60 protein-coding genes (1 of these 60 cut by a window edge) are annotated in these 57671 nt (G+C 35.7%); 38 read left to right on the top strand and 22 right to left on the bottom strand.

The window, feature by feature from the left end; all coding sequences use genetic code 11:
- Positions 1–75: 75 nt before the first annotated feature.
- From L0B53_RS15910 to xylB, 5 genes are read left to right on the top strand one after another with little or no spacing between them, the layout of a single operon-like run.
- The gene (locus tag L0B53_RS15910; RefSeq protein ID WP_260115559.1) at positions 76–405 is read left to right on the top strand and encodes an ATP-binding cassette domain-containing protein; all 330 of its coding nucleotides are present in this window, start codon (positions 76–78) and stop codon (positions 403–405) included.
- Between the two features lie 14 nt (positions 406–419).
- The gene (locus tag L0B53_RS19440; RefSeq protein ID WP_260115557.1) at positions 420–1565 is read left to right on the top strand and encodes a sugar ABC transporter ATP-binding protein; all 1146 of its coding nucleotides are present in this window, start codon (positions 420–422) and stop codon (positions 1563–1565) included.
- A complete protein-coding gene (locus tag L0B53_RS15900; RefSeq protein WP_235060585.1) occupies positions 1558–2505 on the top strand; it encodes an ABC transporter permease in 948 nt (315 codons plus the stop codon). The genes L0B53_RS19440 and L0B53_RS15900 overlap by 8 nt, the downstream gene beginning before the upstream one ends.
- A 12-nt stretch (positions 2506–2517) precedes the next feature.
- A complete protein-coding gene (locus L0B53_RS15895) occupies positions 2518–3480 on the top strand; it encodes a sugar ABC transporter substrate-binding protein (protein WP_235060584.1) in 963 nt (320 codons plus the stop codon).
- Positions 3481–3523: 43 nt separating this feature from the next.
- Entirely contained in the window at positions 3524–4999 is a 1476-nt protein-coding gene (xylB, locus tag L0B53_RS15890; RefSeq protein ID WP_235060583.1) for a xylulokinase, read from the top strand.
- A gap of 222 nt (positions 5000–5221) precedes the next feature.
- Here the strand turns inward: xylB and ribB are convergent, their stop codons facing one another.
- The 5 genes from ribB to L0B53_RS15865 all read right to left on the bottom strand — a co-directional run bounded on the left by ribB (position 5222) and on the right by L0B53_RS15865 (position 9727).
- The gene (ribB, locus tag L0B53_RS15885) at positions 5222–6322 is read right to left on the bottom strand and encodes a 3,4-dihydroxy-2-butanone-4-phosphate synthase (RefSeq protein ID WP_235060582.1); all 1101 of its coding nucleotides are present in this window, start codon (positions 6320–6322) and stop codon (positions 5222–5224) included.
- A 61-nt stretch (positions 6323–6383) separates the two neighbouring features.
- Positions 6384–7142, bottom strand: a complete 759-nt coding sequence (locus L0B53_RS15880) for a triose-phosphate isomerase (protein WP_260115555.1) — start codon at positions 7140–7142, stop codon at positions 6384–6386.
- Complete coding sequence (gene dhaL / locus L0B53_RS15875; RefSeq protein WP_235060580.1) at positions 7139–7771, bottom strand: dihydroxyacetone kinase subunit DhaL; 633 nt, start codon at positions 7769–7771, stop codon at positions 7139–7141. Before dhaL ends, L0B53_RS15880 begins: the two co-directional genes overlap by 4 nt.
- Before the next feature lie 177 nt (positions 7772–7948).
- Positions 7949–8929, bottom strand: a complete 981-nt coding sequence (locus tag L0B53_RS15870; RefSeq protein WP_235060579.1) for a sugar-binding transcriptional regulator — start codon at positions 8927–8929, stop codon at positions 7949–7951.
- 21 nt (positions 8930–8950) lie between these two features.
- Positions 8951–9727: an HAD hydrolase family protein gene (locus L0B53_RS15865; RefSeq protein WP_235060578.1), complete on the bottom strand. Its 777-nt coding sequence runs from the start codon at positions 9725–9727 to the stop codon at positions 8951–8953.
- A gap of 419 nt (positions 9728–10146) precedes the next feature.
- On the opposite strand from L0B53_RS15865, the gene L0B53_RS15860 reads away from it, so the two are divergent.
- The 9 genes from L0B53_RS15860 to L0B53_RS15825 all read left to right on the top strand — a co-directional run bounded on the left by L0B53_RS15860 (position 10147) and on the right by L0B53_RS15825 (position 18491).
- Positions 10147–10602: an RpiB/LacA/LacB family sugar-phosphate isomerase gene (locus L0B53_RS15860; protein WP_235060577.1), complete on the top strand. Its 456-nt coding sequence runs from the start codon at positions 10147–10149 to the stop codon at positions 10600–10602.
- Positions 10603–10619: 17 nt separating this feature from the next.
- On the top strand, positions 10620–11621 hold the full coding sequence (locus tag L0B53_RS15855; RefSeq protein ID WP_235060576.1) for a dihydroxyacetone kinase subunit DhaK: 1002 nt from the start codon (positions 10620–10622) through the stop codon (positions 11619–11621).
- Between the two features lie 28 nt (positions 11622–11649).
- Positions 11650–11970: a hypothetical protein gene (locus tag L0B53_RS15850; protein WP_235060575.1), complete on the top strand. Its 321-nt coding sequence runs from the start codon at positions 11650–11652 to the stop codon at positions 11968–11970.
- Positions 11889–12089 (top strand): hypothetical protein, encoded by a 201-nt coding sequence (locus L0B53_RS19615; RefSeq protein ID WP_409202842.1) that lies wholly within the window; start codon positions 11889–11891, stop codon positions 12087–12089. Before L0B53_RS15850 ends, L0B53_RS19615 begins: the two co-directional genes overlap by 82 nt.
- 12 nt (positions 12090–12101) lie before the next feature.
- Positions 12102–13610 carry a tripartite tricarboxylate transporter permease gene (locus tag L0B53_RS15845; protein ID WP_235060574.1) on the top strand — a complete coding sequence of 503 codons (1509 nt, stop codon included), beginning with the start codon at positions 12102–12104 and terminating at the stop codon, positions 13608–13610.
- A gap of 8 nt (positions 13611–13618) precedes the next feature.
- Complete coding sequence (locus tag L0B53_RS15840) at positions 13619–14539, top strand: tripartite tricarboxylate transporter substrate binding protein (RefSeq protein WP_235060573.1); 921 nt, start codon at positions 13619–13621, stop codon at positions 14537–14539.
- 68 nt (positions 14540–14607) lie between these two features.
- Positions 14608–15621, top strand: a complete 1014-nt coding sequence (locus L0B53_RS15835; RefSeq protein WP_235060572.1) for a 4-hydroxythreonine-4-phosphate dehydrogenase PdxA — start codon at positions 14608–14610, stop codon at positions 15619–15621.
- 51 nt (positions 15622–15672) lie between these two features.
- Positions 15673–16497, top strand: coding sequence for a sugar phosphate isomerase/epimerase (locus L0B53_RS15830; protein ID WP_235060571.1), 825 nt, complete (start codon positions 15673–15675; stop codon positions 16495–16497).
- Between the two features lie 1463 nt (positions 16498–17960).
- Complete coding sequence (locus L0B53_RS15825; RefSeq protein ID WP_235060570.1) at positions 17961–18491, top strand: chorismate mutase; 531 nt, start codon at positions 17961–17963, stop codon at positions 18489–18491.
- A gap of 204 nt (positions 18492–18695) precedes the next feature.
- Here the strand turns inward: L0B53_RS15825 and L0B53_RS15820 are convergent, their stop codons facing one another.
- The 5 genes from L0B53_RS15820 to L0B53_RS15800 form a co-directional block, all read right to left on the bottom strand.
- Complete coding sequence (locus L0B53_RS15820) at positions 18696–21113, bottom strand: hypothetical protein (RefSeq protein ID WP_235060569.1); 2418 nt, start codon at positions 21111–21113, stop codon at positions 18696–18698.
- A complete protein-coding gene (locus L0B53_RS15815) occupies positions 21110–22534 on the bottom strand; it encodes an IS4 family transposase (RefSeq protein WP_235059131.1) in 1425 nt (474 codons plus the stop codon). The genes L0B53_RS15820 and L0B53_RS15815 overlap by 4 nt, the downstream gene beginning before the upstream one ends.
- Positions 22535–22580: 46 nt before the next feature.
- On the bottom strand, positions 22581–23426 hold the full coding sequence (locus L0B53_RS15810) for a hypothetical protein (RefSeq protein ID WP_235060568.1): 846 nt from the start codon (positions 23424–23426) through the stop codon (positions 22581–22583).
- Between the two features lie 7 nt (positions 23427–23433).
- Complete coding sequence (locus L0B53_RS15805) at positions 23434–23976, bottom strand: hypothetical protein (RefSeq protein WP_235060567.1); 543 nt, start codon at positions 23974–23976, stop codon at positions 23434–23436.
- 120 nt (positions 23977–24096) lie between these two features.
- Positions 24097–24741, bottom strand: a complete 645-nt coding sequence (locus L0B53_RS15800) for an alpha/beta hydrolase (protein WP_235060566.1) — start codon at positions 24739–24741, stop codon at positions 24097–24099.
- A gap of 117 nt (positions 24742–24858) precedes the next feature.
- Between L0B53_RS15800 and L0B53_RS15795 the strand changes: the two genes are divergently transcribed.
- Positions 24859–25143: a UTRA domain-containing protein gene (locus L0B53_RS15795; protein ID WP_235060565.1), complete on the top strand. Its 285-nt coding sequence runs from the start codon at positions 24859–24861 to the stop codon at positions 25141–25143.
- A gap of 50 nt (positions 25144–25193) precedes the next feature.
- Here L0B53_RS15795 and L0B53_RS15790 read toward each other — a convergent pair whose 3' ends face one another.
- The 3 genes from L0B53_RS15790 to L0B53_RS15780 all read right to left on the bottom strand — a co-directional run bounded on the left by L0B53_RS15790 (position 25194) and on the right by L0B53_RS15780 (position 27846).
- On the bottom strand, positions 25194–25868 hold the full coding sequence (locus L0B53_RS15790; RefSeq protein WP_235060564.1) for an IS66 family transposase: 675 nt from the start codon (positions 25866–25868) through the stop codon (positions 25194–25196).
- A gap of 36 nt (positions 25869–25904) precedes the next feature.
- Positions 25905–26612 (bottom strand): hypothetical protein, encoded by a 708-nt coding sequence (locus L0B53_RS15785; RefSeq protein WP_235060563.1) that lies wholly within the window; start codon positions 26610–26612, stop codon positions 25905–25907.
- Positions 26613–26961: 349 nt separating this feature from the next.
- Positions 26962–27846 (bottom strand): LysR family transcriptional regulator, encoded by an 885-nt coding sequence (locus L0B53_RS15780; protein ID WP_235060562.1) that lies wholly within the window; start codon positions 27844–27846, stop codon positions 26962–26964.
- A 96-nt stretch (positions 27847–27942) separates the two neighbouring features.
- Between L0B53_RS15780 and L0B53_RS15775 the strand changes: the two genes are divergently transcribed.
- The 13 genes from L0B53_RS15775 (at position 27943) to iadA (ending at position 41419) form a co-directional block, all read left to right on the top strand.
- Positions 27943–29031 (top strand): FAD-binding oxidoreductase, encoded by a 1089-nt coding sequence (locus L0B53_RS15775; RefSeq protein WP_235060561.1) that lies wholly within the window; start codon positions 27943–27945, stop codon positions 29029–29031.
- Positions 29028–29318, top strand: a complete 291-nt coding sequence (locus L0B53_RS15770; RefSeq protein ID WP_235060560.1) for a (2Fe-2S)-binding protein — start codon at positions 29028–29030, stop codon at positions 29316–29318. The genes L0B53_RS15775 and L0B53_RS15770 overlap by 4 nt, the downstream gene beginning before the upstream one ends.
- Positions 29302–29442, top strand: coding sequence for an FAD-binding protein (locus tag L0B53_RS15765; protein WP_235060559.1), 141 nt, complete (start codon positions 29302–29304; stop codon positions 29440–29442). The genes L0B53_RS15770 and L0B53_RS15765 overlap by 17 nt, the downstream gene beginning before the upstream one ends.
- The gene (locus L0B53_RS15760; RefSeq protein ID WP_311197324.1) at positions 29397–30650 is read left to right on the top strand and encodes an FAD-dependent oxidoreductase; all 1254 of its coding nucleotides are present in this window, start codon (positions 29397–29399) and stop codon (positions 30648–30650) included. The genes L0B53_RS15765 and L0B53_RS15760 overlap by 46 nt, the downstream gene beginning before the upstream one ends.
- An 11-nt stretch (positions 30651–30661) precedes the next feature.
- The gene (locus L0B53_RS15755) at positions 30662–32071 is read left to right on the top strand and encodes a sodium:solute symporter (RefSeq protein WP_235060558.1); all 1410 of its coding nucleotides are present in this window, start codon (positions 30662–30664) and stop codon (positions 32069–32071) included.
- Between the two features lie 109 nt (positions 32072–32180).
- Positions 32181–32459, top strand: coding sequence for an MmgE/PrpD family protein (locus L0B53_RS15750; RefSeq protein ID WP_235060557.1), 279 nt, complete (start codon positions 32181–32183; stop codon positions 32457–32459).
- The gene (locus L0B53_RS15745) at positions 32456–33436 is read left to right on the top strand and encodes an MmgE/PrpD family protein (protein WP_235060556.1); all 981 of its coding nucleotides are present in this window, start codon (positions 32456–32458) and stop codon (positions 33434–33436) included. The genes L0B53_RS15750 and L0B53_RS15745 overlap by 4 nt, the downstream gene beginning before the upstream one ends.
- Positions 33437–34048: 612 nt before the next feature.
- Positions 34049–34969: an isoaspartyl peptidase/L-asparaginase family protein gene (locus tag L0B53_RS15740; protein WP_235060555.1), complete on the top strand. Its 921-nt coding sequence runs from the start codon at positions 34049–34051 to the stop codon at positions 34967–34969.
- A gap of 23 nt (positions 34970–34992) precedes the next feature.
- A complete protein-coding gene (locus L0B53_RS15735; protein ID WP_235060554.1) occupies positions 34993–36834 on the top strand; it encodes an ABC transporter ATP-binding protein in 1842 nt (613 codons plus the stop codon).
- A gap of 11 nt (positions 36835–36845) precedes the next feature.
- On the top strand, positions 36846–38345 hold the full coding sequence (locus L0B53_RS15730; RefSeq protein WP_235060553.1) for an ABC transporter substrate-binding protein: 1500 nt from the start codon (positions 36846–36848) through the stop codon (positions 38343–38345).
- A gap of 62 nt (positions 38346–38407) precedes the next feature.
- The gene (locus L0B53_RS15725) at positions 38408–39325 is read left to right on the top strand and encodes an ABC transporter permease (protein ID WP_235060552.1); all 918 of its coding nucleotides are present in this window, start codon (positions 38408–38410) and stop codon (positions 39323–39325) included.
- An 11-nt stretch (positions 39326–39336) separates the two neighbouring features.
- Positions 39337–40236 (top strand): ABC transporter permease, encoded by a 900-nt coding sequence (locus tag L0B53_RS15720; protein ID WP_235060551.1) that lies wholly within the window; start codon positions 39337–39339, stop codon positions 40234–40236.
- 10 nt (positions 40237–40246) lie between these two features.
- A complete protein-coding gene (gene iadA / locus L0B53_RS15715) occupies positions 40247–41419 on the top strand; it encodes a beta-aspartyl-peptidase (RefSeq protein WP_235060550.1) in 1173 nt (390 codons plus the stop codon).
- A 136-nt stretch (positions 41420–41555) separates the two neighbouring features.
- On the opposite strand, the gene L0B53_RS15710 is transcribed toward iadA, so the two are convergent.
- On the bottom strand, positions 41556–41912 hold the full coding sequence (locus L0B53_RS15710) for a hypothetical protein (RefSeq protein WP_235060549.1): 357 nt from the start codon (positions 41910–41912) through the stop codon (positions 41556–41558).
- A gap of 831 nt (positions 41913–42743) precedes the next feature.
- Between L0B53_RS15710 and L0B53_RS15705 the strand changes: the two genes are divergently transcribed.
- Together L0B53_RS15705 and L0B53_RS15700 are read left to right on the top strand one after the other, a co-directional pair.
- The gene (locus L0B53_RS15705; RefSeq protein WP_235060548.1) at positions 42744–43079 is read left to right on the top strand and encodes a hypothetical protein; all 336 of its coding nucleotides are present in this window, start codon (positions 42744–42746) and stop codon (positions 43077–43079) included.
- 570 nt (positions 43080–43649) lie between these two features.
- Complete coding sequence (locus L0B53_RS15700) at positions 43650–43832, top strand: hypothetical protein (RefSeq protein WP_235060547.1); 183 nt, start codon at positions 43650–43652, stop codon at positions 43830–43832.
- Positions 43833–44205: 373 nt separating this feature from the next.
- Here L0B53_RS15700 and L0B53_RS15695 read toward each other — a convergent pair whose 3' ends face one another.
- Positions 44206–45093, bottom strand: coding sequence for a haloalkane dehalogenase (locus L0B53_RS15695; protein ID WP_235060546.1), 888 nt, complete (start codon positions 45091–45093; stop codon positions 44206–44208).
- A 116-nt stretch (positions 45094–45209) separates the two neighbouring features.
- Between L0B53_RS15695 and L0B53_RS15690 the strand changes: the two genes are divergently transcribed.
- Positions 45210–45722, top strand: a complete 513-nt coding sequence (locus L0B53_RS15690) for a MarR family winged helix-turn-helix transcriptional regulator (RefSeq protein WP_235060545.1) — start codon at positions 45210–45212, stop codon at positions 45720–45722.
- A gap of 133 nt (positions 45723–45855) precedes the next feature.
- Here the strand turns inward: L0B53_RS15690 and L0B53_RS15685 are convergent, their stop codons facing one another.
- Complete coding sequence (locus tag L0B53_RS15685; protein WP_235060544.1) at positions 45856–46194, bottom strand: HopJ type III effector protein; 339 nt, start codon at positions 46192–46194, stop codon at positions 45856–45858.
- Positions 46195–46627: 433 nt separating this feature from the next.
- Here L0B53_RS15685 and L0B53_RS15680 point away from each other — a divergent pair, with 433 nt between their 5' ends.
- Positions 46628–47140, top strand: a complete 513-nt coding sequence (locus L0B53_RS15680) for a TlpA disulfide reductase family protein (RefSeq protein ID WP_235060543.1) — start codon at positions 46628–46630, stop codon at positions 47138–47140.
- Between the two features lie 200 nt (positions 47141–47340).
- Here the strand turns inward: L0B53_RS15680 and L0B53_RS15675 are convergent, their stop codons facing one another.
- Together L0B53_RS15675 and L0B53_RS15670 are read right to left on the bottom strand one after the other, a co-directional pair.
- The gene (locus L0B53_RS15675) at positions 47341–47589 is read right to left on the bottom strand and encodes a hypothetical protein (RefSeq protein ID WP_235060542.1); all 249 of its coding nucleotides are present in this window, start codon (positions 47587–47589) and stop codon (positions 47341–47343) included.
- 126 nt (positions 47590–47715) lie between these two features.
- The gene (locus L0B53_RS15670) at positions 47716–48108 is read right to left on the bottom strand and encodes a hypothetical protein (RefSeq protein ID WP_235060541.1); all 393 of its coding nucleotides are present in this window, start codon (positions 48106–48108) and stop codon (positions 47716–47718) included.
- A gap of 598 nt (positions 48109–48706) precedes the next feature.
- Here L0B53_RS15670 and L0B53_RS19435 point away from each other — a divergent pair.
- The 3 genes from L0B53_RS19435 (at position 48707) to L0B53_RS15660 (ending at position 50014) form a co-directional block, all read left to right on the top strand.
- Positions 48707–49228, top strand: coding sequence for an ion transporter (locus tag L0B53_RS19435; RefSeq protein WP_260115554.1), 522 nt, complete (start codon positions 48707–48709; stop codon positions 49226–49228).
- The gene (locus tag L0B53_RS19430) at positions 49222–49542 is read left to right on the top strand and encodes an ion transporter (protein ID WP_260115553.1); all 321 of its coding nucleotides are present in this window, start codon (positions 49222–49224) and stop codon (positions 49540–49542) included. Before L0B53_RS19435 ends, L0B53_RS19430 begins: the two co-directional genes overlap by 7 nt.
- Before the next feature lie 115 nt (positions 49543–49657).
- Complete coding sequence (locus L0B53_RS15660) at positions 49658–50014, top strand: hypothetical protein (protein WP_235060540.1); 357 nt, start codon at positions 49658–49660, stop codon at positions 50012–50014.
- Positions 50015–50148: 134 nt separating this feature from the next.
- Here L0B53_RS15660 and L0B53_RS15655 read toward each other — a convergent pair whose 3' ends face one another.
- Positions 50149–52527 carry an autotransporter outer membrane beta-barrel domain-containing protein gene (locus L0B53_RS15655; protein ID WP_235060539.1) on the bottom strand — a complete coding sequence of 793 codons (2379 nt, stop codon included), beginning with the start codon at positions 52525–52527 and terminating at the stop codon, positions 50149–50151.
- 286 nt (positions 52528–52813) lie between these two features.
- Positions 52814–53674 carry a sulfurtransferase gene (locus L0B53_RS15650; protein ID WP_235060538.1) on the bottom strand — a complete coding sequence of 287 codons (861 nt, stop codon included), beginning with the start codon at positions 53672–53674 and terminating at the stop codon, positions 52814–52816.
- A gap of 313 nt (positions 53675–53987) precedes the next feature.
- Between L0B53_RS15650 and L0B53_RS15645 the strand changes: the two genes are divergently transcribed.
- Complete coding sequence (locus tag L0B53_RS15645) at positions 53988–54209, top strand: hypothetical protein (RefSeq protein WP_235060537.1); 222 nt, start codon at positions 53988–53990, stop codon at positions 54207–54209.
- Positions 54210–54276: 67 nt separating this feature from the next.
- Here L0B53_RS15645 and L0B53_RS15640 read toward each other — a convergent pair whose 3' ends face one another.
- Both L0B53_RS15640 and yihU read right to left on the bottom strand, forming a co-directional pair.
- Positions 54277–54912, bottom strand: coding sequence for a Crp/Fnr family transcriptional regulator (locus L0B53_RS15640; protein ID WP_235060536.1), 636 nt, complete (start codon positions 54910–54912; stop codon positions 54277–54279).
- Between the two features lie 412 nt (positions 54913–55324).
- Positions 55325–56218, bottom strand: a complete 894-nt coding sequence (yihU, locus tag L0B53_RS15635; RefSeq protein ID WP_235060535.1) for a sulfolactaldehyde 3-reductase — start codon at positions 56216–56218, stop codon at positions 55325–55327.
- Between the two features lie 523 nt (positions 56219–56741).
- On the opposite strand from yihU, the gene L0B53_RS15630 reads away from it, so the two are divergent.
- Positions 56742–57278, top strand: coding sequence for a TRAP transporter small permease (locus L0B53_RS15630; protein WP_235060337.1), 537 nt, complete (start codon positions 56742–56744; stop codon positions 57276–57278).
- Between the two features lie 9 nt (positions 57279–57287).
- Positions 57288–57671, top strand: partial view of a TRAP transporter large permease gene (locus L0B53_RS15625; protein ID WP_235060336.1) — the 5' portion only. Its footprint extends 906 nt past the window's final position; only the first 384 of its 1290 coding nucleotides appear in the window; its start codon is at positions 57288–57290; the stop codon falls past the right edge of the window.

Raw genomic sequence — 57671 nt, 5'->3', positions numbered from 1 at the left:
TCTAATCTCATTATATTAGCCAGATTATGTATATATTTCATCAATAATATTAATGACTTACTTTTGGGTTTTATTGTGGATATCAGTATTAGTAACATCGTGAAATCATTTGGAAGTATACATGTTTTAAAGTCTGTATCCATGGATGTTAAGCAAGGTTCTGTTCATGCTTTAATGGGGGAGAATGGAGCTGGAAAATCGACATTAATTAAAGTTATCGGAGGGGTTCATCAAAAAGATTCCGGAAGTATTTATATTAATGGTCAAGAAGTTGAAATTGAAAATATATCTAAAAGCATCGATCTTGGGATTGCATATGTCCATCAAGAGCTAAATGTTGTTAATGAATTAACCATTTTAGATAATATCTTTTTGGGAAAAGAAAAAAAGGAAAGTTCGGTTTAGTTAATAAAACTGCAATGTTAAGTGAGTGTCAATCTGTATTTAAATTATTAAATATGGATAGTATTAATCCAAATGCCCTCATGTCTACTTTAAGTATTGGTCAACAACAAATGATTGAAATTGCAAAATCTTTAATGGTAAATGCAAAGTTAATTATTCTTGATGAGCCGACTGCTGCTTTATCTCAACGTGAAACTGAAAGTTTATTTGAGATTATCAGAAGCTTGAAAGATAAAGGTGTGTCATTTATATACGTATCACATCGTATGGAAGAGATCTTTGAAATTAGTAATGAAATAACGGTTATTCGAGATGGAAATTATATAGGAACCGTTGATACAGCATCAACGACTGAATCTGATCTAATAAAAATGATGATTGGTAGAACAGTTAATGATCTATATCCAGAAAAGGTTGATACAAAAAAATCTAAAGCATTATCAATTAATAATCTGTGTTCTTACGGTAAATTCTCAGGTGTGAGCTTTGATGCTTATTATGGAGAAGTCTTAGGGTTTGCTGGTTTAATGGGCGCTGGTCGCTCAGAAGTGATGCATGCTATTTTTGGCAGCTTAGTTGCAGACTCTGGAAGTATAAGTGTTGATGGTCAAAAAGTTTTAATATCATCACCTCAAGATGCCTTGAAGTATGGTATCGGTTTTGTCACTGAAGATAGGAAGAATGAAGGTTTATTCTTATCTGATGCTATAAGTAATAATATTGTTATCCCTTCATTAGATCAACATTTGAAATATAAATTGATTAATGAAAATAGTATTGATAAATCAGCTGAGCATGAAGTAAGAAAGTTAAATATAAAATGTGACAGTATTCATCAACCTGTTGGTAACTTAAGCGGTGGAAATCAACAAAAAGTTGTTTTAGCAAAATGGTTAGAAATACGGCCAAAAATCTTAATTTTAGATGAGCCTACACGTGGTGTTGATGTTGGAGCTAAAAGAGAAATTTATCATATTATAAAAGAGTTAAAAGAAAGTGGAACAGCTATTATCGTTGTTTCTAGTGAGTTATCAGAGGTTATAGGGGTCAGCGATCGAGTTGCTGTCATGAGAAATGGAACACTCGAGAAAATTTCATATAAAAATATAACTAAAGAATCAATATTGAAAATAGCGTTCACAGGTGCGGGAAATGAATAAAGAAAATATATATAAAATATATGATAAATATGGATTGTTTATTATATTGTTTTTTCTAATGGCTGTATTTACATCAATTAATCATAACTTTTTATCTTTATATAATATTCAAAATATCTTTAAACAGAGTAGTATTAATGGGTTGATTGCTTTTGGTATGACATTTGTTATTATCCTAGGTGCAATTGACTTATCTGTTGGCTCTATTTTACCTTTAGTTGGGTTTGTTGTTGGTACATTAATCGTAACGTTTGCAATACCTGTATATATCGCAATCCCGTTAGGACTTTTATTAGGTGTTTTCCTCGGTGTAATCAATGGCCTTTTAGTCTCAAAACAAAAGTTACAACCTTTTATTGCGACCTTAGTTACAATGGCTATATATAGGGGTATTGTATTAGTTTTGTCTGATGGGTTACCGATTCGTAATATATCTAAACATTCAGAATTTATGGCTTGGATTAATAAAGGAAGTATTGGGCCATTACCTATTTTTATGATTATTTTGGTGATAACGTTATTGATCTTAATGGTTGTATTACATAAAACAGTCTTTGGTAAACATGTCTATGCAACGGGTGGGAATGAAGAGGCAGCAAGACTATCCACAGTACCCATTGATAAAGTTAAAATTATTAGTTATGCACTTTGTGGTTTTTTAACCGCTTTAGCGGCAATCTTACATCTATCCAGATATAACTCAATGTACCCTGATGTCGGAATAGGTTCTGAATTAGATGCGATTGCTGCCGTAGTTATTGGGGGCACCAGTATGACTGGTGGTCGAGGGCGGATAATGGGAACTTTTATTGGTGTTCTTATTATTGGTGTCTTGAATAATGGACTTAATTTAATAGGTGTTTCATCGTTCTATCAAGAAATTGTAAAAGGTCTTGTCATTTTAGTGGCAGTGATAATTGATAAAAGTCGAAATAAATAAAGGAGCTATTTTATGAAACTAAGAACAAAAGTAATATCGTTAAGCCTACTTGCTATGGCGACCAGTTTTAATGCGTTTTCTCAAGAAACAATTAGCCTAATGATCAGTAACCGGTCAAATGAGTTCTTTGGTGTTTTAGAGCAAAGTGCAGTCGATAAAGCAGAGGAGTTGGGGTATGAAATTCGTGTTTATGACGCAGCAAATAATGCTTCTCGTCAACCAAATCAAGTTGAAGATGCAATTGCCAGTGGAACAGATGCAATCATTATTAACCCTTTAAATTTGGATGCTTCTACTTATGTTTTAAATGAAGCAATAAGCCGAAACATTCCTGTTATTACCGTTGATACAACGGTTGATGGTGTTGACTTATTAAATGAAATTGCCACCGATAATGAAGATGGCGGTAAATTTGCAGCTGAATGGTTAGTTAATAATTCTGAGCTAAACCCTTCAGAGCTTGGCGGTATTATACATATGAAAGGACTCGATGGTCATACCGCACATATCTCTAGGTATAAAGGATTTAATGATTACTTGAAATCTGAAAGTGTATCTAAAAACTGGAATCAATTAGCGAATAATTCAGATAAATATATTGAATTGACTGGTTCATTTTCTCAAGATGAGGCACAAACAGCTTTAGAAGCTAAGTTAAGTGCGTTAGACACAACTAAGAAATATGTTGTTTACAATGAGAATGATGTAATGGCAATTGGTAGTATTGCAGCTATCGAAAATGACACGCGTTTTGACCTTAAGAATTTTACCATTATCGGTTTTGATGGTTCAAGTGAAGGGAAAAGCCTAGTTGATGAAGGGAAAATGGCAGTTACTGTTGTTCAAGATTTCAATTTTATTGGCTCAGAATCTGTACGAGTTGTTGACTCTTTCTTGAAAACAGGTAAAAGCCCATCTGACACACTAACCGCTGTTGAAGTTAAAATGTACCCAGAAGACCAAAGCCCTAGATAATGATAAATAAAGGGCTCTAATGACTAGGGCCCTTGGAGATATTATGTATATTGGAATCGATTGTGGTACACAAGGTAGCAAAGTTGTTATTTGTGATTCAAAAACAAAAAAAATTATAGCTACAGGATATGAGACATATCCATTAAAACAATCAAGTACGGGGAAGAGAGAGCAGAACCCATCAGATTGGATTAATGGAATAAAAAAAGCATATTTCTCTGCATTAGAAACTAGTGGTATTGATCCGAAGGAAATTAAAGCGATAGGTGTTTCTGGTCAGCAACATGGTTTAGTACTTTTAAACAGTGATGATCAAGTGCTCTATCCTGCAAAACTTTGGTGCGATACTGAGACCCAAACTGAATGTGATGACATCATCCAAGCCATTGGTGGGGCGGATAAATATATTCAAGAGGTCGGGTTAGATTTGCAAGTTGGCTATACTGCCTCAAAGTTATTATGGATAAGAAAAAATAAGCCTGATGTTTATGCAAAAATTAATAAGATTATGCTACCTCATGATTATATTAATTATTGGCTAACTGGAATATTTTGTACTGAACCTGGGGATGCATCAGGTACTGGTTATTTCAATATACAAGAAAGAAATTATAGCCAACATATTATTAATATCATTGCACCTGAATTAGATATAGATACACATTTCCCTAAGATTATTTCATCTTTAGCTAGCTTAGGAAAGATTCGAAGTGAGTTAACCAAAGAGTTAGGGCTTAATACCAAAGTGATTGTTTCTGCCGGTGGTGGGGATAATATGATGGGAGCTATCGGAACTGGTAATATAACCGATGGCGTCAGCACTGTCAGTCTAGGCACATCAGGAACTATTTATTGTTTCAGTTCAAAACCGTTTAATGTTCAAGATGAATCTACAGGTATCGCTGCATTTTGTTCCTCTACGGATGGTTGGCTACCATTAATTTGCACTATGAATGCAACATCAGCGACAACGTTAATGCTGGATACTTTAAATGCGGATATAGAACAATTAACCGATGCTATTCAGAACTCACCTATTGGTGCAAATGGTTTGATGGTGATACCATTTTTCAATGGAGAACGTGTACCTAAATTACCTAATGCATCAGCTAGCATTCTTGGTTTAACATCAACAAACTTTACTCAACAAAACTTGTTAAAGGCAACCGTTGAAGGTGTTTCCATGACACTTCGTTACGGAATTGAATTATTGAAAAAGTCCGGTTTAGAATTAAACCAGATACGTTTAATTGGTGGTGGAGCTAAAAATCCTTTATGGAGACAGGTGATTGCTGATATTACAAATATAGAAGTAATTTGTCCTGTTGAGGAAGAGGCTGCGGCTTTAGGAGCCGCGATACAAGCTATGTATGCATATAATCCAGAGATAAACTTAGAAACACTTTGCGATGACTGGGTGACTCTTAATGAATCAACTAAGGTAAAGCCTATTCTTGAACATGTTGAAAAATATAGTATTGTTTATGAAAAATATCAGGAATGTTTTTTTAATGGATAACTATTTTGTAGTGATTACTTAGCTATAAGTGCTAAAAAAATCTTTTCTGTCAGAGATCAGTGTTTTTAATACTGATCTTTCCATTTATTAAGTATGCACCCTATGAACCTACTAGGCGATTTGTCAGTACTTGAAGTTCCAAGTAAGGAGTGCATAAATATCGAGCTTGCTGATAGTTGAATATAAATTATTTAAATTGTCCTTAGCTATTATGGATGTTAATTAGTTATATTCAATATAGTCATTCACTTCTAGTCCAAACCCTGAAAGTGAGTGGTATTTTTTATCTGCAGAAGAGAGTAAGTTCATTTTTGTGACTCCAAGATCAGATAATATTTGAGATCCAATTCCTATCATTCTTGAAGGTAAATGTGGCACATATTTACTATTGGCTTTTGATTCTAAATCTTTAACCTGTTTAATCAATGAGTCTGTTGTATCTATTGGATTAATTAATACGATGACACCATTGTTTTTTGAAATCCAATTAATTGCTTTCTGTAGCGGCCACGATTGAGAGTTATTTTGCTCTATATGCAAGAGATCATTTAATGTGTTTGAAACATGAACTCGAACATTAGTTGGCGATTCAATAACATCCCCTTTGATAAGAGCATGATGTATTTGGCTATCAATCGTATCTAGATAACTAATTAAGTTAAACTCACCAGAAGGGGTTGTGATTTTTGATTCAGAAATTTTCTTTATTGTTTTTTCGGTTTTATTTCTATATTCGATGAGATCTGCAATAGTACCTAGTTTTATACCATGCTTTGCGGCGAAGACTTCTAATTGAGGACGACGAGCCATTGTTCCATCTTCATTTAATATTTCAACAATAACTGAAGATGCTTGGCAATCAGCAATTCGCGCAAGATCACAGCCAGCTTCAGTGTGACCGGCTCGAACTAGTACGCCACCATCTTTTGCAACAAGAGGAAAAATATGGCCAGGCTGTACAATACTGAGTGGGGTCGCATCAACAGCCGTTGCTGCTTGGATAGTCTTAGAGCGGTCATCAGCAGATATTCCTGTTGTTACTCCTTCAGCGGCTTCTATTGATACGGTAAATGCAGTTGACCAAGGCTCTGTGGGATTTTTCACCATAGGACCAAGACCCAGATTTTGACATTTATCTTGGGTAATAGTCAGACAAATTAAACCACGCCCATGAGTCGCCATAAAGTTGACGTGTTCTGCCGAGATATATTCTGCAGCGATCATTATATCACCTTCATTTTCTCGATCTTCATCATCCATTAGGATGACCATTTTACCTTTTTTATAATCCTCAATGACTTCTTCTATGCTACTAATACTCACAATAATCCCTTGCTTTTATTAAAAATAAAGCTATCAATGGATATTGATAGCTTAGTTACTATTAAATTGTTTTTATTATTTCAACAAAGTCGTTGGCGCTCCAAGCGCTCCGGCCAATAAATAAGCCATCAATATTTTTTTGTTGAGTTAACTTTCTTGCATTTTGTAAATTGACACTTCCACCATAAAGAATTTTAATTTTCTCTGATATATTAGAACCAAATTTATTTCTTAATTTGCTCCGAATAGAATGATGAATAAACTCTGCTTCTTCTTCTGTGGCGGGTACACCCTTATCTCCAATGGCCCAAACAGGCTCATAAGCGAAAATAACCTTCGTAATATCTTGAGTTGGGACATCATAAAGAGCAATTATCACTTGTTTAATTACAGCTTCTTGGGATACTTGCCATTCTTTCTCTTGCAAGGTATCACCAACACACACAAGGGGAGTCAAGTTGTTTTTTAAAGCAGAAAGTACTTTTTTGTTAACTTTCTCATCTGTTTCATTGAAGAGGGCTCTGCGTTCTGAATGACCTATCTCTACAATCGATGCTCCACAATCTCGAAGCATTAATGGAGATACCTCACCTGTAAAAGCGCCACTTTCCTCCCAACACATATTTTGACCACCAACTTTAATGGAGTGAGGCACTAAAATATCAGAGACCTGCTTTATATATGGGAACGGTGGAATAACAAAAGGTTGAATTTTATTATCAATATCATTTAATGATTGAACAAGGTGCTCAGCCCAAATATCAGCAGTTTCACCAACTTTATTCATTTTCCAACTTGTGCCAATCCATATTTTGTTCATGCCGGGATACTCTCAGTAGCAAATTCGGCCATAAATTCAAGAATAAGTGCCATAGAAACCGCGCCTGGATCTGGGTGACCTAATGAGCGTTCACCTAATGTTTTTGCTTTCCCTGTTGTCGCAATCATCTGTTTGGTAGATTCTGCACCATTCATAGCTATAGTGGCTAACTCTTGGATGTTGTCTTCAAAATTTCCAGTTAATTGTTTTGATTTATTCATTGCAACAACCAGTGCATCAATCATTGTTTTATCGCCAGGTTTTGCACCACCACGTTGGTATATAGCTTCAAGACCTGCGTCTAAAAAAAGTGAAAATGTTGGAATATCTAATTCATTTTTTCCTTTAATTGCCTTACCTCCAGCACGAAATAAAGTACCAAAGATAGCGCCAGAAGCACCACCCATTGTTGCCATCATCGTCGAGCCGATTTTTATCATTAATTTGCTGACATTTTCTGGCTGATAATCACTAGAAAGTAATTCTGAAACAGCGGAGAAACCACGTTCCATTCCAATCCCATGATCGCCATCACCGATCGCTTGATCCAGTTTAGTCAGGTGAGGTTCACTACTAACCATTTTGTTGGCAACAAGTAACATCATTTTTTTCGTAGTAAGTGTATCCATCTCTTTATATCCTTTTTCAATTGACTCGAATGAAACGTGAAGAAATCGAACAAATGTTCTCTTGCTTTACATATGATAATGTCTATTTTTTCGCTATTTTAAAACTGATTATTTACAATGGTGAGACATTTGTCACATTAAAATTTAAGCTATTTATATCGCTTTATTAATTAATAATTAATAGGTTTTTTGTTTATCAATACTTAATATTGATAGTGCATTTGACATACTTGTTGCAAGCACATCAATAACCCCTGTTCTTAATGCTCCTAATAAAGCTAATGATTTATTATTTTCAGATGCAATAGCTATGACTTCTGGGATTTGGTGATAATCATCAATACTTAAACCAATAATTCGATCATTTATTGGTGTAATGACAGCATTTCCATTAATGTCAAAAAAATCATAACCAGCAATATCTCCAACTACGCCATGATTAATTCGAGCATTAACGACCTCTTGCTTTGAAAACCAACCTAGATCAACCATAAAGCTCTGTTCATCCATATTACCGACACCAATTAATGCAATGTCAGAAGCCCTAGCTCGACAAATAGTGGCATTAACGGTATCTATATCCATGATTTTATCTTTTAATTCTTTTGTTTTAACATAAGCAGGAGCATACATAGATTCACTTGTTCCACCATACTTTTTAGAAAGCTGTCGGCAGATATGATCTGAATTAGATTGCTCACCTTTTTCGTGTATACCTCCTATGCTACAGATAAAGTGACAATTTTTATCTGTGTTATAACCTACAGAGTTTGCTATTGCAGCTATATTTCGTCCTTGACCAACTGCAATCGTTAAGTCATCTTCGATTCGTTCACTTAGATAGCTTGCGATTAATGTCGCTACCTCATTTCTTTGCGTTACTTCATCTTGATGGTCAACTGATATTAAGGCTCGACTAATATTAAATCGTTCTTTTAAACGTTGTTCAATATCACCACTATAAACAGGATGGTGTTGAACAGTTATATTAACGATACCTATATCTCTTGCTTTTTTTAATAATCTACCGACTCGAATACGAGATATATTAAACTTTTTTGCAATTTCTTCTTGAGTTATTTTCTTATAATAATAGTCAATAGATAGCTCTGTTAGCATTTCTTGCTCATCGATTGAATTTGAATTTTTTTTGTTCATTTTGTTTTTAATAACCTGACTTTACTGAGTTAAGGTGGAGTCCTGCTCTTGTAAATATGAGCGTATGTATTGCGCAATACCATTTCTTGGGTGCGTTTTTATTATATGATTAGCTTGTTTTTTTATCTGGCTAGGGCTGTCAATAAAGGTAACTATATTATCTGCAAATTCTAATAAAACTTCATCTGACTGATCTGCAGCTAATACAGTGATTAAATGGTTGTTGGGATGTTGTAAGCATAAATTTTTTACAGACTCTAATTTATTTGTATATTTAGGCATTAACTCAACGGTATCACCTCTTTCAATAACTTCAAAGTAAGTCCTTAATTTCTTTGTTACTTCAGGATCTGGTTGAGGTAAGGAAACCTCAATTTTATAAATGTTATCTTTATTTATTTTATCTATATCTTTTAAGTTTTTATCAATAAAGCGGATTAATCGATTTTTAGTGTTTGGGGTGAAGGTGTAGTAACGTTCAAGAGTATATAATTTAATTGATGTGAAGTTAAATTGCTCTACGACTTGCTTTAATTCGTAGCTAGATAAGCTTTGACTGTTCTTTGTTTCACGAGTATTAAAGTCGTATTGATAAGCGCCATTTAAGCATATAACTGGTGCCGAAATGTTTAAATCGATAATATGTTGCTCAATTTGATAATGAGATCTACTTGTAGTTATAACTATTATATGCCCATCATCTTGAGCGAGTTGAATAGCTTCCATATTTATATTACTAATAACTTCATTTTCAAGTAATGAATATTCAAGGTTTAAGACTAATATAGATTTATTCATAATTCCCTCTCAAATAAATAATTTAAACTCAAATCTTCTTCTACTTCGTTAAGGTTATACCTTTTCGTTCTTTTGTTCAATGGGTGATCCTGTGTTCATCTGTGTATTTTTTTCCGATAGCATTGAGCCAATACCTTCATGTTGTTTTTCACTTGACTGATTTACCTTATAAATTAAGTAAGTGCCTTTTAATTGATTGTTTTTAATGTTTATTTTTATATTTACGGTGATTGCGTTACATTTTCTCAACGTTTTTGTGACTGGGTTGGCATATTGTTTCGTTAGTGTAAATAAAATGTGAGTAAGCTCTCAATTAAGAAATAGGTCTATTTTAATTCAAAATCAGAAGCTGCATTATCATTTGCATGGCAATTGTTCAAATGTTCACTATTTGTGTTAGGTATTATTAAGGAGATATTATGATTGCAATTGGATGTGATGATGCAGCAGTAGATTTAAAAGAGTGTTTAAAGAAACACTTAACTATGAAAGGTATCTCTTATATCGACTATAACGATGCAGGTATTCAAGATGAACTTTATCCTGATACGGCAAGAAGGGTTGCTGAATCAGTCAGTCAAGGAAAGCATAAAAGAGGAATAATTCTGTGCGGTACCGGGATTGGTGTCTCTATCGTTGCGAATAAGGTTCCAGGTATACGTGCTGCTTTATGCCATGACACATTTTCAGCAGAAAGAGCCAGAAAGAGTAATGATGCACAAATTATTACAATGGGTGCAAGAGTTATCGGGCAAGAGTTGGCTAAAACGATTCTGGATACTTGGCTAAATTCTAATTTTGTCGATGGCCCATCTACACCCAAAGTCAATCGTATAAAAGAAATAGAAAAAGAATACTTAACTGAAACATTATAGCGACAGGGATATATAAAATGAGAAAGCCAAAAAAACTAATTAATAATCCATTAAATGTTGCTAAAGAACAGTTCACCGGTCTATTAGCCGCAATGAATGGCAAACTTGAACAACTACCGAATATGACAGCAACAATGCGTACAGACTACCCAAAAGATAAAGTCGCTATTATTACAGGAGGTGGATCTGGTCATGAGCCTTTATTTGCTGGATATGTAGGACCAGGCCTTGCTGATGCAGCAGTACTCGGTGATATATTTGCAGCACCGCCACCGAATACGATTTTAGATACAACTATGGCTGTGGATAATGGTAAAGGTATTATCTATATTTACGGTAATTATGCTGGTGACAATATGAATTTTGATATTGCTGCTGAACTTGCTGATGATGAAGATATTCAAACTCATACGGTTAGAGTTTGGGATGATATTGCCTCTGCACCACTAGAAAAAATAGAGGAGCGTCGAGGTACTGCTGGTGACTTGTATGTTTTAAAAATTGCAGGTGCTGCGTCTGATCACTATAGCGATTTCGATAAAATAGTTTCTGTAACGGAGAAGGCAAGGGATAATACGCGTTCCATTGGTGTTGCCTTATCGGCGGGGTCGGTTCCACAAACGAATACTTTTAACTTTGAGCTTCCTGATGATGAAATAGAAATTGGAATGGGGCTTCATGGTGAACCTGGTGTTTCTCGAGAGAAGATGTCAACTGCTGATGAGACTGTTGATATTCTAATTAACAACTTATGTGAAGATTTACCTTATCGTTCTGGAGATAAGGTTGCACTACTTATTAATAATTTAGGCTCATCAACTTATATGGAAATGTTTATTGCGAATAAACGAGTACATGAATTGTTAAATGAAAAAGGGATTGTAATTCATGACACATTAGTCGGCAGCTATTGTACATCACAAGAGATGTCAGGATATTCAATTACATTATTGAAATTGGATGAAGAATTGCAAGTTCTTTATGATCACCCTTGCTCTTCATTTGCATTAAATAAATAGAGCTGAATATTTAAATAAGAGGGACCTTATGAATTATATATTAAACACAAAAAAAACCATTCCAATCATCTTGATGCTTATTGGTAGCGTTTGGGCTTATTATGGGATTTTTGAGGTAACATTTTGGCGTGGAAATAGTCCTGGTAGTGGTTTCTTTCCCTCGATTATTGGCTTTTTACTCATTGGATTAAGTACTCTCTCGTTTAAAAATGATTTTAAAGTAAAAAATCCAGATTACAGTTTTGAAAGTTTTTATCCAATCATTGGATCTATATTTTCCTTATTGCTTTCTTTTTTTCTGGATTTTTTATTGCTTTATTTGTCTTTATTAGTGGTTGGTTTATTCTAATTGAGAAATTTAATGTTAAAAAAGCCACATTAATTTCAGCTATCACTGTTGTTATTTTATTTCTTATCTTTGAAATGTGGTTATCTGTTCCATTCCCACGCGGTATGTTTTTAGAGTAGGAGTTTGAATGTATGGATACTTTAAGTTTATTAATGAGTGGGATGCAAACAGCATTAACTTATCAAAATATTTTAGCTGCTATTGCCGGTGCATTTTTAGGATTAATGGTTGGTGCTATGCCAGGTATTGGTTCTTTGGCCGGTGTAGCTCTATTACTACCTATTACTTTTCAGTTTGAGCCTGTTACTGGAATTATTATGTTATCTGCGGTGTATTATTCAAATATGTATGGTGGATCTTATAGTGCTATTTTGTTGAATATTCCAGGCGATAGCCCAGCTGTAATGACAGCCCTTGATGGTAATAAAATGGCAAAAAATGGTAAAGCCGGCAAGGCTCTGTTTACAGCTAATATATCATCATTCATCGGCGGAACTGTTGGGATTATATTTTTAACCTTGCTTGGGCCAGCCATGGCTCGATTTGGTTTGAAATTTGGACCTGTAGAAATGGCGGCTTTGCTAATGGTGGCAATGACGTCATTAAGCTGGTTAATGGGAGACAGTCCAACTAAAGGTGTTATTACTACTTTATTAGGTATATTAATTGCGACAATTGGTTTTGATATTATTGTTGGTACACCAAGATATCACTTTGATTCTTTGTATTTATTAGGTGGGGTTCCATTTATACCGTTGGTTATTGGTATGTTCGGTTTTTCTCAGGTAATGGATATGATGGAGATAAGAAAGAATAAACATCACATTGAAACTAAGCTTTCTATTAAAGATAGTTTATTAACAATGAAAGAAATAAAACGTATTATTCCTGTAAGTATTCGTTCTAGTTTACTTGGAACATCTGTTGGTGTTCTACCAGGGGCTGGAGCGACAACAGGCTCATTTCTTGGCTATATGATAGAAAAGAAGGTGGGTAAAAATAGTGAACAAATGGGCGAAGGCGCTATGGAAGGTGTCTCTGCTGCAGAAGCTGCAAATAATTCTGCTGCTGCATCTGCGTTTGCACCATTACTTTCATTAGGTATTCCAGGCTCAGGTACAGGTGCTGTATTACTCGGTGGTTTATTAATGTATGGACTGAACCCGGGTCCATTGTTATTTACCAATGAGCCAGATTTCACTTGGGGAGTAATTGCTTCATTATATCTAGCAAATATCATTACGCTATTAGTTGCACTTTCAATTATTCCTTTTTTGGTGAAAATATTAAAAGTGCCAGTTGAAATAATGATTCCAATCATCACTGTTATTTGTATTGTTGGCGCATATTGCTCAAGTAATTCCTATTTTGGAATCATTGTAATGTTAGTTTCTGGTGTTATTGGGTTTTTCCTTAAAAAGAATGACTATCCTATTGCACCATTACTTCTTGCATTTGTATTAGCTCCAACGTTAGAAGTTAATATTCGTAGAGCGTTATTGATTTCAGAAGGTGATCCTTTAATATTTTTCCAAAAACCAATTTCATTAGTATTAATGACATTTTTATTCTTAATTATTTTATATCCAATTATCAAAAAATTATTTTTTAATAATCATCAAAAACAACAAGTCCTATAGAGGTTAAAATGAAAAAATTAAATAAATTGGCAATTTTACTTGTCGCATGTGCTTCTCCAGTATTTGCAAATGATTGGGAACCTTCAAAAAACATTGAATGGGTAAATACTTCAAGTGCGGGCGGCGGTACATCTATTTTCACTCAATCAGCTTTAGAAATTATCAAGAACAAAGGGTTGGTTGATGAAAATATCATCGTCAACTATAAAACTGACGGTGGAGGAGCGATTGGGCGCAGAGATGTCGCAATGAAGCGCAGTAAAGGTCATGTACTTTTAACATTTAATTATGGTGATTTGAAACCTTATATTGAAGTTGAAGGAGGGCAAATTGAGAACTTTACTCCTCTAGCCGTTTTAGCTTCTGATAGCCAAGTTATTTTAACGCGTTCAGATTCAGGTTATAAAAACATAGATCAACTGCTTTCGGCAATGAAAACTGATGAAAGAATCATGGTTGGTGGTTCTAAGTCTGATGATGAAGCGATTTATACAGATTTAAAAAATAAAGTTGGTGGTAACGTAGAGTATATTCGTTCGAATTCTACGGCAGAAGCACTGACGTTACTGCTTGGTGGCCATGTTGATATCGCAATTGCTAAACCTGCCGCATCTTTAGACTTGGTAACAAGTGGGGAGCTAGTACCTTTAGTTTCTACAGGTGAAGTGCGATTTACTGAACCATTTGATACCCCAACACTAAAAGAAAAAGGATATGATATTTCTTATAATATTTGGCGTGGTGTAGTAGGTCCAAAGAATATGCCAAAAGAAGCTGCTGAATATTGGTCTGAAGTTTTAGTTCAAGTGGCAAATAGTCCTGAATGGAAAGAAAATTATATCAGTAAATTCATGTTACAGCCTGTAAATATGGATATGCAACAAGCTTATACTTTCATGTATGAGCAAGCTGATGAGATGAAAAAGTAATTTTATATCGTCCAAGGGAGCTAACTAAGTACTCCCTTTTTCAAAATGAAAGGGTATAAGAAGGGATTATGATAAAACCAACTATTGCATTTATTCTAGGTGATCCATCTGGAATTGGGCCTGAAGTTTCAGCCAAAATTTTAAGTAAACCGGAAGTAAGAAAAAAAGCAAATATTCTCATTATTGCTGATGAAAATGAATTAAGAAGAGGGATGGATATTGCTTCTTCAAGTTTTGAGTATAACGTTATTACTGATCAAAATGAGATTGATGGGTTAAGTTTTGTTGATAATAAACCGGTATTACTTAAGTTTAAGTCATCAAATTTAACACCGATTGAATATGCTGCTGTAACTGAACAAGGTGGCGCATACGCATTAGAAACCTTGCGAATTGCAGTTGACCTAACCCTTGCTAAGAAAACTCATGGAATTTGTTTTGCACCACTAAATAAGCAAGCGATGCACCTTGCCGGACTTCAGCATAGAGATGAGCTTTCTTGGTTTTCTGAATTGACAGATTTTAATGGTTTTGGCTGTGAAATTAATGTAGTGGATGATATTTGGGCTGGACGTGTCACATCCCATATCCCGTTTAAGAATATCATTGAAAATTTAACTATTGATTCAGTTTTTGAGACGATTGAATTGATGCATAAGACATTACGATCAGCAGGTAAAGAAACACCAAAAATTGCAGTTCAAGCGTTGAATCCTCATGGTGGTGAAAATGGATTGTTTGGTGATGAAGAGCAAGTCATCATTGCTCCTGCGATTGAAAAAGCAAAAGCGGCAGGAATTGCAGCTTATGGACCATTTCCTGCTGATACAACAATGTGGGCTGTACAGAAGCAAAAACTAGATTCGGTTGTTTCCATGTACCATGATCAAGGTGCGACTGCATTAAAAATGATGGGGTTTGATCGAGGTGTTACTGTTCAAGGTGGAATTCCAATCCCAATTGCTACTGCTAATCATGGTTCTGCATTTGACATTTATGGTCAAAATATAGCTTCAGATTTGGCTTTAGAGAATGCATTTAATTTGACAGTAAATATGGCTAAATCTTATATGATTAAATAATGAATGAACAGCATTGATTAATCAATGCTGTTTTATCCTCTGGAGAAAGTCATGGAAAAGCTAGCAATAAATACAGCCATTTTTGATGGGTACCCAATGGAAGTAGGGTTGTCTATTATAGCAGAGCTAGGTGTTAAGAATGTTGAGTTTGCATTTAACCAAGGTTACGTTTCAAACAGGCTAAATAGTTATTTCACACAACAAAATGCAGATAAATTACGTAAAATGGCATCAGAATTCGATTTAAATATCAGTGCATTGGGCTGTACGATGAATTTAGGCAGTGATGATGCCATTGAACAATTTAAACGACGTATTGATTTTGCTGCTTATTTGAATATCCCCTACTTAAATACATGCACTGGACGTTTAACTGATAAAGTACGTATTATTGATAACCTTAAAATATTAGGTGCTTATGCTAAAAGTCAGGGACGTCTTATCTGTTTAGAAAATGGTGGTGATGAAAATTATAATTTATTTACAACACTCGATGATGGATTAGAATTGTTGGCATTAATTAATAATTCTGCAGTTGCACTTAACTTTGATCCTGGTAACGTTGTGTCAATGTCAACAGAGCTTGATCCAACAAGTTTAGGTATTGAGAGTTTACCTTATTGTCGCCATTTTCATATCAAAGATACGCTTTTTAGAGATCAAGAAGTTTATTTTGTATCTGTAGGTAATGGAGAAATTACCTATAGAGATCTAATACGCAAAATTAAAGAGAAAAATTTGCCATATAGTTTAGAAATACCTTTAAGAATGCATAGAGGTACAGATGCTCTGCCTATTATAGAAAAAAAACCAATTAATATTGATGTGATTAAATCTACTTTGAAAAAGAGTGTGGAGTATATTAATACTATTTAATAGAAAAGACTGACGAGTGTAGTTACTTTGTAGTGGTAAGTTAATTTAGTCAATGAGTTTGAGGTGTTATAATTGTCTCAAACTCATTGACTATGGTGACTAAAATGACAAATAAAAACACCCTTGAATTTAAACTTTAGAGTGCCAAATTAGTTGTTGAGCAAAGGGGGGAGAGTGTAGCTGAAGAAGCCCAAATTATGAGGGTAAGCAATTCTGCATTTGATAAATTGGTTCGACAGTTTCAACGTGAACGTAAAGGAGTCAGGCTTAAATCTCAATCTTCAATGCCTAAATAAGTAAAAATTAAAGAGCTTGAAAAGCGATTGGAGTTAGAGATAAAATCAAGCGATCTGCTTCAGACAAACTTTCTAGACGATTAAAGTCAATTCTCTGTCTTGTTCAGAGCTATTTCATCACACTATTATATGAAGTACTTTCTGTAAACAGAAGCCTTTATCATTATTAGAAAAAAAGATAAAAAGTTAAACATTGAGTAAATTACACGTCTTGATAATGTTCGTGAAATATATAACTAAGCAAAGAGCCTGATGGTGCTTGAGCGGTTTCAACGATATTGTTAAATAGAATCGTTGGACAGAGTCGTTACAACGTCAGTAAGATCATGAATAAATTAAACTGAATAAGTTGCCACCGATCAAAATATAAGTACGCTCGAAACAATCGAGAACATATTTCAATCCAATATTTACTTGATAGATAGTTTAACGTCGTTAGACCAAACAACATTTGGTATGGTGATATAACGTCTGTCTGGACGGGTGAACACTGAGTTTGTTTTTCGGTAATTATCGTTTTTTTGAAAGAAAACCTATTGGTTGAGCATTGAGCTACTTTTCTGGTAGGAACTTAGTTTATAGGCATTAAATATGGCTTATCAAAGCCGAGGTGAGTCTAGAGGTGTTCTTTTTCATTTGGATCAAGGTCGTCAATATACTAGCAATTATGCTGGAGATTTAAAATGAAACAAAGTTTATTGAGGAAAGAAAACTCTTAGTATAATAATCCAATGTCGAGGTTTTTTCGACGTTATAAAAGTGAATGGATGCCTGAACTTGGTTATGCATCATTTTTTAAAGCAAAAGTGGATATCGATGAACAGATTATTAGATATTACCGCAACGTTAGACCAGATCGATAGAATGACGATTTAATACCCAATGAATCAGAACGTAACTGCTAATTTTAACATATAAATCAATATATTAACCTGACCATGCTATCGCCTGCTAATCTCAATAATATAGTACATTAATATTTGTTGGGCACTATTTATCGATTAGTCGCCCATACTATTCCAGTTGCACATTTAATATTCTCCAATCTTATTGGTGTAAATATAATGTGCCAATTGTTAGGGTTATGCTGCGCAAGTTGTTTACATTGGTTTGAATATCATTATTCTATTGATTCTATTTTTTTATTCATGGAGTGAGTACAATATTATGAGAAAACTAGTATTACTATTAATAACGTTAGTTTCTTTTTCATCAATGGCACAAGATGCTGAACCTTTGGATTTATTTAAAACTATTAACGAACGATTAAGTTATATGGAAGATGTCGGGGCTTATAAAACCCAACATAATATTGCGATAGAGGATCGTGCGCGAGAAAGTGTTGTTATAGAGAAGGCCAGTGAGTCTGCACAACATAGCGGCTTAAATAAGGATAGTGTAAAAGACTTTTTTGCCGCACAGATTTCAGCAGCGAAAGCGATTCAATATCGTTATAGAGCCGATTTACTGAGCCAACCATTAAAGCACACACCAAGAGACTTAAAAACAGAAGTACGTCCAGCACTATTAATGTTAGGAAATAAGATTAATCAAGAAACAGCCGGCTATCTTCAATCTGGGCATAAAATTGATGAGCAAGATTGGACTCAATTTGAAGAGACGATTAACGTAAAGTATTTAAAAGAATCGGATAAATTAGCATTATTTAATGCATTAAAGAATATTACATTGAAATAATGACAACGATAACTTAGCAAATATTAACTTTAGTTGCCCTTACTAAGTAATTAAAATTAACTAAAAACCGCTATAGAGATACAGAGCCGAACATCACTACGGTGTAAGTTAGTGTGTTCGGCTTGTTTAAGTACGCATGCTGATATTACAATTTAGTCCTATAGTTCCAGATGAACAGGACTAATTATTTATTGGCTATTCTATTCAAACGCAAGAACGCTTACTATATTTAGTTCTAACTCTGAATAGTACATGGCTAAATAATAAAACTAAGAATAGTATGTTCACACTACCACCAGATTTATTACTATTGTCTGAGTTAGATGTGATTTCGTAATTGGCAGCAATCTCAGATTCAACAAAGGTAGTACCATCATACTCAAGAACGAGTGTTCTTAAATCTGTTGTTCCAGAGTAGTTATCAACAGCATTAACCAGTAAATCAACATTATCACTCAAGGTTTCGCAGTGATTCTGACTGAGTTCTTCCTCAAATAGAAATCGCAAGGATCGTCCAATCACAGCTGCTTTGAACTGATCACTAGTACTAATATCTGTATTAGCTTCAGAGACATAATCACCATTAATTGTTTCAATAGGTAAATCAAGTTGATCGGCGAGTTCTGAGAAGGTTAGATCACATAAATAAGCGAGTGTGGTAAAGGGTGTGACTTCAGATAAACCAGATTGCGCATAAAGCTCTAAGTTATAATCAATAACCGTGTCGGGATAGTCAGAATCAATTGTTTGACCATCTACAGTTTTAACCAGAACACCATATGCACTATCGTCAGATAACAGTTCAAAGCCGCCGTCTTCATTAGTTATAGTAAAATACTCATCTGAATCAGCTACCCCATCATTGTTTCTATCGACATACACAGCAGCATATTGCAGGTAGCCATCAATAGCTTGATAGCTAACGAGCTCAGCTTCATCTTGTTCTGAGTTTAATGAGGCTATTTGGTTTAATAACTCTGGAACAGTTAGTGAAGCACCTTCATTTGAAATGATTTCTTGGATTATGCCATTAACATTACTTTCATTAATATTATAAAATCCAAGAAGATGTAAGGATTCAATCAGCTCATTTGAGATATTTCCCGTAGAAATAGCATCATTAATATCTTTAAAACTATTTACTAATTGTTTGATCTGGTCTCTATTAATAAATTTGACATTAAAGGTATCCATAAATTGATTGGTATCTTCAATGTCTCCTTGTTCTAAATTATCGATGCCTAAATAACGATAATCATTGATTGTTGGAGTGGAGCCACTACCATCTCCAAAGTTTATTAATGAGTTTGTAACGCCAGTGATATCTGCATTAAAGTCTTGTAAAAATAGATTTAAGCTAATAAAACTGTCAATTGTTGAGTTAGATACTTCAAATTGGTCATAAAGATATTGAATATTTACGTCATTGATAAAATTAAAACCTAAACTATTCAGGTTATTTACTGTTGAACCGGAAATTATTAATTGGTTTAATTCATTTTTTACGGTGTTGAATATAAATATTTTATTTGTGAAATCAACGGGATCATCTGCAAGATTGACATTGAAAACATCAACCTGAGCTTGTGTTAGTTCACTATAACCTAAATATTGATAATCTGTTATTGTTGGTGCTATTTCACTGACATCATTGGCGTAGTCTTGGAATATTTGGGTCACTACCGATCTTTCAAAGGTTTTTATATCGTCAAAAAGCGTCTGAAAGTTCCCTCCTGATGCATCATTACTATAATCATTGGTATGCAATAAAGAAATTAGCTCAGTCACGTTATCATTATCTATATAAGTAAAGCCAAAAGAAGATATATCGTTTACTGATGTATTATTAACCGTGTTGGTATTAATGGCATTGATAAGTTGGTTATGAGCAGTGACGGTTGACTTTATTTGAGCAAATGTCGTTAGAGTTATTAAATTTGAAGTAAATAATGAGTTATTGAAATCAATGTCACCTTGTGACAGATCAGGAAACCCTAAGTAGGTATACTCTGCCGATGAAGGCGATGGTTGCGTATCATCAAGAGAATAGGCATTGATTTTAAGAGTAATTAAATTCTCTTCTTTGGCTATAATGGTTGTATATAATCCATCAATATTTTCTGGTGTGATATTATTGCTTAGGACATCAGCAAATATAGTTGCAATATTATCACTAGAAACGTAACTAAAGCCCATTAGGTTTAAGTGACTGACTAAATTACTACTTACTAAACCCGCATTTATATCAATAGCGACTTGATTATATGCATCAATAATAGATTTTAAATCTGAGATTGTTGACAGAGAGGTGCTGTAATTTGATAGTACTTGATTGTACATATTCGCTTCATCTTCAGTCAAAATAGTATAATTTAAGTATTGATAGTCATCATAGGTAGGTGCTGTTTCTTGTGCATTATTTGCGTAAGTTAAAATCCGCTCTTCACTTAAAGCGGTATTCACTTTATAACTTAATTGATATATTCCAGTCGATGAATTAAAACCTGCAGATCTAATTCGGTCATTAATTGTTGATAAATTCGTGCTAGTTACGCCGATTACACCAATATAGCCATAGTCAGAAACACTCGGTTCTGTAGCTGTCTCTTGATCAGATCTCATAGCGATCCTTCCGCTTCAAAGATCGCCTTGGCCACTCGGTAGCCTTGAACTTGCGATTGCAGCTTATCCCAACCCTCCCAAATCGTTGTCCAACTTGCCATTCCTGTCCTTTTAGTATCTGTGAAACCACCAAGTTTTGCTATGGATTGATACGCCCACTTCAAGCTCGGGGCATTTTTTCCTTTGTGTCCTCTGGGCTTGTAGTGTTGCATTAAAATGCGCCACTCATCTTTTTCTAATACATGGTGGCAACTCTGCTTCTCTAGTTCTTCAGCCTCTTCTCTCTTCCCTTTTTTTCGCAGGTACAAAGATAGAGTCATAATTTCTCGAAGTTGGAGCAACCGAATGCCCACAAACGCTAGGATTGAGGCTGCTCGCTCTAAATTATCGGGGGAGGTCATGCGTAATCTTTCTACACCAGCACCTGTTTTCCAGGCTTTATGAAAGTCCTCAATACGCCATCGAGTTGTATAAATATCAATAATATGGAGCTGTTGCTCTAGCGTATCTATCGGCTCACTCGTCAAAAGTAACCAAGAGAGCTTCTCGTTTTCTTGTGTCGTTCCTGACTCTTGTGCATATACCGCATTAAGAATGTGCTCTTGCCCATTAAACTTAACGGTGACAGAGCTAGCTTTTAGCGTTAAATTTGCTGTGCGAGATACTCTGTTTTTCGTCTTACCGCGAGCATCTTTCATCCCTTTTTGAGGTATAGCCACGGTATATCCGCCAGTCATTGGTTGACTGTCCATATGCGCAAATAGCTTGCTCTCATCAATGAGTTTTCTTGAGTGCTTAGCTCTAACCACAAAACGTTCGGCATGTGATTGTTTATCAGCGAGATAGCTCATTATGTCTGCTTCTCTGTCACAGACGGATATAACACGTGACATATGAGTTTTAAGCCTCTGCCGAGTAAAATGAGAAGCGTCTGCCCATTTACCACTTTCTTTTTCGTCAGCATCATTTGGGTCATTTGGTCGGCACCACCAGTCTTGATGTATTAACCCCAAGGTCTTTGAAGTCGAACTATCAAGCAACATCACAGAATGAACCCACCAACCACGAGAGGTATCTGTTTCCTTACCGAGCTTGCCCAATTGAGGAGCAACACTGTGTCGATAGCTTAATGATGTTGTGTCTTCTAGAGCCAGTATTTCTGGGACATCGGCGGCCAATTGAGCGGTACAATTAAACCCATTGGCTCTAATGACGGACGCGCTGACATTTTCATTCCGGATCAAGCGATAAGCTCCTTCTAATTTAGATTCATCTCCCTCGCACGTCCGTGCGAGAGACTTGCCAGCCGCAGACGCTAACTGAGAAGCGACTTGTTTAAGTCTATCAGTTCTGCGTTTATCACCTAGCTCTGTATTTGCAAAATGATTAGCCGCCCATTGTTCAGTGTTAAAAAGTGACATATTAAGACCATAAAAAAGTGAGTTCTAATGATCTGATCATAATTCCTTAATATCGTTCCCTTTTTACCGCAAATATTTGTGTAGAAGAGTCAGGTTCTGTAGAGCTTAGACTCAATGCATAATCTTTAATGACTTTGTAAGCATTAACCTTGTTACTAATGTCGTCAATTTGATTTTGAATAGTTAAAACTGCACTGTCCAAATCTGATTTGGTAACGACGTCTTGAAGGTTTATGGCGTTCGCAATGTTTTTAATTTGTTGTTTTAGGCTTGATGTACCAATGGTTAATACATTATCAGTGATAGACTCTTCATTTGAAAATGATATACCACCATTCGATGCGGTTGAGAGCTTCATTGAGTATTGGTAATTATATACATTTTCTGTTGTGATACCACTATCACAAGAGTAGGTAATCATTGTATCTCCTGCTGAATAAATAGGAGCAACACTATAATCGATAGATTGAATAGGCTCACCAGCTGGAATAAGAGTATCTGTATAATAATTTCCAGCATAATAATCAGCAATTGAGATAGGTATATCACAAATTATTTCTTTTGCAGTTCCATCACTTAATAACGGTGTATTTTTTATTTCTGAACGAGTGATAAACCGTAAATAATCATTACCACTATTAATTGAATCATTGACTTCTATGGACCATACTTTTCCAAGTTCTGTTGATACATCGGTATCAAAAAAAGTCAAACGGACATTATTTTCTGAGAGCATGAGTGCTGATTGATTGAAATCCATACCATTAGAACAATCATAGCCGACACAGAGTTCACCTTGAACAATAACAGTATCATCGAGAACAGTAGCCGTTGATAACGCATTTCCAGAAAAGAATATAAGCGGCAAGATATTATATATGTTTTTATTCATGCGACACCTATAACCCATCAACTTCAGTGATTAAAGTATTTAACTGTGAGGTTAAAGAACTTATAGCGGCATCTAATTGTGACTTTGTTACGGCATCACTATCAGCGGTTCCATCAGCAACATTGACGATTCGTCGTTCATCGCCGGTTGAGCCAATAGAGACTGCACCATCAACTAAGGTAGATCCTGAGCCTAAAGCAACCCCTCCTCCTGATGATGATGTTGATATTTGTAATACTTTCGATGAAGCACTGGCATCTTCAATGTAGAATACAGATGAACTTGATGCTGAATCATCAGATACTGCCCCGATAGCCCAATCATTTGAAGGAAAAGATGCAGAGGCAGACGTGTCATTTAAACGTAAAATGGGATCATCAGCTTTAATTCGTAAAGTATCATAATCAAAATTTTCATTACTACCACAACTATTAGAACCAGCACACAAAGACCCTTGAACTATCACGCTGTCAGTATATGTCGTTGTAACAGAATAACTGTTAGCTGATAATAATAGTAATAATATAGCTGAGTATTTAATTTTAAACATGACATTGATACCTTATGAAATTTAATCATCTTTCTTAAGGTTAAACGTAAAAAATCTAATATCTACTCTCACTAAATGATAAACTTATTATAAGTTAAGTATATTCTTCGAAAATAGTGTTTATTGATTGATTACATTAGCAATACCAAATTGTTCAATTTCTTCTGTTGTCATATAATAAATATCATCCGCCGGTGCTGAATCTAGAGTAAAGAAGTAAAACTCTTCGGGTTGGTCTAGGCCGATAAAAGCATAATAATTAATGTACATAAGGTGGTTGGCATCAAGAGGAGCTGATCGAGAAAGCTTACTCCCTCTTATATCATCATTGCTTGCCCATTCATGAATACCAATTAAAGCGCCTTGTTCAATTGTTCTTTGATTTCCTGCTAAGAAAAGATCTGTGCCTCCAGATGCAACCATTCCATTACTTTTCATCAGTGAATTGATACCTTGTTTTCTTATTTCTTTACTTAATGCTAGGTTCACTTCATCATCAATGGAGCCAGGGACATTGACAAAAATGAAACGATTTATATGAGGGTTAGCTTCGATTAAATCTTCATAAACGTCGAGAGAATCTGAACAAATTACACCAGAGATATAAGCATCATTGCCTTTAACTTGAAATGACAAACCAGTTTCATCCGGTGATAAATCGTCAAAAAAACAATTAGAGGTAAATGTGTTAGTCTGATGGTCATATGAATGAGAAGAACAAGCAGAGATTAATAAGATAAAAATAGCAAAAAGAAATTTATACATGGTTCCACCTAATATTCAATGTAGGATTACAATAATTACTGTGTCGTTTCATTAAAAGGTTAGGACCTATTCTTTGTACTATCAAATATTTTAAAATAAGTAGACATCTAAAAATTAATGGGAAGATTTTATTTCTTTTCTAACTTACAGTTTGATGACTTATTGAAATCAAAATATGCATTAATTGAAGCGTATACTGGTCTGCATATCGCCAGAAATCGAAAAGTCATGAGTGCTGTTCACCCAGTCGAGCATATAGCAAAAGAATTAAATATATCAAAAAAAACACCCATAATTAAGGAAGAGGTCATTGGTTATTTTGATAATGATGTCGCTTTTGAAGTTGGTATTAGTTTTTATCGCGGTAATAATTATGAGTTTAGTTTTGATGCATTGAGATAGTAAAAGTGCCAGCGTCATCTTTAATAGAATAGTTCAAAGAATAATCAGCATTACCTATTTTTAGGATCGACATTATCCTGTTTTGGCATAGCACCACGACCCACAGGGGGATCACAAGGGTGTCGTTTTGGCATTAAAACAGGAACTCGTAATTTGATCACTCGAGGCTCCGCTTTTTCTAAAATAACGGCATCAAATTGTAAATAACCCAATGGTTTTGTTTTCCAACTTTTAAATACTTGTTGATACCATGACGGATTAACCGACTCACTAATGGATAAAAATTCACGTTCACTTAAATTATCGTCAATCGGAACGTAAGCAAACATGCAATCACGATGATTTAATAAATAAGTTGTATAGCTCTTGCCTTTGATAACATGACCTTGAGAATCGATAGGCCTGAACTTTATCTCATAATCTCCTGTCGATGTATTACCGTGTGCATTATTGCCACTTTTTAAATGATTTGAAAAATGAAAGAGTGGATTAGTGATAACAACAGGAACATGCATTAAATTTCTTACTTCAAAATTTAACACATTTGGCCATAATGGATTAGATGCACCAATATAGTAAGTGATATGGACCGAGACATCTCGAAGCTTGGCTTTTCTAAATAAGTAATACCAACCGGCAAATAAGGCTAAGGCAATGGTAATAATATCCCAAAATCCCATACTATTTAGTAGTTGTAATAACTTAACTATGTCTGAATAATCCATTATTCTTTTTTACCTTATCAGAATATTACCTATAACTTAAAACCGTCGATTTAGTGCGAGAAAATAAGTTTGTCGTTGACCAAAACCCGCTTCCATTAAGATATTCCAATCGCGATTAAAGCTATATTGGAGACCTAAAATGGTATTCCATTCTTCATCACTACTCTGATCAACATCAAAGCTGGCATCGTCCCCAATGATACTCATTAACTCATCAGGGAGTCCTAGGCTTGCTATATCTCCTGTCAAACGTTGCTGAACATCTTGGTACATTGCTCCAGCAAAGAGACCTAATTCACGTCCAGCGTCAAACTCCCAACGATAACCCACCCTTGGTGCAACGATAAAGGTTTTGATATCTCCATCGATAGCATCAATACTTGTGTAGGTATAATTTAAGTCAACTAATCCAAACCAATTACCAACACCACCCGCAACTGTCGTTCCAATGCCATAAGTGCCCCCATTTAAATCTAATGAAAATTTGGCGCCATCAGGTAGATTGATTTCACCAATTAAATCACAAATAAAACTGCCGGTGCATGAAATTGAATCAATTTTCGCTTCAGTTGATCCATTGGTGTACCCGATAATTCCATAAACATTTAAAAAAGGAAATATCCAAACATCACCCCGAGCCGTTAAGTTATAGCCTTTAAAGCTGGCTTGGTCAGCGCCGATATTTAATGATTCTAAAAGAGGGCTGCCTTTTAGCTTGATGGCTATTGACGGTAATGGAATCATTAATATCCATATAAGAAAAAGAGAGACCATAAGGTTTAGGTAAGGTATACCCTCGTTTTTCAGCTTCATCTCCCCATATCGGAAATAATGAGTCTTGAGCAACAGTCATCGTTGAGAAAAAAGAGAGAAGTAATAATGTTTGTATTTTCATATCAGTTAATGATTGTCCTTAATAACACTATTCTAAATAATAGAGAGTTTATTCCCTTAAATAATCAATCAGATGTTGCACATTTAATTGACTACTAAACTATCGCAAAGAATAAAAAAATATCAATATGCATTTACTTTCAAATAGACTGGAAATTAGGACTTTTTAAATTGAGAGCGCTTAACTGAGTCAAAGATGCTAAATGGAAGCACACTTTGTCTTCAAAAAGTGAAAAAAGGTTGATTTTATTTCTGAATCATAAGATATATTTGATGATAAAATTGAGAAATGAAAAGGGATATCTTCTTTTAATTCTTTAATTGAATAACCAAGTGGATAGTTAGATTTCGCGGTATAAGGATCAATGATGGCACAGCCCATATTATTCGCAACAAAGTGGCAACCTACCGTGTGAGTTGAAGTATGAAACGAGATTTCGGGGAGTTTTTTAAAGAAGTTAAAGAGCTCATCCTCAGAAACCTTATTCATCGGTGTGACACCAATATAAACAAATGGATACTTGATTAATTGTTGGCAACTTAATATATCTTGATCTTCTAATGGGTGCTGTTTTGGGATAATAGCAACCTTTTCTGCTTTAATATGCTCTAAATAATAAGCCGCTGCACTTGGCACTCTCATTGCAATTCCAATATCAACAGTGCCTTTTTTGACGGCGTTGATGACTTCTGGAGAACTCTCCAATATTAATTGAATTTTTATATCTGGATGCTGTTGTGTAAATTCTGCAATCACTTCAACAAGAAAACCATTGGCGATAGAAGGCATGGCAGCAATGATAATTTTATTTTTATCGGCAAGCTTTATTTGTTTGGCTTTATTATCCAATTGTTCAAGAGAATAAAGGGTTTCTTTAGCATATTGATAGAATAATTTGCCATCAGCAGTAGGTTGAAGCCGTCTTTTTACTCGCTTGAATGATTGAAACCCTAATATGTCATCTAATTGAGTTAACATTTTACTCGCTCTTGGTTGTGATAACCCCATTTTTTCTGCAGATTTTGTGATGTTTTTGTTTTCTATTACTGCGCAAAAGAGGGTGAGTAATTCGGGCTTAATCATAAGTTCATTCCTTTTTATTATGATTTCATAATATAAACATATTTTACAGTTATGTAAACGGTGTGTATATTGCGTGTAACTTTCAAGGAGGAAGCCGTGTCAAATATAATAATTATCGGTGCTGGTGTTGTAGGCTTAGCGATTGGCTATGGGCTAGTTAGTCGTGGGGAAAGCGTTACAATATTAGATGAAGGTGCAGAAGGATTTAAAGCATCAAGAGGTAATTTTGGGTTAGTTTGGTGTCAAGGTAAAGGCTTTGAGAAGCAAGATTATGCGCGTATTACATTCCAATCCTGTCAGCAATGGGATGCATTTAGGCAGGATTTAGAAACAGAAACTGATTTATCCGTTGATTATGATAATCGCGGTGGACTTTATTTTCTTTTTGATCAAGACGCACATAAAAATAGAATTGAACGACTTGAATCGATTTATTCTGACTCTCAGCAACAAATTGACTTTGAAATGCTATCAGGTGAAAAGTTAAAAACACTCATGCCTGAACTTGGAGATGAAGTGTATTCGGCCTCTTTTTGTCGCCATGATGCAACTTGTGATCCACTAAAACTGGTTTATGCATTAAAACATGCCTTGATTAAAAAAGGTGGCCAGATCAAATATGGTCATAAAGTCCATGATATTCAATCATTGGATCATGGGGTGCAGGTTGTCAGCGATAAAGAGCGTTTTAGTGCGGATAAAGTGATTATCTCAGCAGGTTTAAGTAATACCGAATTATCTCAATGTGTTGATATTGAAACACCGCTAAAAGCAATAAAAGGTCAAATCCTAGTTTCTCAACGATTACCAAAAGTTTTGGATTTTCCAAGTTTACAGGTTCGTCAAACAGAAGAAGGAACGATTATTTGTGGTGATTCCCATGAAGATGTTGGCTTAAAAACAGAAACAACCATGGAACATCTACAAAAAATATCGACTCGTTCAATGAAGATCTTTCCAATGCTGTCTCAGCAATCGGTGAATCGAGCATGGGGTGCTTTGCGAGTGATGACGCCAGATACGATTCCAATTTATGAACAATCAAAACAGGTCAAAGGAGTCTTTAATGTCTCTTGCCATAGCGGGATCACATTAGCTGCATTTCATGCCAATGAGTTGGCTGAACATATTATTGCCGGTGAGTTACCTGAGTCATTTTATGCTTTTAGAGGAGATCGGTTTTGAGTTTTATTAAATTAGTTCAACAAACCAAAATTGAGATAAATGTCGATGAGCAAATTTATTTGGTGAATGAAAACCAAAGTCTTGCCGCGGCATTACTAGAGGTGAAACTGTTCCGATCTTCTGCTCATATCCTGAAAGGACGTCGAGTTGCACCTTACTGTTTAATGGGTGTTTGTTACTCATGCCTTGTGGATATTGATGGTAAGAAAAACCAACGTTCGTGTATGTTGCCTGTCAAAAGTGGAATGATGATCAAAACAGGAGATCAATATGACCAAGCTGTTTGATATTGTCATTATCGGTGCAGGCCCTTCTGGAATGATGGCGGCATTAACGGCCAGAAAAAAGGTTTATCTGTTGCGGTTATTGATGAACAAGCAACACCAGGGGGGCAAATATTTCGATCGTTAAGCAAAACCCCATTAACAGATAAAAATATCTTAGGTGAAGATTATTGGTCAGGAGAATCACTGGTTATTGAATTTTTAAACAGTGATATTATGTTCTATAACCAAAGTTCGGTTTGGAATGTCTCTGATGAACAAGAAGTATTCTTTACCAAAGAAGGGGTTACTCAAGTTGTCCATTATCAAACCTTGATTTTAGCGACGGGGGCGATTGAAAGAACGGTTCCATTCTCTGGTTGGGAACTACCTGGTGTATTGACTGCGGGTGCAGGACAAATCTTATTAAAAGATGCTGGAACGTTAGTTGAAGATGTTGTTTTAGTGGGTTCAGGACCATTGTTGGACGTATTAGCGAATCAATACGTACAGGCAGGTTATCCTCCTAAAGCGATTATTGATACTACAGTGTCGAGAAATTATATCTCTGCTTTGTCTTCTACGTTATCTGCGTTAAAAGGATGGCGTTATATGCTAAAGGGCTTCAAGCTCAAAGCAAATTTATATAAAGCAGGGATTAAACGTTATTATTTTGCGAAAGATTTAACGGTATCAGGCGCTGATCAAGTTGAAACGATCTCTTTTCGTTCAATCAAAAAACAGACATTAACGGCTTCTCATGTCATGGTGCATTTTGGGGTTATCCCAAACATTAATATTTGTCATGCTTTAGGATTAAAAACACAATGGGATGCATCACAAATGTGTCATCGTCCTGTTTTAAATGAGCAGTTCTTGTCAACAAGAAAAGCAACGTATGTCATTGGGGATGCGCAAGGGATCTCCGGTGCAAAAGCGGCACAATTAAATGCCCAAGTCGCAATGGCAACTATTTTACAAGATAGTGAGTTAAAAAGAGAAACAGAGAAGCAGCTGAGATCTGATGTTGCGATCAGACCATTTCTTGAAGCATTGTTTAAAATTCCACCTTCACAAATCACCACATTGCCAGATGACACGGTAATGTGTAAATGTGAAGCTGTAAAAATTAAAGATATAAAACAGTCTTTTTTGACAGGGTCTACGTCATTAAATGATTTGAAAGTTGATACCCGTTGTGGAATGGGTGCATGTCAGGGGCGTCAATGTGGTAATGCATTAATGCTTTTTTCTGCCGCGATGAATAATCAACCTATAAGTGAAGTTGAGTATTATAAAATTAGGACGCCAATCGTCCCCGTGACATTTAAAGAGATGTCAGAAACCAAATATTAAAAGGAGTTAATATGGATGCAATACAGTGGAAACCATTAATTGTTATTGGATTTTTTATGTTGGGGATGCTTTATATCGGTTATCTCTCTTCAAAGAAACTAAAAACGAGTAAAGATTTTTTAGTTGGTGGTCGTAATTTTGGCTTATTAACCGTCACGGCAACACAGTGTGCTTCAGCCTTTGGTGGCGGTATGATGATTGCTCATGTCGGTATCGGTTATAAATGGGGCTTTGCTGAGCTTGGCTATATGACAGGGATCTTTATTGGCGGTGTTGGCTTAGCTATTTTTGTTGCTCGCTGGTTAAGACAACAAGACTTTTATACCACGACTGACTGGTTAACGCATCAATATGGTGAGTCTAAGGTATTACGTACTGTTGGTTCTACTATCTCTATGATGTTGACGATGAGCTGGTGGGTTGCACAACCTGTTGCTGCTGGTAAATTATTAAACGTATTAACAGGAATGCCAACAGAAGTCGGTATTCTTATCTGTGCAGTGGTTGTTATGCTGTATACCATGGGCGGCGGCATTTTAGCGGTTGCTTATACGGATGTTGCACAGCTAGGTTTAATGCTAATTGCCGTTGTTGTTGTTCTGCCATTGGCAATATCTGAAGCGGGTGGTTTAGAAACAGTTTTTGCAACGGTTCCTGAAGCTAATTTAACCGTTATGGCGCCGGGTGCGGTTATTGTATGGGGATGGATATTAACCTTGATTCCTGGTCAATTAGTTTCTCAGATCTATCATCAGCGTATTTATGCGTCAAAAACAGACAAAATTGCCCGTAATAGTATGATTTTAAAATCTGTTGCGTCAGTTTTTATGGGTATTTGGGCTGCGTTATTAGGCATGAGTATCTATACCATGAACCCAGAACTGGGTGATAAAGAAGCGGCAATGACATGGGCATTGGTTGAGTTATTACCTGAATGGTTATCTATTATTATGCTAGGCGCGATTGCTGCTGCGATTGTCTCTACTGCCGATTCTGCATTGCATAGTACCGTATCATCTTTAACTCGTGATATTTATCAAAAAGTCTATAAGCCAGAAGCAACAGACAAAGAGATTATTCGATTCACAAAACTTGCGGTCATGATTGTTGGTTGTATTGGTCTATCTATTGGTTTATTTGCCCCTTCTGTCTTCTCGATTCTATTAATGGGATCAATGTTAACGGCGTCAGGTCTACTGATCCCATTATATGCGGGACGTTTTTGGGATGGCGGCACAAGACAAGGTGCGATTTCTGGGATGATTGCGGGTGTTGTGACTTCATTTAGCTGTAAACACTTTGAACTATTAACCCAATTACCAGGTATCGCTTGGGGTATCTTTGCTTCTGCAATTGTCTATTTCTCTGTGAGTTTTGCGACTCGAGAAAAAGCAGAAAAACGTGTTACGGCAAGAACCTAATTATTGTTAATGTGATGCTTTGATTCAGTGTAACGAAATCATGCATAATTAAAAAAAGACCAGAGCGGATGACCTCTGGTCTTTTTTTTATTCATTTAAGGAAAAGAATATGGATATTATCTCTTTTATAAAAAATACGACATTTGAGCAATTACCCGAAGCTGCTATTGAAAGTGCAAAGCGTTGTTTGTTGGATTGTTTAGGTGCGATGAATGCGGGTTTAAATCAAGAACCGATTAAACGTTTAGAACAAAAAGTAGCAGAAAAAAATATATCATTGAGTCAATATGAACAAGATAAGTGGGCGCTGTTTTTGAATGTTCAAGCTGCAACCTATTTTGATATAGATGATGGTCACCGAAAAGCTCAAGGTCATCCAGGGGGGTGATTATTCCGACTGTTTTACAATATGCTAAAAAACATCATCTTGATATGAGTGAAGTGTATACCAGTCTTGTTATTGGTTATGAGGTTGCGGTTAAAACGGCAGTAAGAATGCGAGAAGCTGGTGGGCCAAGAAAAGGGTCGGGTGCGTGGAGTACCTCTGGAGCTGTTGCTGCATTATGCTATTTGATGAAATTAGATAAAACTGAGATCAGTCATGCGCTGGGATTTTGTGATTATTATGCGTTTCAAGCTCCTCAAGACTACTCATTAGCGACACCTTCTGAGATGAAAGAAGGAATGGCTTACGCACCAATATTGGCTAAACAGTGTATAGAGCAAGCTCAACTGGGGCTTACTGCAATGAAACCCATCCTCCTCTCTTCCTCTTTTGAGGTGCAATATGAAATAACCCAATGCTATTTTAAGATGTTTGCATGTTGCCGCTTCGCTCACCCCGTTATCGAAGCAATCTCTTCCATCCATCCTGAGATTGTCATTCAGGATATTGAACAAATTACCGTTTATTCTTTTGATAAAGCAACGCTATTAAATCGAACAGAAATTAATAACCCAATAGAAGGGATGTATTCTATTCCATATGCTGTCGCGGTTTGGTTAAGTGAGAAAGCGATCAACCCTGAGCATATGCTAGAGGTGAATTATCAACGGGATGATTTATTGAATTTGGCGAAAAAGATAAAGATTGTTGAAGATAAGGCGATTACCGCTCGTTTTCCACTTGAATGCTTAGCGAGAATTGACGTTATGCTTATTGATGGAACAATGATTGAAACCCCTTTATTTTCTGCAAAAGGTGACCCAAGTGATCCATATTCAAATCAAGCATTAATTGAGAAGTATCATCGCCTTTCATCATGGTTACCAAGAGAAAAAAATGAAAGTATCTCCTTTGAAATTTTTGAGGGTGGACCTGACTCTAGTCTTACTTTAAATTGGCTATATACCCTTCATACTTGAAGTCGCTAGGTTGTTGGCGGTACTGGATCGCCCCTATCATAGAGTACACCTATACTTATGGGGCTTCACTCACTTGCCGCCGGCTAGCAACGCCAATAATTTTAGGTATAGTCATTATCTGTTATGGAAAAAGTCTTTTTTATTCTCCTGAAAAAGCACTTTAATCCATTCACTTTATTGAATCTATTATGCCTTTTTAAAAGTGTTATATTCGATGGGGAATTTGGCGTGTTAATCTTAGGCAACTAAGCGATTCTGATTTTTCTAATCCTTACCAAATTTTGTTGTAATTTTACTAGTGAATCTTTCACCCATTATTTACTTATAAAGCAGTCAACAATATGGCTTTACTGATTAAACTTGGTTTATAGTTGTTAATTATGGTTAAATTATAAGCTATGGTTGGAATGGTGTTAAACTCTTTCACCTGAGGTTTTCCTTAATGATTTCACCTGTTAATCTGATTTATTCGATATAATATATTGAATATTCTGTTTTATTTGTTTTTTATTATCGCTTTGTTTCTAGCTTGTGTGTTGGTTGTGGTTGACATGGCGCAAGTAAGTTATTAGTTTGTTTGTATTATAATTACAATAAGCTATGAGGAAACGGATGTATTCAATAGCAATTCATGGTGGTGCCGGTGCCATCCAAAAGGCAAATATCACATCAGAACAAGAAAAAATGTACCATCAAGGTCTGCGGGATGCGATCGATGCTGGTGAAGTGATTTTAAAGAGTAATGGTTCAGCTGTTGATGCCGTTGCTGCTGCTGTTTGTTCACTTGAGAACAATCCAATTTTTAATGCGGGTCGTGGTTCTGTGTTTACCTCAAAAGGTGACCATGAAATGGATGCTGCCATTATGGATGGTAAACATCGTAATGTAGGTGCAGTTGCCGGTATTTGTGGCCCCCAAAATCCGATTAAAGCTGCACAGCTCGTTTTAGAAAAAAGTCCGCATGTATTTTTTGTTTCTAATCAAGCAGAAGAGTTATGTAAAACGCATAATCTACCTTTCAAAGATAAATCCTACTTTCATACTGATGCTCGCTGGAATGCACTTCAAGAAGCTCTTCGTTTAAAAGAAGAAGGCAAAATATCAGATGATCCTGCTGTTCGTCATGGAACGGTAGGGGCTGTTGCACTTGATAAAGCGGGTAATTTAGCCGCAGCAACATCGACAGGCGGAATGACAGCCAAAGAGCCTGGACGAGTTGGAGATAGTCCTGTTATCGGGAGTGGAACATTTGCTGATAATCGAACTTGTGCTATTTCAGCAACAGGCCACGGTGAAATTTTTATACGTTTTACTGTCGGTTGTGAAATTGATGCCCGAATGAAGTACCTTGGTGAGTCATTAGAAAAAGCTGCCAATCATGTTGTTATGGGTGAGTTGTTAGAAAATGATGGAACTGGTGGGATTATCGCCGTCGACTTTGATGGAAATATCACGATGCCATTTAATAGTGAAGGAATGTATCGAGCTGCAGTAAAAGAGGGTGAAAGCATTACAACTGCAATTTACAAATAATAATAAAATCCAAGGAATGGGTAATGAGCGAGTTAATTCAGATAAATAACCTCAATGTCTCTTTTCAGACGTTACAAGATAAAAAACACGTATTAAAGAATATTAATTTACATGTTTCTAAAAATGAAATCCTAGCTGTTGTTGGTGAGTCAGGCTCTGGTAAGTCTGTAATGAGTAAAGCTATTATGGGTTTACTTGGTGATAAAGCAGAAAATCAAGGTTCTATTTATCTTCATGACTCTAAACTTAATGACGATAATTTAGATATGCTTACTGCTGATAAATCGAGTATTCGACAAATCCGTGGTGATGAGATATCAATGATTTTTCAGGATCCAATGACCTCTTTGAACCCATTGATGACAGTTGGACAACAAATTGCTGAAACAATCTTAATCCATCAAAATAAATCAGTCTCAGAATCTAGAGAAGAAGCGGCAAGAATGCTTGATTTAGTTCGAGTCCCCTCTGGACGACAAGTACTTGATGTTTATCCTCATCAACTTTCTGGTGGTATGAGACAACGAGTGATGATCGCAATGGCATTAGCCTGCAAACCAAAGTTACTTATTGCAGATGAACCAACAACGGCGCTAGATGTAACTATTCAGGCCCAAATACTGGCTTTGGTCAAAGGTTTGCAGAAAGAGCTTGGTATGGGCGTGATCTTTATTACTCATGACATGGGAGTTGTTCATGAAGTCGCAGATCGTGTTGTTGTTATGTATAAGGGTGAAGTATTAGAAACCGGTGAATTAAACCAAATATTTCATGATCCACAACATGATTATACAAAAGCATTATTAAAAGCAGCGCCACGTTTAGGGGCAATGAAAGGTAGGGATGTACCTTACTCTTTTCCTGTCTTAACTATGGAAGAAGAATTAGCAGGGCGAGGTGGCAATGTTGCTGAGATCCCTGGTAAGCGCGTTGATTATTCAAAACCACCCCTTTTAACTGTTAATAATTTGCATGTTATCTTCCCAAGAAAACATAGTTTTTTTGGCAAAGTGACACATCAAGTTCATGCTGTGAGTGATGTTAGTTTTGATCTTTGGCAAGGTGAAACATTAGGTATTGTTGGTGAATCTGGTTCTGGGAAATCAACAATTGGTAATGCTATTTTAGGTCTATTAGATGAAGCTGAAGGCGAGCTTTATTATCAAGATATTGATCTATTATCACCCAAGAAAGACCAATTTAAACTGATTAAAAAAGACATTTCTTTTATTTTTCAAGATCCATTAGCATCATTAAATCCTCGAATGACAATAGGCGAATGTGTTGAAGAACCATTTTTGATCCATATGCCTGAGTTACCAAGAGCCGAGCGTGAAGAACGAGCGAAAGCATTATTAGAAAGAGTTGGGATTGACCGAGATCTTTATCGTCATTATCCCCATGAGTTTTCTGGCGGTATGCTTCAAAGAGTAAATATAGCACGAGCTTTAACGATGAAGCCGAAGATTATTGTTGCTGATGAATCCGTCTCTGCATTAGATGTGTCTGTTCAAGCAACGGTTTTAAATTTAATGCTTGAGCTACAAAATGAATTTGGAATTTCATTTATTTTTATTTCTCATGATATGGCGGTTATTGAACGAGTATGTCATCGAGTAGCTGTATTAACAAAAGGACAACTTGTTGAACTAGGGACTCGTTCTGAAATATTTGAGAACACCCAACATTCATATACGAAAAAATTACTTGCTGCGATTCCATCTATTGAAACAGAGCGAGATAAACCGAAAGAATTTGAATTGATCACAGAAGATATTCCTGACCCAATCTTCCCTGTTGGTCAATCCCCTAAGGCATTAACGAGCCAATTTTTATCTAAAACCCATATGTATGTAACAGAGTAAAAGGAATTACCATGAAAATGAAAGCTTTAGCGCTTAGTGTTGGCGTATTATTAAGTGCGAATGTATTTGCAGCACAGGACTCAGTTGTTGTCGCAACACCAAGTACAGTACAGACGTTAAACCCTCATAATGCAACAGTCACTTTGGATATGAGTATTGCAAGTGCAATCTATGATGGCTTGTTCAAATTTAATTCAGACATGAAAGTACAGCCAAACCTTGCAACTGGTTTTACGGTTAGTGAAGATGGTAAGACTTATACGATCACTTTACGTGAAGGTGTCTTATTTACTGATGGTACGCCATTCAATGCCGCTGCTGTTAAATACAACTTTGAAGATGAAATCTCGAAAAAACAACGTAGAGCATCGTTATTAAGTAATGTTGCAGAGTTTGAAGTGGTTTCAGATACGGTTTTAAACGTTCATTTAAAAACATCAGATAATACTTTTATCAATAATATTACTCACCCAAGCCAAGGGATGATTAGCCCAACGGCAATGAAAAAATACGGTGATGACATTAAGAAAAACCCAGTAGGTACTGGACGTTTTATGCTAAAAGAGTGGATCCGTGGCTCTAAAATATCAATGGTTGTTAACAAAAACTATTGGGGTGACAACGCAAATGTTGAAAAGTTAGAGTTTCGCGTTGTACCTGAGGCTGGTTCACGTTTAGCGATGCTTAAAAGTGGTCAAGCACAAGTTATGATCGACTTGCCAACGACAATGAAGCCTGCAGTTGTTCATGATAAGAAGCTTCAATTAGAAGCGGTGCCATCAATTATTGCACGTTATTATGCACCAAATAATCAGAACGAGATCCTATCTAATCATAAAGTTCGCCAAGCGCTAAATTTTGCCATCAATAAAGATGCTTATATCAAAGTTGTTTATGGTGGTAATGCGGCAGAATTAAACTCAATTATCCCTGAAAAAATTGAAACTTATGAAGCGCAAAAACCATATGCTTATAACGTACAAAAAGCCAAAGAGTTATTAGCAGAGGCGGGTTACCCAAATGGATTCAAATTATCTATTTGGTCTAAGAATAATACGACATCTTCGCGCTCTTCTGAATTTATTCAACAACAATTAAAAGCGGTAGGAATTGAAGCTGATATCGTTCAACGTGATGTTGCGAGCCACTACTCTGCGGGTGATACAATTAACCTTGAAAATACCCCTCCAGTATTATTTGAAGCAGGTTGGTCATCTTCATCAGCGACAGTGGATTGGGCTATCCGTCCTCTTTACGCAACCACTGGCTCTTCTAACTATGGTTACTATTCAAATGAAAAAATTGATCAGATGTTAGTTGAAGGCCAGAAAATCTTAGATCCGATTAAGAAAGCAAACTTATACCATGAAGTGCAAGAGATTGTTTGGGATGATGCAGCTGCAGTTTGGACATCGACAGATGTAAAACTTAATGCTAAATCAGCAAAAGTAAGTGGTGTTGACTTATTACCAGATGGTTCTTTATCTATCGGTCAAGTTAGTTACCAATAAAAAACATTGGCGGCTAATGGATTTAGCCGCCCCTTCAAATAAAAAATATAAGAAAATATCATATGTCTCAGTATATTATAAAAAGACTACTGGGTATGGTCGGCGTCATGTTCTTGATTGCAATTATTGCATTTCTTTTCGTTCATGCACTACCTGGTGACCCAGCTCGAATGATCGCAGGCTTGGATGCAAGCGCTCAAGATATCGAAGCGGTTCGTCAACAGTTAGGTTTAGATCAACCCCTTTATATTCAATTTATCGATTTCCTTTTTAATCTGTTAAATCTAAACCTTGGTAACTCAATGGTATCAGGAGACTCTGTCTTTGAGTTGATTTCTGAACGTTACCAAGTTACAGCAGCATTAGCGATGGCATCTCTTTGGTTTATTCCAGTGGGTATTATTTTAGGTGTAATTGCTGCGGTTTATAAATCTAAACTGCCCGATCGTGCCAGTATGATCGTTGCTGTTTCAGGTATATCTATTCCTGATTTTTGGTTAGGATTAATTTTAATCCAAGTTTTCGCTGTTCAATTAGGTTGGTTTAACCCAACCGGTTTTGATGGTATGAGAGATTTAGTGCTTCCATCCATTACTTTAGGAACAGTAGGTACCGCTATTATTGCACGCTTCACGCGTTCAGCCTTTCTTGATGTACTCAATGAGAATTATATTCAAACGGCTCGAGCTAAAGGGTTAAGTGAATTTAGAGTACTATTCCGTCATGCCTTTAGAAATGCGATGTTACCGATTATTACTGTAATTGGTCTGCAAATAGGTTTTGTATTAAGTGGCTCAATCGTTGTTGAAAGTATTTTCGGATTGCCTGCTTTGGGTTCATTTTTGATAGATAGCGTTAATGCGCGTGACTATCCTGTTGTTCAAGCATTATTGATTCTCTATTCACTTCATTTTGTCGTTATCAACTTTGTGGTTGATATGTTGTATACCGTGGTCAATCCACAAATAAGAATTAAATAGGGAGATAATGTATGAAAACCCTTTCGATGGGGACGCTGCATCCCCAGCAAGAGAATATAGTAACCAAAACACTTTCTCCTTTTGCGATGTTTTTAATTCGTTTTAAACGTGAAAAAACAGCGATTGCCGCATTAGTTATTTTGGTCATTATGTTATTAATGGCAATTTTTGCACCGTTGTTTTTGACATATTCAGCGACAGATGTTGATTATAATAATATCCTTTCGCCACCATCTTGGGAGCATTGGGCTGGGACTGATCTCTATGGTCGAGATAACTTTTCACGTCTGATTTATGGTGCAAGAATCTCATTATCTGTGGGCTTTTTATCGGTAACGATTGGCGTTATTGTTGGTTCTATTTTAGGTGTTATGAGTGGTTATTATGGCGGTATTTTAGATGCGATAGTTATGCGCGTTGCCGACATTTTATTTGCTTTTCCAAGTTTCTTATTAGCCATTGGTATTGTGGCGGTATTAGGTGGCGGTATTATTAATGTGATCATCGCTATCGCTATTTTTAGTACTCCAATGTTTGCCCGAATTGTTCGTTCCCAAACACTTTCTGTTCTTAATTCGCAATATGTGAGAGCAGCAAAAACGATGGGTGCGAGCCATACTCGAATCATGTTTAAGCATATTATCCCTTCGACCATCAGTAGCATTCTTGTTTATTTTACAATGAGAGTAGGGACATCCGTATTAACTGCTGCAAGTTTGAGTTTCTTAGGCCTAGGTGCCCAACCACCTTCTCCTGAGTGGGGGGCGATGTTGGCCTCTAGTCGAGACTTTATGGCTGTTGAAGGATTTGCTTATTTAACTCTGTATCCCGGTCTGTGCATCTTTTTGACCGTATTATCTTGTAATGTATTAGGCGATGGAATTCGTTCAGCATTAGATCCAAAAAATTAGAGGGAAAAGTATGCAAACGTTAATAAAAAATGCTGAAGTATATGCGCCAAGCTATCAGGGAAAACAAGATGTATTAGTCGCTGGCGGGAAAATAATCGCTATTGAAGCCTCAATAAATGGTGATCAACTTTATGGAGATGTAAACATTATTAATGGAGAAGGGAAATACTTAACACCTGGCTTCATTGATACACATCAGCATTTTATTGGTGGCGGAGGGGAAGGTGGATTTTCAACTCGAACACCAGAACTTGTCCTGAGTGACCAAACGCTTAATGGCGTAACGACAGCATTAGGTTTATTAGGAACAGATCATTTATCTCGACATGTAGAAACACTTTTTGCTAAAACGATGGGTTTTCGAGATGAAGGTTTATCTGCTTATATGATTACAGGTTCTTATTTTTTACCTTCACCGACGATTACAGGTGGGGTGATGAGTGATATTGCTTATATCGAACCAGTTGTTGGTGTCAAGCTCGCTGTATCCGATCATCGAGGACCTTACATTACGGATGAAAAAGTTCGAGATTTAACAGCTGAAGTTAGAAATGCCGCCTTAGTTTCCAATAAAGCCGGTATTATCACGGTTCATACTGGTGCAGGTAAAGCTGGATTATCTCAGATATTAAAAGTGGTTGAAGAGACGGATTACCATGCTGGTATTTTTGTTCCAACGCATATTAACCGTGCAGATGTCTGGGAGCAAGCGGTGCAGTTGGCTAAACTAGGCTCAGTTATTGATGGGACAGCACTCTCTGATGATATGATGCAAAGAACAGGGGCAATCTCTTGTGCAAAAGCCACTCAAATTTCGATTGAGTTAGGCTTTGAGAATAACTTTACTTTTAGCTCTGATGCTGGTGGCTCCCTTCCTAAATGGAATCAAGAGCGGACTAAAGTGTTAAGTATGGGAGTAGGGAAACCAAATAATTTATTAATAGAAGTAAAGCGCGGCATGAATGAACTAGGTCTAACATTAGATCAGATGTTGAAGCCGATTACCGTCAATGCTTCTAAACAACTAGGCCTGTCTGATTTTAAAGGTGAGATAAAGACAGGTTTTGATGCGGATATGCTTTTGATTGATAAAGAGGCGATGACCATTGATTATACCTGGTGTAAAGGCAAATTAATGGTTGAAGCAGGTGTCGCTACAGTAAAAGGTATGTTTGAAGGGTAATCTTCTTTTGTATGTATTAATGTTGATTTCTTTGTAGTTCTACCTTCATCGATTTGAGATTATTAGTAATTTACTTCAAATTTAATAGCTAAAACATCCACTATCGATGTTAGTGGATGTTTGTTAATCTTATCTATTAAGAGAACGTGTTGTTTAAAATAGATTTGACTCGTTTGGGTGTGATACTCTGGTTTTCACCAAGTTTAGTGAAACCGTTATCTTCAAGCATCGAAATGACCGTGTTAATTGCTTTTGCTTTATCTTCAACTGGGAATGTTATTGGTGATTGCATCGTTTGATAAAACAGCCCAATAGCATTAATAGTTCTTTCTGCAAGATCTTTACTTGGGTTTAAAGAAAAAACATTTTTTCCCATTTGTTCTAGTTTCTCACGCTTTTCATCAATCATTTCACGAAGCAGGTGAGTGTGAACCATCGTTAAAGAAGCGGCATGATCAACACCCCAGAGAGCGGTTAATTCATGCGAGATCATATGAGTAGACCAATCTAAAGGCTGATTTAAGCTTAGCTGACCATTTTTTCTTGATTAGCACAAAATATGCTATAAAAATGGCTTAACCCAGAAATAAACGCATCCAATTACACCTCTTCCTGCATAGAGTTCTGCAAAGGGGGAGCATATATCACTCAAACTAGCTCTATATATGCAGGGTAGAGTATATTTATTCAGAAAGGTGTTAGAACGATAAGATAGAGCTATCATCATTCTACAACGACATTTTTCAGCGTATATAGACTTAATGTTTCACTAATTGCTATCTTATTTTCTTTTTTGACATCTTAATATCTGAGATTAAATTATCCACGTTATCATTAGGTTTTAATGTTACTTTTTTTAATAATTTACCATTAAGGATTGTATAATCATTGGTAGGCAAAAAACATTCACCATTAATGACTATACAATCCTCATCTTCACTGCAAAATTTTCTATTATCCATAATTTATCTCAAACGTAATTTACATCGTAGAATTACGATACCTTACTTTAATATTTTATTCTTGATTTTTTTATTAAATTGTCAGTTTTGTGTCATTTTTTTGTTTTATTTTTATGGCAGTGATATTGTATTCATATAAATTAAACCCATACTTTATTTATCAAGGGAATCTTTTATTGAAAATAATACATTACTTAAGCTGTTTGTAATCAATTTCGAGTGCAAGTTTTGTATCAGGTATAAATTGAACAAAGTGCTTCCCGTCCTAGTGTTGTGAATGCCTAATTGTTGAATACTTTAGAGAGTCTATACTTAGATTTAATAGGTAGAAATAATCGTAAGGTTAATGACTGGAGTATGAGATGAATGAAATTACAAAAAAATTCAAAAATGAGATGATAACAGCAATAAATCAAATACAAACAGTAAGTTGTGTCGAGCACCCTTCACATGCAGATGTTAACTATTTTGAGCTTGAGTTATTTCATCCATTGAGAAAAACGATAAAAATTCAAATTAATTATATCCTCTATTCTCATTATGTTGACTTTACTCTCTCATATAAAGGAAAGTTTATTTCATCTGTCACTATTCATGATACTTTTGACGAATTAGACGATACGAATCAACAACACTTTATAACCAAGATTCGCGCTCTAATTTGTGAAGTTTATCAACTCCCTTACTTTAATGACTAAGCCATTTATTGTTAAGATGTAATTAAATTCGCATTATGGATAGAGATTGGTATTTATTTCTTTATTTTTTATGTATTTATATCTCTTATACTTCTCTCGTCTTGGGTGTTGTAGACATTGATTAATTTATTAGCCATTCAATTATTCTTGTTAAGATATTGATGTGGAAACTTATTTCTAAATAGATGTATTCATTTTGTTTTATTAAATCAAAGTGTAATTTCCTATCATTATTTACTATGGAAAATATAATGGATATAAATGGTATTTTTTATAGTGAATTCTCTCTTAATCAGAGCGATAAATTTCATATATGTTGTATCATATGTAAGTAGTGTTTGTTTTAATTCTATGATTGATGAAGCGGTGAGAAATAGTTGATTTAATAGAATGTATTCAAATTAAAGATGAATAGCGTTGCAGTATATATATATTTATTTGAAAACAAAAATTAAGACTACTCTCAATGCCATATAAGAGATTAAGAAAACATAATATGGAGTTGATGATAGTGATCATATTAGTACTGATTTTAACGTATTTTTTAGTTTGAAAAGTAAAGGAATAGAGATGGATGTTGAGATAGAGTTACAGATTACAGAATTAGAGGAAAAGATCACTAGAACTGAAGGTTTTATTCAAACACTGGTTCCAAGTGAGTATCTAACTAATGACTTTATTAAGGCAAATAAGAGAAGTGTTGCCAACATGAAAGTACGTATTGCTCTTCTTCGAAAGTACCATAAAGTATAATAAATCTGCGAGCCGTGTATAGATAAGTGACAATATAGTGTCTTTATTTTTGATCTGGTGATTTAGTTTTACTTTTGTTACCGAATCATGCGTTAAGTTCTGTTTACTCTTAAAATACAGGTTTATCTCTAAATATCCGGTTTAGACGACATCGATACAGTGATGATTTAACGTCTAATGAATCCGAGCGTAATTCCTTTTTTCGGCAACATTGACAATAATATGATCATAAATTAGTCCTAAATGTGTAAGCACATTTAGGACGAGACATTTTATACGAGTAATGCTCAATCAGATATGAAATAAAGAAAGGGATCGGTTGCAACCTAATAAAGCATTTAACCGACCACCACAAACTTTAAATTAATAAGACTTATTCAGGCAACCAGTCTACGATTGCTTGTCCAATTTCATCTGCACTGTCTTCTTGGATAAAGTGAGCACCAGATACGGTAACTTCTTGTAAGTTCGGCCAAGTGCGAACAAATTCTCGAGCATAGCCAACAAGAAATGCGCCAGGTTGTGCGTTAATAAATAACTTTGGTACGTCCGTTGAGTTTGCTAAATAGTTGGCATAGGCAACAACTAAAGCGACAGTATCCTCAGGCTGACCTGCGATTGGTAACTGTCTTGGGCCTGCTAATGTAGCTCGACGATCTTCACCTGCATTGGCAAAAGGTTTTCGATAAGCTTGATGTTCAGTGTCGGTGAGAGGGCGTAAAATGGCACTTGGCAATAATGTTTCGATAAAGAAGTTATCTTCTAAAGCCGCTTTATCTCCAGCCTCAGAACGTAGCATTTTTATTGGTTCATGCAGATCTTTGGGAAAGTGATCCCATGTAGGGAATGAGCAGACAATGGCTTCCATAAATGCAATACCTTTGATAGCCTCTTGATTATGGTTTGCCCAGTTGAAACCAACGCCTGATCCCCAATCATGCAGCACGAGTGTGACATTCTTATTAATACCTAAACTGGCTAAAAGTGCGGAAGTATATTTCGTATTCTCTGCTAATGAATAGTTGCCATCACAGGTATTATCGAGCTTATCACTGTCTCCCATACCAATCATATCAATGGCGATTAAGCGGCCTTTTCCTTCAAGATAAGGCATGACATTGCGCCAAAGGTAAGAAGAGGTTGGATTGCCGTGTAAAAATAGAATCGGGTCACCTTCACCTTCATCAATATACGCCATCTTTTTGCCAAGAACGTCTTTAAATTTCTTCTGATAATCCAACACTTCGCTATGATTCGTCATTTTCAAACTCCTTTTATATGATTGAGTCATACAATATCGCTATTTTTATATTATGTCTAGATTAATATATGACTTAGTCATACAATAGGGTCAATCTAGTGAGGAAATCGTACAAGATGAAAAATAGTCATTACTTAATGAATCTTATAGGCACATTTTCGACTAACGTTGATAGCCAAATACGAGAGAATATTGACTCTCTTAATAGTCATGGGATTAATCATGAGTCTGCCCTTGTGACGATTTATAATCACCCTGATGACAACATTAATACCTTGAGCAAGGTATTGGGTTTAACACACTCTGGCACCGTTCGGTTAATTAATAAGCTTGAGGGGTTAGGTTATCTTCTCCGTGTTAAATCGCAAAATGATGGTCGTAATATGACGTTGCAATTAACAGATACAGGTAGATCTCGGGCAGTTCAAGTATTAAGTAAAAGGGATGAAGTCACAAAAGCAGTAATTGATATGCTCGATGATGAGCAAAAATCTTCACTAACTTCAATTCTAGAATCAGTACTTGAAAAAATGACCAATAACACCGAGGAGGCACGTCGTACCTGTCGTTTATGTAATGAAGGTGTCTGTCGTAATGCCGGTTGCCCGGTGGAAAAGTCGATTAATTAGCTCTATCCGGCAAAAAGAGCAGCTTTTACGCTGCACAATATGATTTACGAATATATAAAATCGAGGCTTTTTTGTGGGAAGTTAATTAAATCTGGAAATAATTCAGTCATCTCACCGTTATATTTCAAAGATGTTACTTTGCTTTTAATGCAGGGGCATCGAAATGGATACCCGTCCAACCTTGCTGAATGAAGTTACGAATATTCGCATGATCGTGACCATCTGGATTTTTTAAAACATCATCACGGTAATATTGACCAAAACAAGCAAGAGTCGATGCTTCGTCTAACCTTTGGATTTGAGCAAATGCAAAGATCTTACAAGAACCGTTGTTTTGCCCTGCTTGGTTTTCAGTCTCACCATTGACAAATCTAGTGGGTGTAAATTCAAATTGTTCATCAATCACTTTCATCGTCTGTTCAAACATGACTTTATTGGGCGTCGTTGCCAGTAACGCTAGAAACTTATCCATTATTTTTTATCTCCTTTTGTGTTGTCTAGAGTCGATACTATAGCATTATCAAAAAAAATAATGATATCCCCTTCTTACTTGAAGCTGCTAGGTTGTTGGCTACGTTCGTTCGCATCAATCATATAGTCAGCTTATATTCATTGGCCTTACTCATTTACCGCCTATTCGTTACTCAAATTACTTTAGCTTTAGAAGAGGAAGTACGTTATTGACTAAGATAGTTAAATACAATTTTATTCAAGATCGGGTAAAACCTTGATCAATACGTGAATCCCTTTAAACTCAATATGATAAGGTTTATAGGTAAGGGTGAGGAGATAAAATCAGCATCAATAAGAGTGAGATGAATTGAGATAATATCTAGTCTAATAAGCTCGATTGTCTTTCCCTTCAACATAATAAAGTTGATATATAATTGGATAGTTAAATAAAAATGAAGTTATACAATAAGTCATGGAAACGATTATTAACCTTTGTCTGCTTGAGTGTCGGGATTATTTCGCACGCAACAGCAGAGACATGCACAACACCATTAGAGTTTAAAAAACAGATCCCGATGAATTGGGAGTATTCAAAGAGTACTCATGAGAACAAAAATAATTCAATAACGTTGGTTAATTTATGGGCGGTATGGTGTCCACCTTGTATTAAAGAGTTACCTATGTTGGATCAATTGAACAAACATTCCCATATTAATGTGGAAACCATTCATCTAGGTGGTAACTCAGAGAAAGTAACCCCACGCTTTATCAAGCTTAATATTGAAACGTTACCGGAGTATTCCGAGCCTGATTATAGCCTCTTAGATCGTTGGCTATTTAATGCGCTTCCTGCAACACTTATTGTTATTGACGGTAAGGTACGTTATCGACGACAAGGGTTAATTACCTCGACAGAAGAGCAGTTATCAACGTGGATGAATTGTTTAAACGCAGAAGAAAGTTAAAATGAAGCGTTGAATTGAGGTAATGGTAAAGTGACTTTTCACCATCTTTGAATCATAAATGGTCACTCTACTTTAATATTGAATTTAATTATACCCTTCATACTTGAAGTCGCTAGTTTGTTGGTCTCACTTGCTTGCCGCCTACTCGCAACGTCAATTACTTTGGGTATATATTATTATAATTAGTGTGTAATTGTTAGTTAGTGAAGCTTTTGCGTACCTTTACGAACTAAATCTTGACCAGTCTGAAAGATTTCTTCCGTAACCCAGCGACCTAATAACAGTTGGTGTTTATCATCGAGTACTGCCACAAAACGACGACCATCTTTATTGCTCGTTGCTAATGCAATACCTGCAACATTATTTAACCCGAGAGCACCATTTTCGATAGCAGTTAAAAATTCTTCCAGTTCATTAAGTGTGCTGATAATAATGTCATCATTTATCATTGTTCGTCTTTCCCATAAAAATTAATTTATTTGTCATCATTTTTTATACTCTACACGAGACTACATGGGAATTTCTAGCTTGTTTTATTGATAACGTTAAATTCACCTGATAATTATCGATTATATTTAAGCACAAGGTGTTGAGTAAACGACCTTTTCTCCGCTTTTATAATCATAAACTTCAGTAATACTATAATGGTTGACGTTTTTAAATTTATTGATGGCTAATCCGGTATCCGTTGTAATCGGGTGGCATAAGCTACTTAAATCAAAATGGGGTACGTCTTTTGGTTTTTCAGTATCAACATAATAAATATAGCTCATGTCTAACGTATCACCATTTAATGTAAATATTACGTTAGTAATCTCTGCCTTTGAATCACTTGAATGTGCAATATTGTCATAAATAACAATCGCTACCACATTCGCATCATATTGAGTTAATGTATATTGATCTTGGGCTTGAACACCGCCAGCAAAAAGCGCACTGCAAAATAATAAGGCTGAGATTTTTTTCATTATGAATAACCTAGTTAATTAATTGTTTTATATTTGATTAGTGCTTTCATATCACTGTTTTATTTTTGTAGAGTATGCTTTATCATTTTTATATACCTAAAATAATTGTAGTTGCTAGTCGGCGAACGAATGCGCCAACAACCTAGCGACTTCAAGTGTGAAGAGTATAGGTAACAACACGCTTTACATCTGTTGCATATTCTACCTTATCGATAAAGGGCTCTTTGATCTTATACATGATATAAGCAAATAGTTTCATTAGTATATCCACTTTTATCAAAATTACTGGTGATATCTACATCTAACTTGAAGCATATATCTTCTTATTGCTTTAAGTCGCTAGCCTGTTGGTGTTGTTTGTTCGACCTAATCACATAAACATTTATATTCATGGGGGCACTAGTTTGCCATCTACTCGCAAGTCTAAAATATTAGCTCTCTTTATTGGATCAAATTGATTGGATGTTGATTTGTTTTTAAAGTCGTTACTTTTTCTTACAATAATCTGACTATAAAACACTTTTTATTAACCAGATAACGTTTTAAATTACGCACTTTTCTTATTTAGTATTAAGTAATTTCAAAGGGTTTAATAAAAATGTTTTCTTCACTGCATGTCTCGTTAACGGCGATAAATAATAATAGGTACTTTCAGGCATTTAGCGTTATCGTTATAATTCTTGCAGCCGTCTCCATTGGTGCAAATACATTTGAGTTACCAAATGGTCTAAATTTAGCCATTTATTGGTTAGATCAGTTCATTCTGTTTTTTTTCTTAATTGAGATTATTATCAAGTTTTTCTCATACCAGAATAAAATTGATTTTTTCAAGAGTGGTTGGAACTGGTTCGATACGATTATTGTGATTGGTAGTTTGATTCCAACGGGTGGACAAGGGATATTAATTGCACGTCTTTTACGTGTATTTAGAGTTCTACGGCTCGTATCAGCCATTCCACAGCTTAAATTATTGATTAATGCATTATTTAAAGCGATACCAAAGATGGGGTATATCGCGGTCTTAATGTTTATTATCTTTTATATTTATGCTGTTATTGGCAGTTTATTTTTCTCTGATATTAATCCTGTATTGTGGGGGATGTTTCTATCTCAATGTTGACGCTATTTCGTGTATCAACATTTGAAGATTGGACGGATGTGATGTATGAAACCATGGTGGTCTATCCGATTAGTTGGATCTACTATCTGACATTTATCTTTTTAACCGCATTTGTATTTTTAAATATGATGATTGGTGTCGTCATTGAAACCATGACTGCTGAACATGCATTGGCGGAAGAAGATAAAGAGTCTGAACATCCGATTATGGCTCCAGATGAAGCTCCAAGACAAATATTTGCAACACATCAACAAGTTGAGTCATTACAACAAGAGTTACGCGAAATTAAAGCGTTACTAAAATCTAAGGTGTAAAGAAGACAATTTACTCAGAATAATACCAAGAATGAGAAATTAACTTTATTTTTATACTTGCAAAAAACCATAAACCCCTCAATACTGTATAAATAAACAGTGATGAGGGTTTGTTATGTTTGTAGGTAATAAGAGAAAGAAATTATTAATTGAGCAATCGACTGAGATTATGTCAGGGATTTTAGATCGTTTACTTTTAACCAATGTCGGTGATTGTTCTGTTATTGTGGACTTTAATGTGACAGGACGCGGAATTGTACGTAATTTACAATTAAGTGTGTTGATTGGTCATACTCAAGTAACCAAAACTTGCTTTTCTTATATGCATCACGCATCTGGAAATTTTCAATTAATTAAATCTATGAATTCTAACCTATCTGAATCAGATGCAATTACTTTGATAGAATATTGCGGTCAATTAACTGATGAAGGGATTAGTAAACTAGAAGTCAGGATGAAAGCGGCGGCATAGGTGATATTAACGAATACTTTCTCGTTACTGATGTTAGTGGGCTTTAGCTGGTATGTTAGTATTCTCCCTTCCATTTTATCTTGTTTTAAAAATGGAAGGGGAGAGACCTAACTCGTTTTTATTGGAATGACTAATTAATAAACATAGTTTAATGAAAGGTACGCAGAATCATCATTATAATCGCCATTATTTAGATGCTTCCAAGATAACTGGCTGGTTAATTGGCCGGTTTTATAAGCAACACCTAAGTCAGAAATAACGGTGCTATCATTATCTTCAGCGGAAATTTGGTTACCGGCTACTGAAGTATAATAATTATTGTTATTTGCTAAGTTATACATATATGTTGCGTTCAATACCGGTGATATTACGGCTTGGTTACTTAATAGGAAATCTTTTTTATAGCGTAATTCTGCACCTACTTCTGATTTTGAGTAGTCATTCATCTCATGCTCATAAACACCGTAAGTGGCAAAATTGTCCATAGTACTCAATGAGTAGTTATAGATCCCTTTTACAATCATATTGCCCGCGTTATTCATATCGACGTTATACCCAACCGCGGTGCGAACATTGAAGCTGTTACCATCGGTTGAACCCGCTGAATCAATATCATAATTAGTATAAGCATAAGTCGCATTCGCTTCGACGAAAAATGACTTAACTAAATCCTGCTGCAAATACACGGTAAAGGCATAGTTATCCGAGCTTGAGTCTGTTGTAATACTGTTGTTATAGTCTGTGCTATTGTAAGCATAAGTAAATGCTGCACCGACTTTGCCTGATAATCCCATGTTCATATCTGCGCCAACAGTCACACCAGAGGTATAAAAATCGGTGTGTTGAGTATCACCGCTTTGTCCGCCTTTACGGTAGTTAAGCCTAACCCAAGCTGAGGTTTTGTCACCTTCTACAATTGCACTGTTGCGTTCGCTGATATTACTATTGATCATATCAAGCATGTAAGCGTTGGTTTGAAGTTCTGTACGTGCCGTATTGATTGATGCAGATTGAGTACCAGCAAGCGACTGATTTTCTGCGGCCATAACAGCATCCTCTTCACTCATTACGGTAATATTGCCTTGACCATCATTAACAATCACTGCGTCTTGTTGAACTGAATAACCTAAATAGTTTCCCGCACTGACATTTGTTACAGAAGCGACACCATAATCATTTGCGCCGACCTCTTTACGGATAATGCCATTATTGGTAAATGAATGGGTCACACCATTTGATGTATAAGAAACCCCTTCTTGGCTGCCATAGATGAATTGGTCGGTATCAATTTCTGAATTTTCATTACTATTTACTTCAACGGCTTCATTATCAATAGTAACCAGATTTCCAGTTACACCAATATTGATTGCACCGTCATTAATAAATTCACCATCAGCCTGACTGTTATAATTAACCGCAGTCGCATGTGAGCCTGTCACGTTAATTACACCATCTGTAGTGTTCGTTGCTGTACCATTATTGATATTAATCGCTACAGATTGACGACCCGAAGCATTGATGACACCGCTATTTTCTACAGTGCCGTGTGTAATAGTCATCGGTGAATTTTGGATAGAATTAACAAGCTCTCGTAGCTGGCTTAAATAGTTCTGCTTTTCAATCATTGTGATGTGATCATCAGAGGATATTTCTTCAAGCGTAGAAATTAGCTCTTTGATATTATCACCGTGATTGTTAGCAATAATGGATGCATAATCTCTGCTTTGTACACCAGCCTGCATGCCAATAGAGCCAGTACCGTTTGCATTGATTTCTCCATCGTTAATCACTTTTGTTGGGGTTGAGATATAACCATTTGTTTGATTCATTGCTGTATCGGTTGAAAGCATGGCAATTGAGTCATCACCATTGGCATTAATGGTTCCATAATTTGTGACATTCGAGATGCTATCGATAGAAACAACATCACCGTTTGTATCTGTAATAACACCATCTTGTGAAATTGTACCTAACTCAACAGTGGTGGTTTCTGGTGACATTGGCAATCGTTCATTTTGAGTTACTACCGTTTTTGTAATAATACCATTTTTATCAATATGAATTTCAGTAGGAGTAGAGCCATCAGTCGTAGTTGAATGCAGTTCTAATTCACCAGCATTATTATCAATAATAGATTTTAATTTTTCAGATAGGCTCTCATTATCAATGAATTGATTGATTAGTAGTTTGAAGCTTTTAGCTTGAGCGGTTGAGAATTTTGGCGCAGTTAGAATATATTGAGTACCATCAGCTGAAGTTAATAATGTGCTATTTGTACTTGATACAGCTTGAACACCCACGCCATTATCATTATTGACATCAATAGTTCGATGCTTAGAGATCTCTTTCTCTTCATCTTTAACTGTCATTGGACGGTTTTTAATGATCTCTAAGATAGGTTCAAAGTTTGGTGTTTCATCATTTTCATTATTTGAAGAGAGACTAGTTGCAAACGCAGAGGTAGAAAGAAGAGTCGTAATAGAGATAGCAAGTAGTGATTTTTTAAGTAGCATAATGGCTCTCAACAAACAGGAATAATTAATAAATGAACAACTCAATCCATTGGGAAGGCAGACATCTATCTGATAAGTGAATTATAGCTATTTGCTTTATTTATGATGCTGGTAATTATTCTAGTTTTACAGTTATTGGTGAATTATTTCTCAATTAATTGAGAAATGGTCGAGATATCTAACGAATAGGCATAGCAGGGATTGAATTAAATCGATGAGGTTAGGAGATAAATAAATGGTCTTAGCGAGATAAGGGCTAAGACCTAGTATTACTGGTTATTATCGTTTATTTTGATACCGTATCAATAGGTAATAATTTATCTGCTCCCCATTCACTCCAACTTCCATCATAGACTTTGATGTTATCAAAACCCGCGATATCTGCCGCTAAAGCCAAAATGCAAGCCGTTACACCTGAACCACAACTAAAAACAAACTCGCCTGGCGTCGGGACGAGTTGATGAAATATCTCTTTGAGTTTTTCAGTTTCTAGTAATTGCCCATCATTGATTAAAGTTGCATAATGAAGATTCAATGAATTTGGGATATGTCCACTTCGCATATTTTCTCTTGGTTCTTTCATTTGGCCACTAAAACGTCCATAACCTCTAGCATCGACAATTTGAGTCTCACTATTTGAGAGAGAATTTAAGACATACTGTTTATCAACGAATAAACCTTTATCTTTTGATGCTGTGAAATCACCCGTTATTGTTGTTTGGGCGTAATCTGGCTCAACAGAAAACCCTGCATTTATCCAAGCAGGTAATCCACCTTGTAGAATAGCGACTTGATTAAACCCTAATGTTTTGAACATCCACCAAGGCCGAGCAGCTGAAAATAGTCCTTGTTTGTCATAAACGATAACAATTGAATCTTGATTAATGCCCAGTGCTTTGACTTTCGCTTCAAAAATAGTGGGAGAGGGCATCATATTTGGGCTTGTTGCCTCTGTATCTACAATTTCCTTGTTAAAATCAAATCGTTTCGAACCAGGGATCACGCCTTTTAATTGCTTTTCTGCGTCTACTGTTGGATCTTCAGTTGTCGCATCAAGAATGATAACGTTAGGATTATTAAGGTGCTGGTGGAGCCACTTAGATGAAACTTGATGGATGTTGTTTGGAAGAGTTATCAGTGCCGTCATAGATATTAAATCCTTATCTTTGTTATGTACTTATTATACTCTTTATTTCACGGTGTTTTTTATTATTCATTGATGTTAGTGTAGAGTATTGTAACCAGTTAAGAGAATTAAGTTTCCAACAGAGTGTGAGTTATGAGTGTTCTATCATCTTATTACTTGAAGTTTTGAGGGGTTTATCTGCATTTTTGTTTAATGGCTATATTATTTGTTGATTTTTACAGCGCTCATACATAAAAACTTTTTAACTAAATTATTTTTAAGCGAAAGTATTTTTAAACTAGACTATGAGTAAAGCACCTTAAAGATAAAGAAAATGTTAAATATAACGATTATTGCAACACTCTCGATTTTTTCTATGGTGATATTTCCACCATTTCAAGGCGTACTTAATGGTAGAGTGATTAATTTCGGTTATTCATTTCTATTTCTGCCACCTTTTGAGTATGCAACTGTTAATGTGACATTCTTAATACTTCAATGTAGTGTTGTTATTATTGCCAGTGGTCTTTGGTATTTACACCGTAAAAATTTTTAATTTATTATGATGTTTATATGGTGACGGATTTATAATGAGGGGTACTCCTTGTTTAATATTTTGTTCTTCATATAGGGAATCGTGATGAATTACTCTCAATAGATTCTTCAATGATATTGTGTAAAAGTAATATATCCATACCATTGATTTTAATTATATTATCTAGCTCTAGTTCATGAAGAGTTCGGCCGACAGTTTCTCTGTTTTTCAATAAAATAGCCGCTAATAGTTTTCTTGATATTCTGATTATTCGCCCTTCAGGGTGTGTTGTAGAAAATGATTTTCTTGCTAAGTACAATAGTATCTCTAATATCTGCTGTTTTGTTGATTGAGTTTGAAGCATTGACACACGATGACATAAACGTTGTTTTTTATGAATAAAAGAAGGTAATAAGGCTTTTAATAGACTTAGGTTATTTAATATAGTAGCTGCTTGAATTTCTAATATAATACATTCATCCAGAGCTCTGGCGTTTGCGATATGTCGATTATCATCAATTAATGATTCTTCTCCAAAAAGCTCATAACGAGAGAGTATATCAAGGATAATACTATCTTTTTCTTTAAATTCACCGGTAAAAAATATTACATTTCCGCTTAAGATAATAGATAAAGAGTTTAATTCTCTTCCTTTTATAATAACCTCATCACCTTTATGATATTTTTTGATGACACCATGATTCTTTAAGTTGGTGATATCCAATCTGCTAATCTCTTAATATTCCCTAATGAATATAAATTTAGTTCAAGTTGCATTAATTATTGAAACTAAGAGTATTTAATCGGTATTATTTACTATATATGCTGAAAATGTCGCAGAATTGAATGGCTACTTTGTTGTTGATAAGTATTTACGATCAAATAATAGTTGAGGAATTATTCATTTCCACCTAATAGCAACTTCAAGTAAGAAGGGTATAGCTAAAGTTTAACGGGTAACAACTAGATTGAAAATGTCGATATTAGCCGTTTAGTGACGAGAACGATGAGCTTATTAATCTAGGGGAGTATTAACAAGAGGTTAAAAAGGCATTGTTCTAAAGTTCTAGACTCAAGAGCAATGCCTTAATACTATTTTGTTACTTTATGGGTAACCTGTATTTATTCTGTTTATATTATTTGATTTTTGCTTCTAGACCAGAAAGAACACGCAATTGTTCAAATACAGAACTCCAATCTTGACGGCCACGACCTGCTGCAGATGTCATGCTATAAAGTTCGCGAGAAGCCGCACCACATGGCATTGGTACTTTTACTTGGTTAGCTAAATCTAATGCGATACCTAAATCTTTGTGTGCTAGGTCAACCATAAATGCAGGTGTTAAATCACCAGCAAGCACTTTATTAGGCCATGTTGTCGTAAAGTGACCATTGTTCGCAGGCGTACCTTTCATTACACTTAACGATGTTTCAAAGTCTAGGCCAATCGCTTCTGATAGTGTTGCTGCTTCAGCCGATAATGCATTCAGTGCAATACTCATGTAGTTATTGATGATTTTTACACGAATACCTTTACCTGGGCCGCCAGCATCAATCGTTTCAGAACCCATACAATCAAATAGAGGTTGCGCACGTTTGATTTGTTCTTTTGTACCACCTGCAAGAATCAGAAGTTCACCACGAACCGCGTGATCTGATGTACGCCCTACTGGTGCTTCCATCATAGAGAAGCCTTTTGTTGTTAGGTCGTTAATCAACTCATCAGTTTCAAACGGGTGAATAGTTGACATATCAATAAGTAGAGATGATTTACTCATTGTAGAAAGAATACCATCTTCATTATTAATAATGTTCTTAACCAGTGTTCCGTTCGGCAACATTGTAATAATAAACTCAGAGTCAAGAGTCGCTTCTGCTGGTGATGCTGCTGCAATTGCACCTAGTGCCACTAACTGTTCTACGGCGTTTTTATTAATATCAAATACTTTAACACTATGGCCAGCCTTAATTAGGGTAGTTGCCATTGGTGTACCCATTTGACCTAGACCGATAAAACCTACTGAAGACATGATTTATTCCTTTATTTTTATATGATTCAAAACTTGTGGCTAATTATACCTAAATTTAAAATTGTAATGATGACGAATGTCACATAATGTTTATTTTTGTTGTTTATTGTCTATTTGTTAAGGTTGGGTATAGTTCTTCCTTATTGATCGTTATGCAGGTGATAGCGATTACAATTGACTTTTTTCCCATTTTGTTTTCTATTTCTGTGTTTTATTTAAATTTTTTGGTGTTTTATATTTTGTTTTGTAAGGAATTCTGATCTTTAATCACAATTAAATCAAACATAGATCACAATTCTGTTTAAGTTAGTACTAAAAACGACAAAAGTGGACAGAATGGAGGGGTTTGTCACAGAATATATAAAGATAGATTGGTAATATTCAAGCCACATAATAACAAATTCAAATAAATGGCTCAAATAAGAGGTTTCTATGTGTTTTTTACTAATGTGTTGTAACGGTAAAATTACATATAAACATCTTAATGCTGATATATCTTCATTAGTAAGATAAGGGAACTATCATGTTTAACAAAATTGCAGATACGCTAAATATAATCAATGCGCCCCTTGCTAAACTTACCTCTAAAATTAGTGGTGTTTTGCTTTTAATTATGACGGTTATCGTACTTCTTCAGGTGGGGTGTCGTTATATCTTCAACTTACCATTGAGTTGGACCGATGAAGCCTCCCGTTTTTTAATGATCTACATGACGTATCTCTGTCTGCCGATTATCTATCTTCAAGATAAAAATATCGCCATGACCTTTATTACTGACAAAGTGAAAGGCTCTCGCGTTTATCACTTGATGATGATCTTTACCCATGTGCTTAGCTTAATCTTATTCTTTGTTTGGATTAAATTTGGCATGGTGTTTTTTGAAACCGGTGCGGTGAGTGCCAACAGTTTACCTATCCCAATGTACGTGGTGTATATCATTCCACCGGTGATGTTAGGGGTGTCATGCCTGTACGCAGTCCAAAAACTGTGTATTTCTCTCGATTTATTTATTCATTTTAATAAATCAAAAGAACAATTTGTTGCTAACGTCGCTAAGTAGGGTTTTATTATGGTTTCTCCAATTTTCATTCTTTATTTTTTATTCTTTTTACTTGTCGGTGTGCCGGTTATTTTTGCACTGGGTTTATCCCCGATTATTACCTTTTTCCAGAATGACCAAGTGCTCTTTATTAACATGCTTTACCAGCGTTTATATTCTGGTTTAGATAACTTCTTATTACTTGCATTGCCGTTCTTTATGTTGGCGGGTGAGTGCATGTCAAGCGGCGGTATTACGCCTCGTATCATTAGTTTTGCCCAGACCCGTGTTCAACACATGAAAGGGGGATTGGGTCATGTGGTTATCTTGGCATCGACCCTGTTTGGTGCACTGACAGGCTCCGCGGTGGCCGCAACGTCAGCGATTGGTAATATGTTGATCCCAGAGATGACA

Source organism: Vibrio sp. SS-MA-C1-2, assembly GCF_021513135.1.
GTDB lineage: Bacteria > Pseudomonadota > Gammaproteobacteria > Enterobacterales > Vibrionaceae.
The sequence above is the reverse complement of the archived record's forward strand: the minus strand, read 5'-3'. Positions and strand labels throughout refer to the sequence as shown.

What these genes read in the sequence shown, in the direction of transcription:
- L0B53_RS15860 (WP_235060577.1), top strand. Translation starts at nt 10,147, where the DNA reads ATGATTGCAATTGGATGTGATGATGCAGCAGTAGATTTAAAAGAGTGT.
- L0B53_RS15755 (WP_235060558.1), top strand. Translation starts at nt 30,662, where the DNA reads ATGGATGCAATACAGTGGAAACCATTAATTGTTATTGGATTTTTTATG.
- L0B53_RS15740 (WP_235060555.1), top strand. Translation starts at nt 34,049, where the DNA reads ATGTATTCAATAGCAATTCATGGTGGTGCCGGTGCCATCCAAAAGGCA.
- L0B53_RS15735 (WP_235060554.1), top strand. Translation starts at nt 34,993, where the DNA reads ATGAGCGAGTTAATTCAGATAAATAACCTCAATGTCTCTTTTCAGACG.
- L0B53_RS15670 (WP_235060541.1), bottom strand. Translation starts at nt 48,108, where the DNA reads ATGAAAAAAATCTCAGCCTTATTATTTTGCAGTGCGCTTTTTGCTGGC.
- L0B53_RS15785 (WP_235060563.1), bottom strand. Translation starts at nt 26,612, where the DNA reads ATGATTCCATTACCGTCAATAGCCATCAAGCTAAAAGGCAGCCCTCTT.
- L0B53_RS19435 (WP_260115554.1), top strand. Translation starts at nt 48,707, where the DNA reads ATGTTTTCTTCACTGCATGTCTCGTTAACGGCGATAAATAATAATAGG.
- L0B53_RS15645 (WP_235060537.1), top strand. Translation starts at nt 53,988, where the DNA reads ATGTTAAATATAACGATTATTGCAACACTCTCGATTTTTTCTATGGTG.
- L0B53_RS15855 (WP_235060576.1), top strand. Translation starts at nt 10,620, where the DNA reads ATGAGAAAGCCAAAAAAACTAATTAATAATCCATTAAATGTTGCTAAA.
- L0B53_RS15840 (WP_235060573.1), top strand. Translation starts at nt 13,619, where the DNA reads ATGAAAAAATTAAATAAATTGGCAATTTTACTTGTCGCATGTGCTTCT.
- L0B53_RS15690 (WP_235060545.1), top strand. Translation starts at nt 45,210, where the DNA reads ATGAAAAATAGTCATTACTTAATGAATCTTATAGGCACATTTTCGACT.
- L0B53_RS15725 (WP_235060552.1), top strand. Translation starts at nt 38,408, where the DNA reads ATGTCTCAGTATATTATAAAAAGACTACTGGGTATGGTCGGCGTCATG.
- L0B53_RS15825 (WP_235060570.1), top strand. Translation starts at nt 17,961, where the DNA reads ATGAGAAAACTAGTATTACTATTAATAACGTTAGTTTCTTTTTCATCA.
- L0B53_RS15900 (WP_235060585.1), top strand. Translation starts at nt 1,558, where the DNA reads ATGAATAAAGAAAATATATATAAAATATATGATAAATATGGATTGTTT.
- L0B53_RS15790 (WP_235060564.1), bottom strand. Translation starts at nt 25,868, where the DNA reads ATGGATTATTCAGACATAGTTAAGTTATTACAACTACTAAATAGTATG.
- L0B53_RS15895 (WP_235060584.1), top strand. Translation starts at nt 2,518, where the DNA reads ATGAAACTAAGAACAAAAGTAATATCGTTAAGCCTACTTGCTATGGCG.
- L0B53_RS15830 (WP_235060571.1), top strand. Translation starts at nt 15,673, where the DNA reads ATGGAAAAGCTAGCAATAAATACAGCCATTTTTGATGGGTACCCAATG.
- L0B53_RS15630 (WP_235060337.1), top strand. Translation starts at nt 56,742, where the DNA reads ATGTTTAACAAAATTGCAGATACGCTAAATATAATCAATGCGCCCCTT.
- L0B53_RS15795 (WP_235060565.1), top strand. Translation starts at nt 24,859, where the DNA reads ATGGGAAGATTTTATTTCTTTTCTAACTTACAGTTTGATGACTTATTG.
- L0B53_RS15710 (WP_235060549.1), bottom strand. Translation starts at nt 41,912, where the DNA reads ATGATCTCGCATGAATTAACCGCTCTCTGGGGTGTTGATCATGCCGCT.
- L0B53_RS15730 (WP_235060553.1), top strand. Translation starts at nt 36,846, where the DNA reads ATGAAAATGAAAGCTTTAGCGCTTAGTGTTGGCGTATTATTAAGTGCG.
- L0B53_RS15685 (WP_235060544.1), bottom strand. Translation starts at nt 46,194, where the DNA reads ATGGATAAGTTTCTAGCGTTACTGGCAACGACGCCCAATAAAGTCATG.
- iadA (WP_235060550.1), top strand. Translation starts at nt 40,247, where the DNA reads ATGCAAACGTTAATAAAAAATGCTGAAGTATATGCGCCAAGCTATCAG.
- L0B53_RS15705 (WP_235060548.1), top strand. Translation starts at nt 42,744, where the DNA reads ATGAATGAAATTACAAAAAAATTCAAAAATGAGATGATAACAGCAATA.
- L0B53_RS15675 (WP_235060542.1), bottom strand. Translation starts at nt 47,589, where the DNA reads ATGATAAATGATGACATTATTATCAGCACACTTAATGAACTGGAAGAA.
- L0B53_RS15700 (WP_235060547.1), top strand. Translation starts at nt 43,650, where the DNA reads ATGGATGTTGAGATAGAGTTACAGATTACAGAATTAGAGGAAAAGATC.
- yihU (WP_235060535.1), bottom strand. Translation starts at nt 56,218, where the DNA reads ATGTCTTCAGTAGGTTTTATCGGTCTAGGTCAAATGGGTACACCAATG.
- xylB (WP_235060583.1), top strand. Translation starts at nt 3,524, where the DNA reads ATGTATATTGGAATCGATTGTGGTACACAAGGTAGCAAAGTTGTTATT.
- L0B53_RS15800 (WP_235060566.1), bottom strand. Translation starts at nt 24,741, where the DNA reads ATGTATAAATTTCTTTTTGCTATTTTTATCTTATTAATCTCTGCTTGT.
- L0B53_RS19440 (WP_260115557.1), top strand. Translation starts at nt 420, where the DNA reads ATGTTAAGTGAGTGTCAATCTGTATTTAAATTATTAAATATGGATAGT.
- L0B53_RS15660 (WP_235060540.1), top strand. Translation starts at nt 49,658, where the DNA reads ATGTTTGTAGGTAATAAGAGAAAGAAATTATTAATTGAGCAATCGACT.
- L0B53_RS15810 (WP_235060568.1), bottom strand. Translation starts at nt 23,426, where the DNA reads ATGAATAAAAACATATATAATATCTTGCCGCTTATATTCTTTTCTGGA.
- L0B53_RS15720 (WP_235060551.1), top strand. Translation starts at nt 39,337, where the DNA reads ATGAAAACCCTTTCGATGGGGACGCTGCATCCCCAGCAAGAGAATATA.
- L0B53_RS15820 (WP_235060569.1), bottom strand. Translation starts at nt 21,113, where the DNA reads ATGAGATCTGATCAAGAGACAGCTACAGAACCGAGTGTTTCTGACTAT.
- dhaL (WP_235060580.1), bottom strand. Translation starts at nt 7,771, where the DNA reads ATGGATACACTTACTACGAAAAAAATGATGTTACTTGTTGCCAACAAA.
- L0B53_RS15650 (WP_235060538.1), bottom strand. Translation starts at nt 53,674, where the DNA reads ATGACGGCACTGATAACTCTTCCAAACAACATCCATCAAGTTTCATCT.
- L0B53_RS15805 (WP_235060567.1), bottom strand. Translation starts at nt 23,976, where the DNA reads ATGTTTAAAATTAAATACTCAGCTATATTATTACTATTATTATCAGCT.
- L0B53_RS15695 (WP_235060546.1), bottom strand. Translation starts at nt 45,093, where the DNA reads ATGACGAATCATAGCGAAGTGTTGGATTATCAGAAGAAATTTAAAGAC.
- L0B53_RS15845 (WP_235060574.1), top strand. Translation starts at nt 12,102, where the DNA reads ATGGATACTTTAAGTTTATTAATGAGTGGGATGCAAACAGCATTAACT.
- L0B53_RS15780 (WP_235060562.1), bottom strand. Translation starts at nt 27,846, where the DNA reads ATGATTAAGCCCGAATTACTCACCCTCTTTTGCGCAGTAATAGAAAAC.
- L0B53_RS15750 (WP_235060557.1), top strand. Translation starts at nt 32,181, where the DNA reads ATGGATATTATCTCTTTTATAAAAAATACGACATTTGAGCAATTACCC.
- L0B53_RS15815 (WP_235059131.1), bottom strand. Translation starts at nt 22,534, where the DNA reads ATGTCACTTTTTAACACTGAACAATGGGCGGCTAATCATTTTGCAAAT.
- L0B53_RS15870 (WP_235060579.1), bottom strand. Translation starts at nt 8,929, where the DNA reads ATGAACAAAAAAAATTCAAATTCAATCGATGAGCAAGAAATGCTAACA.
- L0B53_RS15865 (WP_235060578.1), bottom strand. Translation starts at nt 9,727, where the DNA reads ATGAATAAATCTATATTAGTCTTAAACCTTGAATATTCATTACTTGAA.
- L0B53_RS15765 (WP_235060559.1), top strand. Translation starts at nt 29,302, where the DNA reads ATGACCAAGCTGTTTGATATTGTCATTATCGGTGCAGGCCCTTCTGGA.
- L0B53_RS19430 (WP_260115553.1), top strand. Translation starts at nt 49,222, where the DNA reads ATGTTGACGCTATTTCGTGTATCAACATTTGAAGATTGGACGGATGTG.
- L0B53_RS15835 (WP_235060572.1), top strand. Translation starts at nt 14,608, where the DNA reads ATGATAAAACCAACTATTGCATTTATTCTAGGTGATCCATCTGGAATT.
- L0B53_RS15850 (WP_235060575.1), top strand. Translation starts at nt 11,650, where the DNA reads ATGAATTATATATTAAACACAAAAAAAACCATTCCAATCATCTTGATG.
- L0B53_RS15655 (WP_235060539.1), bottom strand. Translation starts at nt 52,527, where the DNA reads ATGCTACTTAAAAAATCACTACTTGCTATCTCTATTACGACTCTTCTT.
- L0B53_RS15880 (WP_260115555.1), bottom strand. Translation starts at nt 7,142, where the DNA reads ATGAACAAAATATGGATTGGCACAAGTTGGAAAATGAATAAAGTTGGT.
- L0B53_RS15680 (WP_235060543.1), top strand. Translation starts at nt 46,628, where the DNA reads ATGAAGTTATACAATAAGTCATGGAAACGATTATTAACCTTTGTCTGC.